General features: G+C 49.6%; 47 protein-coding genes and 3 pseudogenes (1 of these 50 running past the window's edge). 17 read left to right on the forward strand and 33 right to left on the reverse strand.

What is annotated here, in order from left to right; genetic code table 11:
* Window positions 1-203: 203 nt before the first annotated feature.
* Window positions 204-1,847, forward strand: coding sequence for a glycerol-3-phosphate dehydrogenase/oxidase (locus ACT3RP_RS08920; protein WP_444672213.1), 1,644 nt, complete (start codon window positions 204-206; stop codon window positions 1,845-1,847).
* A gap of 76 nt (window positions 1,848-1,923) precedes the next feature.
* Here ACT3RP_RS08920 and ACT3RP_RS08925 read toward each other — a convergent pair whose 3' ends face one another.
* The 3 genes from ACT3RP_RS08925 to ACT3RP_RS08935 form a co-directional block, all read right to left on the reverse strand.
* Entirely contained in the window at window positions 1,924-2,148 is a 225-nt protein-coding gene (locus ACT3RP_RS08925; RefSeq protein ID WP_180096060.1) for a hypothetical protein, read from the reverse strand.
* A 334-nt stretch (window positions 2,149-2,482) separates the two neighbouring features.
* Window positions 2,483-3,247, reverse strand: a complete 765-nt coding sequence (locus tag ACT3RP_RS08930; RefSeq protein WP_444625507.1) for a DeoR/GlpR family transcriptional regulator — start codon at window positions 3,245-3,247, stop codon at window positions 2,483-2,485.
* 125 nt (window positions 3,248-3,372) lie between these two features.
* The gene (locus tag ACT3RP_RS08935; RefSeq protein ID WP_483393651.1) at window positions 3,373-5,235 is read right to left on the reverse strand and encodes an SLC13 family permease; all 1,863 of its coding nucleotides are present in this window, start codon (window positions 5,233-5,235) and stop codon (window positions 3,373-3,375) included.
* Window positions 5,236-5,493: 258 nt separating this feature from the next.
* Between ACT3RP_RS08935 and ACT3RP_RS08940 the strand changes: the two genes are divergently transcribed.
* On the forward strand, window positions 5,494-6,132 hold the full coding sequence (locus tag ACT3RP_RS08940) for a TenA family protein (protein ID WP_444625509.1): 639 nt from the start codon (window positions 5,494-5,496) through the stop codon (window positions 6,130-6,132).
* A 105-nt stretch (window positions 6,133-6,237) separates the two neighbouring features.
* Here the strand turns inward: ACT3RP_RS08940 and ACT3RP_RS08945 are convergent, their stop codons facing one another.
* Window positions 6,238-7,215 (reverse strand): NADPH:quinone reductase, encoded by a 978-nt coding sequence (locus ACT3RP_RS08945; protein ID WP_441686831.1) that lies wholly within the window; start codon window positions 7,213-7,215, stop codon window positions 6,238-6,240.
* A gap of 235 nt (window positions 7,216-7,450) precedes the next feature.
* On the opposite strand from ACT3RP_RS08945, the gene ACT3RP_RS08950 reads away from it, so the two are divergent.
* Together ACT3RP_RS08950 and ACT3RP_RS08955 are read left to right on the forward strand one after the other, a co-directional pair.
* A complete protein-coding gene (locus ACT3RP_RS08950; protein ID WP_441686830.1) occupies window positions 7,451-8,206 on the forward strand; it encodes a glycerophosphodiester phosphodiesterase family protein in 756 nt (251 codons plus the stop codon).
* A 120-nt stretch (window positions 8,207-8,326) separates the two neighbouring features.
* Complete coding sequence (locus ACT3RP_RS08955; protein WP_441686829.1) at window positions 8,327-9,547, forward strand: benzoate/H(+) symporter BenE family transporter; 1,221 nt, start codon at window positions 8,327-8,329, stop codon at window positions 9,545-9,547.
* A gap of 50 nt (window positions 9,548-9,597) precedes the next feature.
* On the opposite strand, the gene ACT3RP_RS08960 is transcribed toward ACT3RP_RS08955, so the two are convergent.
* On the reverse strand, window positions 9,598-10,032 hold the full coding sequence (locus ACT3RP_RS08960; protein ID WP_441671433.1) for a hypothetical protein: 435 nt from the start codon (window positions 10,030-10,032) through the stop codon (window positions 9,598-9,600).
* A 256-nt stretch (window positions 10,033-10,288) separates the two neighbouring features.
* Between ACT3RP_RS08960 and ACT3RP_RS08965 the strand changes: the two genes are divergently transcribed.
* Window positions 10,289-12,007, forward strand: a complete 1,719-nt coding sequence (locus ACT3RP_RS08965) for a proline--tRNA ligase (RefSeq protein ID WP_444625512.1) — start codon at window positions 10,289-10,291, stop codon at window positions 12,005-12,007.
* A 25-nt stretch (window positions 12,008-12,032) separates the two neighbouring features.
* Here the strand turns inward: ACT3RP_RS08965 and ACT3RP_RS08970 are convergent, their stop codons facing one another.
* The 3 genes from ACT3RP_RS08970 to ACT3RP_RS08980 all read right to left on the reverse strand — a co-directional run bounded on the left by ACT3RP_RS08970 (window position 12,033) and on the right by ACT3RP_RS08980 (window position 14,317).
* Complete coding sequence (locus tag ACT3RP_RS08970) at window positions 12,033-13,250, reverse strand: PqqD family protein (protein ID WP_483393652.1); 1,218 nt, start codon at window positions 13,248-13,250, stop codon at window positions 12,033-12,035.
* 8 nt (window positions 13,251-13,258) lie between these two features.
* Window positions 13,259-13,654, reverse strand: coding sequence for a hypothetical protein (locus tag ACT3RP_RS08975; protein WP_441686464.1), 396 nt, complete (start codon window positions 13,652-13,654; stop codon window positions 13,259-13,261).
* 144 nt (window positions 13,655-13,798) lie between these two features.
* Entirely contained in the window at window positions 13,799-14,317 is a 519-nt protein-coding gene (locus ACT3RP_RS08980; RefSeq protein WP_444625513.1) for an FKBP-type peptidyl-prolyl cis-trans isomerase, read from the reverse strand.
* Window positions 14,318-14,414: 97 nt separating this feature from the next.
* Between ACT3RP_RS08980 and ACT3RP_RS08985 the strand changes: the two genes are divergently transcribed.
* Window positions 14,415-15,782, forward strand: a complete 1,368-nt coding sequence (locus ACT3RP_RS08985) for an AmpG family muropeptide MFS transporter (RefSeq protein WP_441686460.1) — start codon at window positions 14,415-14,417, stop codon at window positions 15,780-15,782.
* Window positions 15,783-15,844: 62 nt separating this feature from the next.
* Here ACT3RP_RS08985 and ACT3RP_RS08990 read toward each other — a convergent pair whose 3' ends face one another.
* Both ACT3RP_RS08990 and ACT3RP_RS08995 read right to left on the reverse strand, forming a co-directional pair.
* A complete protein-coding gene (locus ACT3RP_RS08990) occupies window positions 15,845-17,662 on the reverse strand; it encodes an SEC-C metal-binding domain-containing protein (RefSeq protein WP_441686458.1) in 1,818 nt (605 codons plus the stop codon).
* A gap of 123 nt (window positions 17,663-17,785) precedes the next feature.
* A complete protein-coding gene (locus ACT3RP_RS08995; protein ID WP_483393653.1) occupies window positions 17,786-19,027 on the reverse strand; it encodes an ABC1 kinase family protein in 1,242 nt (413 codons plus the stop codon).
* Between the two features lie 135 nt (window positions 19,028-19,162).
* Here ACT3RP_RS08995 and ACT3RP_RS09000 point away from each other — a divergent pair, with 135 nt between their 5' ends.
* From ACT3RP_RS09000 to ACT3RP_RS09010, 3 genes are all read left to right on the forward strand, one after another.
* Window positions 19,163-21,073: a DNA topoisomerase III gene (locus tag ACT3RP_RS09000; RefSeq protein WP_483393654.1), complete on the forward strand. Its 1,911-nt coding sequence runs from the start codon at window positions 19,163-19,165 to the stop codon at window positions 21,071-21,073.
* Between the two features lie 311 nt (window positions 21,074-21,384).
* Window positions 21,385-22,368 (forward strand): DUF1852 domain-containing protein, encoded by a 984-nt coding sequence (locus tag ACT3RP_RS09005; protein WP_483393655.1) that lies wholly within the window; start codon window positions 21,385-21,387, stop codon window positions 22,366-22,368.
* A gap of 28 nt (window positions 22,369-22,396) precedes the next feature.
* Entirely contained in the window at window positions 22,397-23,425 is a 1,029-nt protein-coding gene (locus tag ACT3RP_RS09010; RefSeq protein WP_441686452.1) for a methionine synthase, read from the forward strand.
* A 69-nt stretch (window positions 23,426-23,494) separates the two neighbouring features.
* On the opposite strand, the gene ACT3RP_RS09015 is transcribed toward ACT3RP_RS09010, so the two are convergent.
* The gene (locus ACT3RP_RS09015) at window positions 23,495-23,812 is read right to left on the reverse strand and encodes a winged helix-turn-helix transcriptional regulator (protein ID WP_217990286.1); all 318 of its coding nucleotides are present in this window, start codon (window positions 23,810-23,812) and stop codon (window positions 23,495-23,497) included.
* Window positions 23,813-23,926: 114 nt separating this feature from the next.
* Between ACT3RP_RS09015 and ACT3RP_RS09020 the strand changes: the two are divergent.
* Window positions 23,927-24,966: pseudogene (locus ACT3RP_RS09020) on the forward strand (IS3 family transposase).
* Window positions 24,967-24,972: 6 nt separating this feature from the next.
* Here the strand turns inward: ACT3RP_RS09020 and ACT3RP_RS09025 are convergent.
* From ACT3RP_RS09025 to ACT3RP_RS09055, 7 genes are all read right to left on the reverse strand, one after another.
* The gene (locus ACT3RP_RS09025; RefSeq protein ID WP_096280351.1) at window positions 24,973-26,019 is read right to left on the reverse strand and encodes a LacI family DNA-binding transcriptional regulator; all 1,047 of its coding nucleotides are present in this window, start codon (window positions 26,017-26,019) and stop codon (window positions 24,973-24,975) included.
* Window positions 26,020-26,128: 109 nt separating this feature from the next.
* Window positions 26,129-27,061, reverse strand: a complete 933-nt coding sequence (locus tag ACT3RP_RS09030) for a 3,5-dioxohexanoate:acetyl-CoA acetone transferase (RefSeq protein ID WP_096280353.1) — start codon at window positions 27,059-27,061, stop codon at window positions 26,129-26,131.
* A gap of 22 nt (window positions 27,062-27,083) precedes the next feature.
* A complete protein-coding gene (locus ACT3RP_RS09035) occupies window positions 27,084-28,067 on the reverse strand; it encodes a 3-hydroxyacyl-CoA dehydrogenase (protein ID WP_226938653.1) in 984 nt (327 codons plus the stop codon).
* 18 nt (window positions 28,068-28,085) lie between these two features.
* On the reverse strand, window positions 28,086-28,859 hold the full coding sequence (locus ACT3RP_RS09040) for an SDR family oxidoreductase (RefSeq protein ID WP_096280357.1): 774 nt from the start codon (window positions 28,857-28,859) through the stop codon (window positions 28,086-28,088).
* A 37-nt stretch (window positions 28,860-28,896) separates the two neighbouring features.
* Window positions 28,897-30,165, reverse strand: a complete 1,269-nt coding sequence (locus tag ACT3RP_RS09045; protein ID WP_096280359.1) for a TRAP transporter large permease — start codon at window positions 30,163-30,165, stop codon at window positions 28,897-28,899.
* Between the two features lie 2 nt (window positions 30,166-30,167).
* Window positions 30,168-30,695 (reverse strand): TRAP transporter small permease, encoded by a 528-nt coding sequence (locus ACT3RP_RS09050; RefSeq protein ID WP_096280361.1) that lies wholly within the window; start codon window positions 30,693-30,695, stop codon window positions 30,168-30,170.
* A gap of 56 nt (window positions 30,696-30,751) precedes the next feature.
* Window positions 30,752-31,750, reverse strand: coding sequence for a TRAP transporter substrate-binding protein (locus ACT3RP_RS09055; RefSeq protein ID WP_483393656.1), 999 nt, complete (start codon window positions 31,748-31,750; stop codon window positions 30,752-30,754).
* Between the two features lie 333 nt (window positions 31,751-32,083).
* Here ACT3RP_RS09055 and ACT3RP_RS09060 point away from each other — a divergent pair.
* Window positions 32,084-33,171 (forward strand): annotated as a pseudogene (locus ACT3RP_RS09060) (IS3 family transposase).
* A gap of 71 nt (window positions 33,172-33,242) precedes the next feature.
* Here the strand turns inward: ACT3RP_RS09060 and ACT3RP_RS09065 are convergent.
* A complete protein-coding gene (locus ACT3RP_RS09065; protein ID WP_483393657.1) occupies window positions 33,243-34,154 on the reverse strand; it encodes a LysR substrate-binding domain-containing protein in 912 nt (303 codons plus the stop codon).
* Between the two features lie 120 nt (window positions 34,155-34,274).
* Here ACT3RP_RS09065 and ACT3RP_RS09070 point away from each other — a divergent pair, with 120 nt between their 5' ends.
* Window positions 34,275-34,976 (forward strand): FMN-dependent NADH-azoreductase, encoded by a 702-nt coding sequence (locus ACT3RP_RS09070; RefSeq protein WP_483393658.1) that lies wholly within the window; start codon window positions 34,275-34,277, stop codon window positions 34,974-34,976.
* Window positions 34,977-35,093: 117 nt separating this feature from the next.
* Here the strand turns inward: ACT3RP_RS09070 and ACT3RP_RS09075 are convergent, their stop codons facing one another.
* Window positions 35,094-36,407, reverse strand: coding sequence for a DUF945 family protein (locus tag ACT3RP_RS09075; RefSeq protein ID WP_483393659.1), 1,314 nt, complete (start codon window positions 36,405-36,407; stop codon window positions 35,094-35,096).
* A 78-nt stretch (window positions 36,408-36,485) separates the two neighbouring features.
* Window positions 36,486-37,205, reverse strand: coding sequence for a ZIP family metal transporter (locus tag ACT3RP_RS09080; protein ID WP_483393660.1), 720 nt, complete (start codon window positions 37,203-37,205; stop codon window positions 36,486-36,488).
* A 258-nt stretch (window positions 37,206-37,463) separates the two neighbouring features.
* Between ACT3RP_RS09080 and ACT3RP_RS09085 the strand changes: the two genes are divergently transcribed.
* Window positions 37,464-38,906 (forward strand): YfcC family protein, encoded by a 1,443-nt coding sequence (locus tag ACT3RP_RS09085; protein ID WP_483393661.1) that lies wholly within the window; start codon window positions 37,464-37,466, stop codon window positions 38,904-38,906.
* Window positions 38,907-38,934: 28 nt separating this feature from the next.
* Here the strand turns inward: ACT3RP_RS09085 and ACT3RP_RS09090 are convergent, their stop codons facing one another.
* A complete protein-coding gene (locus ACT3RP_RS09090) occupies window positions 38,935-39,837 on the reverse strand; it encodes a LysR family transcriptional regulator (protein ID WP_444625526.1) in 903 nt (300 codons plus the stop codon).
* 182 nt (window positions 39,838-40,019) lie between these two features.
* Here ACT3RP_RS09090 and ACT3RP_RS09095 point away from each other — a divergent pair, with 182 nt between their 5' ends.
* Window positions 40,020-41,444 (forward strand): M20 family metallopeptidase, encoded by a 1,425-nt coding sequence (locus ACT3RP_RS09095; protein ID WP_483393662.1) that lies wholly within the window; start codon window positions 40,020-40,022, stop codon window positions 41,442-41,444.
* A 21-nt stretch (window positions 41,445-41,465) separates the two neighbouring features.
* Complete coding sequence (gene kynU, locus ACT3RP_RS09100; RefSeq protein ID WP_483393663.1) at window positions 41,466-42,710, forward strand: kynureninase; 1,245 nt, start codon at window positions 41,466-41,468, stop codon at window positions 42,708-42,710.
* A 16-nt stretch (window positions 42,711-42,726) separates the two neighbouring features.
* On the opposite strand, the gene ACT3RP_RS09105 is transcribed toward kynU, so the two are convergent.
* Together ACT3RP_RS09105 and ACT3RP_RS09110 are read right to left on the reverse strand one after the other, a co-directional pair.
* A complete protein-coding gene (locus ACT3RP_RS09105) occupies window positions 42,727-43,146 on the reverse strand; it encodes a DUF2784 domain-containing protein (RefSeq protein ID WP_483393664.1) in 420 nt (139 codons plus the stop codon).
* A 711-nt stretch (window positions 43,147-43,857) separates the two neighbouring features.
* The gene (locus ACT3RP_RS09110) at window positions 43,858-44,235 is read right to left on the reverse strand and encodes a DoxX family protein (protein WP_483393665.1); all 378 of its coding nucleotides are present in this window, start codon (window positions 44,233-44,235) and stop codon (window positions 43,858-43,860) included.
* 232 nt (window positions 44,236-44,467) lie between these two features.
* Here ACT3RP_RS09110 and ACT3RP_RS09115 point away from each other — a divergent pair, with 232 nt between their 5' ends.
* On the forward strand, window positions 44,468-44,662 hold the full coding sequence (locus ACT3RP_RS09115) for a helix-turn-helix domain-containing protein (protein WP_483393666.1): 195 nt from the start codon (window positions 44,468-44,470) through the stop codon (window positions 44,660-44,662).
* 301 nt (window positions 44,663-44,963) lie between these two features.
* Here the strand turns inward: ACT3RP_RS09115 and ACT3RP_RS09120 are convergent, their stop codons facing one another.
* The 8 genes and pseudogenes from ACT3RP_RS09120 to ACT3RP_RS09155 all read right to left on the reverse strand — a co-directional run bounded on the left by ACT3RP_RS09120 (window position 44,964) and on the right by ACT3RP_RS09155 (window position 55,970).
* On the reverse strand, window positions 44,964-45,677 hold the full coding sequence (locus ACT3RP_RS09120; RefSeq protein WP_483393667.1) for a hypothetical protein: 714 nt from the start codon (window positions 45,675-45,677) through the stop codon (window positions 44,964-44,966).
* A gap of 7 nt (window positions 45,678-45,684) precedes the next feature.
* The gene (locus tag ACT3RP_RS09125; RefSeq protein WP_483393668.1) at window positions 45,685-46,161 is read right to left on the reverse strand and encodes a hypothetical protein; all 477 of its coding nucleotides are present in this window, start codon (window positions 46,159-46,161) and stop codon (window positions 45,685-45,687) included.
* 79 nt (window positions 46,162-46,240) lie between these two features.
* Window positions 46,241-46,867, reverse strand: a complete 627-nt coding sequence (locus ACT3RP_RS09130) for a hypothetical protein (RefSeq protein WP_483393669.1) — start codon at window positions 46,865-46,867, stop codon at window positions 46,241-46,243.
* Between the two features lie 91 nt (window positions 46,868-46,958).
* Window positions 46,959-47,480 (reverse strand): annotated as a pseudogene (locus ACT3RP_RS09135) (DUF6624 domain-containing protein).
* 46 nt (window positions 47,481-47,526) lie between these two features.
* On the reverse strand, window positions 47,527-47,937 hold the full coding sequence (locus ACT3RP_RS09140) for a hypothetical protein (RefSeq protein WP_483393670.1): 411 nt from the start codon (window positions 47,935-47,937) through the stop codon (window positions 47,527-47,529).
* A gap of 146 nt (window positions 47,938-48,083) precedes the next feature.
* Complete coding sequence (locus tag ACT3RP_RS09145; protein WP_483393671.1) at window positions 48,084-48,671, reverse strand: hypothetical protein; 588 nt, start codon at window positions 48,669-48,671, stop codon at window positions 48,084-48,086.
* Between the two features lie 37 nt (window positions 48,672-48,708).
* The gene (locus tag ACT3RP_RS09150) at window positions 48,709-54,480 is read right to left on the reverse strand and encodes an ATP-binding protein (RefSeq protein ID WP_483393672.1); all 5,772 of its coding nucleotides are present in this window, start codon (window positions 54,478-54,480) and stop codon (window positions 48,709-48,711) included.
* A gap of 629 nt (window positions 54,481-55,109) precedes the next feature.
* Complete coding sequence (locus ACT3RP_RS09155; RefSeq protein WP_483393673.1) at window positions 55,110-55,970, reverse strand: coiled-coil domain-containing protein; 861 nt, start codon at window positions 55,968-55,970, stop codon at window positions 55,110-55,112.
* Window positions 55,971-56,269: 299 nt separating this feature from the next.
* Here ACT3RP_RS09155 and ACT3RP_RS09160 point away from each other — a divergent pair, with 299 nt between their 5' ends.
* Complete coding sequence (locus ACT3RP_RS09160; protein WP_483393674.1) at window positions 56,270-57,199, forward strand: ketopantoate reductase family protein; 930 nt, start codon at window positions 56,270-56,272, stop codon at window positions 57,197-57,199.
* On the opposite strand, the gene ACT3RP_RS09165 is transcribed toward ACT3RP_RS09160, so the two are convergent.
* Window positions 57,196-57,671 carry the 3' portion of a glutathione S-transferase family protein gene (locus ACT3RP_RS09165; RefSeq protein ID WP_483393675.1) on the reverse strand. It continues 151 nt past the right edge of the window, so the window shows 476 of its 627 coding nt (coding positions 152-627); the start codon falls outside the window, past its right edge; it ends in the stop codon at window positions 57,196-57,198. The two genes, ACT3RP_RS09160 and ACT3RP_RS09165, sit on opposite strands and share 4 nt — an antisense overlap.

Here is a 57,671-nt window from a genome sequence, read left to right on the forward strand (position 1 = left end):
CCTGATAATAAGGGGCCGTTTTTTTTGCGCCCACGTTATCTACCTACCGAGCAGTCTATAAGGCGATGCTAGCCTAATGCGTCCAAAAGAACATTGAATGTTCGAAAATGATCACCTATAGTTTCGTTAGTGAAAAAAACAATAAACCTCCTACTGTTCACACCATGACGGTAAGCGAGTTTTTTATGTTAACGGGGCCCGCCATGACACTGCGAAATCGAAACACTGAAAAGTTACCTACCGATATTTTTGACGCGCTCATTATCGGTGGCGGTATTAATGGCGCGGCCACGGCAGCGGCACTGGCAGGAAAAGGCGCAAAAGTTGCCTTGATTGACCGTGGCGACTTCGCCGGCAGCACCAGCATGCACTCCTCCAATTTAGTATGGGGAGGCATTAAATATATGGAAAGCAACGACTTTTCACTGGTTCGAAAGCTGTGTAAAAGCCGCAATCACTTGATTAAGAGCTATCCTTCCACGGTGCAGGAAATCCGCTTTCTAACCACTATTTCAAAAGGTTTTCGCCACTCACCGCGCTACCTATGGGCAGGCACCTGGCTTTATTGGCTAATGGGTAATGGCTTTACCAAATTGCCACGACTACTCTCATCGAAAAAGATCAAGCACGAAGAGCCCATCATCAACACGCAGAACTCGGTCGGTGGTTTTGAATACTCCGATGCTTATCTTCACGATAATGATGCACGGTTTGTGTTTAATTTTATGCGCCACGCGCTCAACTATGGCGCGGTTGCCGCAAACTACGTTGAGTCACTCGGTGCCGAGCGCGAGGGTGATTTATGGGTCACCAAGGCGCGCAACGTAATGGATGGCAGTACCTTTGACATTCGCGCCAAGGTACTGATTAACGCGGCAGGCCCCTGGGTAGATCAACATAATGAGCTAACACGTCAAAAAACGACGCACCACCATCTTTATTCCAAAGGTATTCACCTTATCGTCCCGCAGTTAACCGATTCCCAGCGCGTACTGGCGTTTTTTGCTGACGACGGGCGGCTATTTTTTGTCATTCCCATGGGTAATCGTACCTGCATCGGCACCACCGATACGCATATGGAGCACCCGGAGGTTGACGTCACCGCTGACGATATCGCCTTTGTGTTGGAAAATATCAACAAGCGTTTAACGTTAGATAAACCGCTTAGCCAAGACGACATTATCTCGACACGCTGCGGAGTGCGGCCGTTAGCGATTAAAGGCGATCAAGGCAGTGACCGTGATTTCTTGCAGCTTTCGCGCAAGCACGTGATCGATACCAATGACGACAGCGCCCATATCAGTATCTTTGGCGGCAAACTCACCGACTGTTTAAACGTTGGTGATGAAATTGCCGAGGAAATGACGCGCTTGGGCGTAACGCTATCCGCGCCTGATTTTAAATGGTATGGCGAGCCAGCAGACGCCGTGAAGCAGCAGTTTATGGATCAGGCCAAACGCATGAACTTAGATGCGATGACCGCAGCTACTTCATCAGAGCCTCTCTCGACGCGACTCTGGCGGCGCTACGCTGACCAAGCTGTTCAGATGCTAGCCAAAATCCAAGAGGACCCTGCTCAAGCTGACATCTTAATTGAAGGCACCGAATATATTCGCTGCGAGTTAGAGCACGCCCGCGACCACGAAATGATCACCCAGCTTGAAGATTTTCTACGTCGTCGCGCCAAAGTCTCGCTTGTCGTACCCCATGAGCAGCTGCGCCAATCCAGTGGCTTAAAAGAGGCCTGCCGCGTGCTATTTGGCGACGATGCTGAAGAGCGCTTTAATAGCTATTTTGAACTGCACCGAGATACCTCACGGCCAGCGATATCCGCGGCTGACGCTTAAGCTTTTCGCCGCTACAAAAAAGCCCCCTTACGTAATAAGGGGGCTAGTTGTTGCTTACCGGTTAAAACCTCGCGCCCTACTCTTCGTCTTCAATGCGCAGCTGAGAATCTCCAGAGAGCACTTCATCCCAGGCCTCTTCCAGCGTGCAGCCTGAGCGACTGTCTACGGTATCGATGACCTCAACCGCATGCTGTAGTGACTCACGATTGCCCTTTAACGCCACGACCAGCCTAGCGAGATCTTGCTTGCTGAAAGAGCTAGCGATGCTATCGGCTTGTTGGCTAAGTTCGATGCAGTTCATTAGTAATACCTCATGGTATGGTCATCCGCTGCCGGTCCGTTAATCGGTTACCAAGCAGCCATCTTATTGAGAAAGAAGGGTGACATTGCTACTCATGCTGGACCGGATAAGTGTCCAGTTCGGTAATTGCGAGATGGTCACAAGCGTTACAAGACCTTCGCCTTTAGCACTGGGTAATCATGAAGCGCTATGGTTCTGTAGCAGGGATCAGTTCAGTGGCTCGGGATAACGAAGCACTCGCCTGATCCGTGAATTCACTATGGGTCACGACAACAAAGCGAACAATGCGTCATTGGCCGCAGCCGCCGTTGTAACCCAACTACATCACCGCGAATTAAGCGCTGGCGATGTGAAGCGCAACATCATGCTGGGTGAGTAAACGCTGAATCGACTCTGGGGGCTTACGGTCGGTGAATAACGCGTCAAGCTGATCCAAATTACCTTGGCGCACCACCGGATTGCGGTGGAATTTCGAATAGTCTGCCGCCAAATAGATGCGCCGCGAGTTTGCGATAATAGCCTGAGCAACGCGGACTTCCTGATAATCAAACTCAAGCAGAGAGCCATCCTCATCGATACCGCTGATGCCGATAATGCCGTAGTCCACTTTAAACTGATTGATAAAGTCGATAGTGGCTTCGCCAATGATACCGCCATCGCGAGAACGCACCTGGCCACCGGCAATAATGACGGTAAAATCCTCTTTATGCTGCAAGATGGCGGCGACATTAAGATTATTAGTAATAATCTCCAACCCCTGATGCTCTAGCAACGCCTGAGCCACCATTTCATTACTGGTGCCGATATTAATAAACAGTGACGAGTGATTAGGAATATTCTGAGCTAAGCAGTGGGCAATGCGCTCTTTCTCTTCCAAGTGCAGCGTCTTGCGGGTGCTGTACGCAGTGTTGACCGTACTGGACTCGATCCCTACGCCACCATGGACTCGTCGAACCCGCCCTTCATCAGCCAGCGTGTTTAAATCGCGGCGGATGGTTTGCGGCGTCACCGAAAAGTGGGCGGTGAGTTGTTCAATGCTCATATAGCCTTGCTGCCGAACTAGCTCGACAATGGCATCCTGACGAAATTGTTGGTTCATAGGCCCGGCCTGTTCGATTTTTATTGGTATCAGAGCGTAGTAGGTTAGCAAAATTTTCGAAACCTAATAACAATCATCCACCATTCGCTCTATATCTATTAATAGGCCGAGAGTGACAAACTCTCCTAAAGCGGCCACACCAGCAAAATGAGCGGTATAGAAACGGCTAACACCACCACTGACAGTGGCAAGCCCAGCTTCCAATAATCACTAAACCGATACCCACCGGGCCCCATGACCAACGTGTTTGACTGATGCCCAATCGGCGTTAAAAACGCACAGGATGCACTGATCGCCACGACCATTAAAAATGGATCAAGCGAAACGTCGAAGCCATTGGCCAAACTGACTGCAATTGGCGCCATAAGCAGCGCCGCTGCCGCATTGTTAACCACATTAGAAAGTAACATGGAGAGAAGGAACAATCCGATCATGGTGACCACTACCGGCCAGTCGCTGCCAAAATGCAGCAGCGTATTGGCCACCAGGTCCGCGCCACCGCTAGTTTCTAATGCTTCGCCAACCGGAATCATTGCCGCTAGCAGTACGATCACAGGGCCGTCAATCGCCTGATACCCTTCACGTAACGGCAGCACGCCGATCAGCAGTGAAATCAGTGCCGCGGTACTCATGGCAACGGCTGCAGGCAATAAATCAAATATCATCGCCATGATCGCGAGAGCAAAAATGGCAATCGATATCACCAACTTGCGCGGCTGACCTAAATGCAGCTCACGTTTTGCAAGTGGCAGGCAGCCAAGTGAGGCTAAATTTTCTGAAATTTCATTTTCACTGCCCTGAAGCAATAAAACATCACCATTTTTAAAACGAATATCGCGCAAGCGCTGCTTCAAGCGCCCGCCGTCACGGGCAACGGCCACTAAGTGCAACCCAAACTGATGATTTAAACGCAGCTGCCGCACGCTGCGATTAATCATCATTGAGTCATTGCGCACAACCGCTTCGATTAGCTGTAGGCCCTCGGTATCGACCGGTGCGGCCTCCTTCGCTGGCTTTTTCTTAGCAGACTCAGCGTCAGGGTGCTCGGATGTATCTGATTCTTCCTCAGCGTCCTCTTCCCGTTCGGCAATCGCGCTAAGCCCTACTTTGTCTTCCAGCATTTGAAGCTCATCAGGGCCTGCTTCTAATAGCAGAATGTCGCCCTCTTTCAAAGCACCGTGAAAATCATACCCTGCACGGCGCTCATCATCACGCACCACCGCCAGCACGGGGATCGTTTCGTCCAGCTCGTCGCGCAGCTGCTGCAACGTTAAGCCTTTGGCTTTTGATCCCTCTGCCACTTTTAACTCGACCAAATAGTTGGCGGTATCAAACATTTCATCCGTAGAGGCTTGCCCGCTGCGTTTTGGCGTCAGGCGCCAGCCGATTAACACAATAAAAGCCAGCCCCGCCAGCGCGACGGCAACACCCACGGGAGAAAAGCTAAACATACTGAACGCTTCGCCCGTCACTTCACGCCGATAGCTGGAAATAATAATATTGGGCGGCGTACCGATCAACGTGGTCAGGCCACCGAGCAATGATCCAAATGCCAGCGGCATCAGCAGTAAAGAAGGCGAGGTGTTGTGCTCACGGGCCAGCCGCATCGCCACTGGAAGCAGCAGCGCCAAGGCACCCACATTATTCATAATACCCGACAGCAGTGTGACGGTGCCCACCAACACTAACAGCTGGAGAAGCAGGTTTTCACCGACTTTAAGCACTTGATTTGAAATAATATCGACCACACCAGAGCGCTCAAACCCACGGCTAAGCACCAGCACAGCGGCGACGGTAATTACCGCCGGGTGGCCAAAACCAGCGAAGGCGCCTTCAGCGGGCACCAGGCCCAGCATCACAGACCCTAACAGTGCTGCCAGCGCGACTAAATCATAGCGAAAACGGCCCCATATAAAAGCAACCAGCGTTAGTCCAAGTACGATAAACACTAACGTACTTGGTGCCAAACCGATAACGTCTGCTGCCATGCTAATCACCTCCGTGTGCCGCCATTGAATAAGAGCAAGGCGATTGCACCGCCCTATCAGTTTACTTGTCGAACTGCCGTATAAGCTAACGGTGCATACATCACCTATACATTAGGCGATATCTATACAGCCGTATATGACCTGCAGATGGCGCGTGAAAAATATAACTAACTCACTGCCTACACAAGCATTCACTGCACTCTACCGTTGAAATCGATAAGATAGCGGTCAAGGGTTATTCAGCACACTGGAGATCGTATGGATTTATGTCACCGCCTGCGCGAAGCTGCCCAGCCCCACTGGAATGCCTCGGTCAATCATCGTTTTGTGGACCAATTGCTTGAAGGCAAGATTGCGGATAACGTTTTTGCTCGCTATTTGGTTCAGGATTTTCACTTTTGCGATAGCTTTGTACGATTACTTGGCGCTGCGGTTTGTGTCGCCGACGATCCAGATGCCCGCCTAACGCATGCACGCCAGCTTTCGGTACTGGCGGGTAGCGAATATCGCTATTTTATTGATTCGTTTGCAGCATTAAACATTCCCGAAGCACAGTGGAAAAATCCGGAACTGGCCGAGCCAACCCACGCGTTTATTGCGCTAATGGAAAGCGCCTGCAATTCACAGGATTACGCCTTTATCCTGGTAGTACTGGTAGTCGCTGAATGGCTCTATCTCGAGTGGGCTCAGCGTGCTCAAGAACCGCTGCCTATACGCCCTGAACACCGCGACTGGATTGTGCTCCATAACGAGCCTGATTTTGTTCGCTGGGTTAATTTTTTATGTAACGAGCTAAACCGCGTAGGCGCCGAGCGCGATTTTGAAACGCTTAGCAAGCCGTTTATTGAAGCCAGCCAAATTGAGCAGCGTTTTTTTGATATGGCCTTTGAGGTATAACCCTAAACTGCCACTATTTAAGCGGTAGCTATTAATGCTTTAAAATAACCTAAGCCGTAAGTAACAAAAGCCGCTCACAGCGGCTTTTGTTACTAGCATGATGCCTTAGGGAAGCAATACGGTTGAACCCGTGGTTTTGCGGCTCTGTAGCGCATCCTGTGCGTTACCAGCCTCGGCCAGCGGATAGCGGTTAGCGATATCAATCGTAATTTTACCGCTCTCAAGCATGGCGAAGAAGTCATCGCACATTGCTTCCAAACGCTCCCGCGTGTCCGCATAGCCGTTAAGGCTTGGACGAGTGACAAACAGCGCACCCTTCTGATTCAAAATACCAATATTCACGCCGTCAACCGGGCCGGAAGAGTTGCCAAAACTAACCATTAGAGCGCGGGGCTTTAAACAATCTAACGATGTTTCCCACATATCTTTGCCCACAGAATCGTAGACCACGTCGCACATTTCACCGTTCGTCAGCTCACGTACACGCTCGACAACGTTCTCTTCGCTGTAATTAATCGTCGCCCAGGCACCGTTTGCCATCGCGAGATCCGCTTTTTCTTGCGAGCTGACCGTACCGATCAGTTTTACACCTAACGCTTTCGCCCATTGGCAGGCAATCGAACCAACTCCGCCGGCGGCCGCATGGAATAAAATAGTTTCGCCGCCTTTCAGCGCATAGGTTTGACGAAGCAGATACTGCACGGTCAGGCCCTTGAGCATACTGGCCGCCGCTGTCTCAAAATCAACCGAGTCGGGCAGTTTGATGACCTTTGCCGCTGGCAGTGTGTGCAGTTGAGCATAGGCGCCTAACGGGCCTTGCGCATAGGCGACGCGATCACCGACGCTTAAGTGTGTGACGCCTTCACCAACGGCGTCGACAACGCCCGCGCCTTCGGTACCTAGCCCCGAAGGCATAGACGGCGCTGGATAAAGGCCGGTACGAAAATAAATATCGATAAAGTTAAGGCCGATCGCTTTATTGGCAATGCGCACTTCACCTTGACCTGGATCAGCAGAGTTCACATTGACCAGCTCAAGCACGTCGGAGGCGCCGGTACGTGTAAATTGGATACGCTGAGACATTAGATCGTCCTTATTGATTGTTAAGTTTAGTCACTATTCAACCGGTTAATAACAGATAGCTGGTGAATAGCAGACGTACGGCTGATACTGCTATCGAAGCGTGTTGCGTCCTATAAATCAAGCTCGCATGCTAGCGCATTTGAATACATGCCTGCACCTGAGCACTGAAACACAGCAGTCATGCACCCATGCTAGACTTAACGCATATCTATCGTCGAAGGCTTAGGGATTTTTCATGACCCACCCTGCAATTCAACTGCCCACGCTGATTGCTCACCGGGGCTATTCAGCCGCTGCCCCTGAAAACACCTTGTCGGCAGTGCGCGCCGCTTATCAGGCCGGGATCAACTGGGTAGAGTTAGATGTGCAGCTACTCGGTGACGGCACGCCGGTGATTTGGCACGATGCTGACGTAGCGCGCTGCTCGAATAGCCGCGGAGCGCTTGCGTCGATGGACTGGGCCCATGCCCAAACCTTAGATGTGGGCAGCTGGTTTGGCGATGCCTTTTCGGGCGAAAAAATGGCCAGCTTAGAGGCGATGCTAGCGCTGCTTAACGAGCTGGGCATGGGCGTCAATATGGAGATTAAGGTCAACAAAGGCCGTGATCCCATCGCACTGGTGGAGCGCACACTACCGGTAATGCTCGATACTCTGCCCTCCGAGCGGCTGATTATCTCCTCCTTTGATAGCCGCGCGCTTGCCCACTGTCGTCAGTTTGCGAACAGCGACCGACTAGCACTGGGCGTGCTGCTCGGCAGCGTGCCTAAAATATGGCGCCCCCAGTGCGAGGCTATTGAGGCCTTCAGCGTGCACCCCGATTGGCCACGCTTAAAGCGTACCCAAGCCGAAGCCATACTGCACGATGGCTACCAGCTACTCTGTTACACCGCCAACGACCCAAGCGCCTTTCATAGCCGGTGGGCATGGGGCATTAGCAGCGTTATCACCGATGAGCCCGCCGCATTCAAACGCTTTTTAGATAGCCATTAACGTCGAGCGTCATTCATAACAGAGGCGCCAGACAAGCTGGTGCCTGGACGCACAGTGCGCTGTAACGCACAATGCAGCGCTATTTGACGACTTATGTTGGCGCGCTTCGCGGGAGGCCTCATGCAGGAAACATCAGACGACCCTTCATCCCAGCCCCCAGCGCGGCGGTATTCGCTATGGCACGACATGAGTGTCTCAAGCGTTACCGCGGGTTTTGTCGCCGTTACTATTGGCTATACCAGCTCAGCGGCGATTATTTTCCAAGCGGCTGCCGCTGCAGGCGCATCACCGGCACAAATCAGCTCTTGGCTATGGGCGCTAGGCCTTGGCATGGGGGCGACCTCACTGGGTCTATCATTACGCTATCGCATGCCGTTACTCACCGCATGGTCTACTCCCGGCGCGGCCTTCCTAGCGACGAGCTTACCTGGCATTCCCATGCAAGAGGCTATCGGCGCCTTTCTATTTTCGGCGCTGTTAATTACCGTGTGCGGCGTGACGGGCATGTTTGAACGCTTAATGCGCTATATACCCAGTGCGATTGCCTCGGCCATGCTAGCTGGCATACTACTTCGCTTTGGATTAGATCTTTTCGTGGTCATGGAACGCGAGTGGTTGATACCGCTGTTAATGCTCGCTGCCTGGGTAGCGGGACGACGTTTATGGCCATCACTGGCAGTACCTGGCGTCTTGATAACGGGCTTGGCTATCGCCGCCTTGCAAGGTCAAATCAACCTGCATGATGTCCCTCTCTCTCCGTCCATTCCCGTGTTTACGGCACCGGCATTTACTCTTTCTACGCTCATTGGCATTGGCATACCGCTGTTTGTCATCACCATGGCCACACAAAACTTGCCGGGTGTCGCGGTGCTGCGCGCGGCCGGCTACCACCCCAATAGCTCGCCACTGATTAGCTGGACAGGCGCCACTACGCTGCTATTAGCGCCGTTTGGTGCCTTTGCACTGAATATGGCGGCCATTAGCGCGGCGGTGTGCCTGGGCCCTGACGCGCATGAGAATCCACATAGGCGTTACACGGCGGGCGTGGCAGCGGGTGTTTTCTATATCATTTTAGGCATTTTCGGTGCCACCGTTACGGGGGTATTTAACGCAATGCCTTCGGCACTCGTGATGGCTTTAGCGGGCATTGCTCTGCTAGGCACCTTAGGCGGTGGCCTGGCTAATGCCTTTTATGACGCGAAGCAGCGTGATGCAGCCATTGTGACGTTCTTACTGACCGGTTCAGGCATTACTTTACTGGGAATTGGAGGCGCATTTTGGGGGCTGGTGGCGGGTCTAATGGTATTAACGATAACCACAAAAAAGCCCAGCGCGGCGTGAAGCCTGCGCTGGGCTTTTAAAGCCAGTCACTATCGCGGTATGTCATTTAACTACATCGCTGACAGCTTCTCATCATCCAGCACGCCTGACATACGAACCATCGCCAAGGCTTCATCCAGGCTGCCCATTTCTTCAATCATTACCAGCTCATTTTCCAAGCTCACCGGCTTGCCCGCGGTCTCTGAGAGCAACTTCTCTAGTGAGGCTACGTCCATAGCGTCGTCTAAGTGGCGAACATCAACTGACGCGCTATTGCGGCCCGGCAGATAGATAGTGCCATTAGAGAAATCCACGGCGTAAGCAATCACCCCAGGTACGATAAAAAACAGCAGCCCTACGCTATTAGCGATAGCAATGACCGGGTCAATATCGCCACTTAGCTGGCCTTTTCGCTCAGGATGAAAAATCGTACCACAACCACTTAGTGCCACCACAGAAGCCCCAACGACGGCTCCCGTCAACCAGCGACGCACTACATGATGCATGAAGGTTCCCTCAAGTAATAAGAATAACGGTCGCCGGGTAGATATTGTGACTTGGCGTCTTATTGCCGATGACCGCACCGTAAACCAAAGCAGTTTAGCACAATCTATCAAAAGCATAGGGCGCTGGTGAGAAGTAGGATTTTGCCGCTTTAACGACTAGGCCGTACAATGTCGTCATCCAACGCTAACGGGGCTATAACGCCCTATCACTAAGCCCTGATTTTTCAGTACACGTACCTAAGGAATGCTCACGCCCATGCGCGCCAGCCAATTACTGATTGCCACGTTAAAAGAAACGCCGGCCGATGCCGAAGTCATTAGCCACCAGTTAATGTTACGCGCCGGGATGATTCGCCGCTTAACGTCTGGCCTGTATACGTGGCTGCCGCTTGGCCTTCGCACGCTGCGAAAAGTGGAAGCCATTGTGCGTGAAGAAATGAACAGCGCTGGCGCTCAAGAAGTACTGATGCCCGCCGTGCAACCTGCTGAGCTTTGGCAGGAATCAGGCCGTTGGGAGCAATATGGCCCTGAGCTGCTACGCATGAAAGATCGTCACGACCGTGACTATTGCGTGGGCCCTACCCACGAAGAAGTTATTACCGACCTGGTGCGCAAAGAAATCGCCAGCTATAAACAGCTACCGGTCAGCTTCTACCAAATTCAAACCAAATTTCGTGACGAAATTCGCCCACGCTTTGGTGTGATGCGCTCGCGTGAATTTATCATGAAAGATGCTTACTCTTTTCACCTTGATGAAGACTCGCTGAAACAGACCTATCAAGACATGTACGACGCCTACACGCGTATCTTCACACGCTTAGGGCTTAATTTCCGCCCTGTGATCGCGGATAACGGCTCCATAGGTGGTTCCGGCTCACACGAATTCCACGTCTTAGCCGACTCTGGCGAAGACGATATCGTGTTCTCTAACGCGTCAGATTACGCGGCCAACATAGAGAAAGCCGAGGCATTGCCCGCACCGCTTGGCAGCCAAGCCGCTCGTTCCGAGCCTAGCGAAGAGCTACGCTTAGTTGAGACGCCCGATGCCAAGACCATCGCAGCCTTAGTTGAGCAGTTTGATCTGCCCATTGAGAAAACGATTAAAACACTAATGGTGCAAGCAGCCGAAGGTGGGCTGATCGCGCTGCTGATACGCGGTGATCACACGTTAAACGAAGTTAAAGCCGAAAATCTTCCCCAGGTAGCCGCCCCGCTCACCATGGCCACAGAAGAAGAAATTCGCGCTCTTGTTGGTGCAGGCCCTGGCTCACTTGGCCCCGTAGGTCTTGAGATGCCGATCATTATTGATCGAAGCGTCGCCCTTATGAGCGACTTTGGCGCAGGCGCCAACGTCGATGGCAAACACTACTTCGGCATTAACTGGCAGCGCGATGTCGCCTTGCCCGACGTTGCCGACCTGCGCAACGTGGTCGAAGGCGATCCCTCCCCAGACGGCCAAGGTACGCTGTCTATTAAGCGCGGCATTGAAGTGGGCCATGTTTTCCAGCTGGGTCAAAAATACTCACAGGCTATGAACGCGAACGTACTGGGCGACAACGGCAAAACCAGCCATCCATGGATGGGTTGTTACGGCATCGGCGTAACGCGCGTAGTCGCGGCGGCCATTGAGCAAAATCACGACGAATCCGGCATTATCTGGCCCAACGCGATTGCACCGTTCCAAGTGGCGCTAGTGCCGATGAATGCACACAAATCTCAGCGTGTGCGCGAAGAGTCTGAACGGCTATACCAAGCACTGAGCGCTGCGGGATTAGACGTGTTGCTGGATGACCGCGATACTCGCCCAGGGGTTAAATTCGCCGACCTGGAACTGATGGGTGTGCCTCACCGCTTAGTGATTGGCGATCGTGGCTTAGACAACGGCGAACTGGAATATAAAGGCCGTCGAGACAGCGAAGCGACCATGGTTTCTGCGGATAAAATCATTGACTTTCTGCGCGAAAAAGCCAGCTAATACATGAGTTAAAGCCACCGCGCAGCTAACGGCGCGGTGGCTCTTCAATCAAACCAGCGGCTAAAAATTGCCCCAGCAGCTCGGCGATATCTTTGCGGACTTGCTCAAGCGAGACCGGCATAAAAAAGGCTGCCAGCGTTTGGCTAAGCTCCTCTATAGTAAGCGCCTCATACTGCAATAACCCCCATGCCGCCCGGCTCGTCAGATTCATTCTGTGAATGGCGCCACCCTCTTCGACAATCACAAATAGCTCATCGCCCAGCGGATATTCGTACGCGGCTTGGCAGGCGTGCCAGCAGCGCTGATCGTTTCGATCCAAGGCAGCAACGCCAGGTGTAGGCACGTCTTGTGACGCTAGCGCATCGTTTGACGGCCGTGCATTCATCACCTTTTCTAGCTCACGCCCCACGAAATCGGCCGCTTGAAAAGCATCGGCGTAACGCAATAGAAAACAAGGGACATGCTTCATCAAGGACCAAAACTTAGCGACTAATACTTGGTCAGAGAGCGTGTCAGCGAAATTCTGCTTTAACAGTTGCCACAGCCCCTCGCCGTGCTGAAGCGCTGTTAGCTGCGGGGAAGTAACACTATCATCACGATCAATCAGTATAATCGCGCCAACCGGGCACTTTTCACCATGACTGGCTAACAGCGTTTCATCCAGTGCGACATAGCCATAGCGATCATCGCTTGGCCCCTGATGATGATTAATAAAGTCCCGAAACTCTTCGTCTAGAGAAGCGGGAAGCGGCAAACGCAGCCTGGGAGCAACGCCAAGCGACAGACCCTCACCTTCAGGGGTTAATGCCACTACGTCATCGCCAAACACTCGATAACCGGCAGCCGCAAAAGCGGCTGTAAGCGTACTCTTACCCGCACGATGTGAGTCAGGAAAGATAACAAGCTGATCGTTTATTTGTGCAGAACCGCAGTGCAGGCCAATGTAATCAGGATGACAATGTAAAAATGCCCCGGCTAAATCGGCAATAACGCTGCATGCAGCGCTGACGGGCGTATCCAGCCACATACCTTTTGGCAGTGCTGGCGCCTGCTGCCAAAAGCCATCTTCTTGCTGCCAAACGCAAATCTCAGGGGCAGTCGGCTGAAGCGAACACTCGGTTAACGGCCACCCAGGCATCGCCGCCCGCAGAACCGGCAATAGCGGCTGTGCATTCATCAATCGAATATATGGGCCGATGCCGGGTAACGCATAGTCATGGGCAAGACCGTCTGCAGCGTTCATCACTCACCTCACCATAAATGCTTCAGTACACGACTAATACGCAGCTCGATCACACCGTCGCGTTCAAATCGTGAAAGCTCATCGAGGCGTGACCTGTAGGCCCGAGGCTCATAGCCACGGGATGAACCATGGCGACGATTGTCGTGCGAGTTGGCGTGGCGGTGTCGAGAATGGTTAGGTCGAGAATGACGCGGTCTTGAATGGCTGGGTCTGGAGTAACTTGCTCTTGAGTAGCTCGCTCTTGAGTAACTAGGCCGCGAACGATGGTCGTGGGCTTGCGCTTGATCCATTGAAAGCAGCGTAGGTGCCACGTAAAGAGCTGCCGCGCCCAAGCCTAAGCTGGCTAACACCTGACGGCGGGAACGACGCTGCTTTAATAAGGTAGGCTCTTCGATTTGGCTCATCTCTTTTCTCCGCAGTTATCGAACACTGTTTGATTTCTGCATTCACTTTAACCAACGCGTCGTCAGAGTGCCACTCAACCAAGCCTTTTCCCTATTGTTTGCTCATTGTTACAAATGTTGGCTTATCATTAAGCTAGGTAAAACCTATAACACCTTACGATCTTCGACTTTACTATGCTCGGTGCCGGGCGGTAGCGGATGCCCTTTAGCTAGCTCAGCACGCGTTGCTTCACGCACCTCAAGAATATTTACCCGATAGTTAAGCGTACGCCCTGCCAAAGGATGATTAGTATCGATAGTGACCCGATCATCCCTAACATCTAACACAGTCACAATTTGTGGGCCCGCCTCGCCTTCAGTTTGAAAATTGCCGCCGGGGACTAGTTCTGCGCCACCAAACGAGCCTCGGCTGACGTCTTGAATCAATGCCTCATTGCGAACACCGTAGGCATCAGCGGGCAACAGCTGGATACTTAACTGAGCGCCAACCACTTGGCCTATTAGCGCATTTTCTAGGCCAGGGACAATATTATCGTGGCCGTGAAGGTACTCAAGCGGCTTACCGCGCGCGTTGGAATCATCTAGTATTCGCTGACTGCCATCGCTGAGAATATCTCTAAGGACATAGTGCAAGGTCACAACCTGATGCGCCTTAATCGACATTGAAAACTCCTCTCCGGTAAGCTGTCGGCTTTGTGATGAATGACAGCCCCAGTTTATCACTTGGTCGTTGCCAACGTCTTTCCAGGAGTAGCGTTTAATGCCCAGCCTTTTCCCCCAGCGCAGTTGGCTTGCAGCGCTGGCTATTTATTGCCGTGCGTCCGTTATTACCATGCTTTTTTTGGGGTTTTCAGCAGGCCTGCCTTTTCTATTGGTGTTCTCAACGCTTTCAGCCTGGCTGCGCAGCGACGGCGTTGAAGTGGCGGCCATAGGCTTTTTTGCCTGGATCGGCATGCTCTATTCAATAAAATTTTTCTGGGCGCCCGTGGTTGATCGGCTGGCGCTTCCGCTACTCACTCGTGCGTTCGGCCAACGACGTGGCTGGATGCTTTTGGCACAAAGCTTAATTGCAGCAGGCTTAATTGGGCTGGCGGGTCTAAGCCCGGTTGGCAACCTGGGCTGGGTAGCCGTTTTTGCGCTGCTGGTCGCCTTTGGCTCCGCCACTCAAGATATTGCCATCGATGCCTATCGGATTGAGTCTGCCGAGGATGATGTCCAGGCAGCCATGGCATCCACTTATATTGTCGGCTATCGCGGGGGGCTACTTGCCGCCGGCGCTGGGGCGCTTTACATCGCTGCATCTTCTTCATGGAGCATGGCCTATCTGACCATGGCAGCGCTGATGAGCATTGGCGTACTCACGGTATTACTGCGCCCCGAGCCAAAGCGTGCATCGCTCTCTATTCAGTTAATTCATGAACCTAAAGTTCGGGCGTTTATTCGTTCAAGCCGCGGAAAACCCAAAGTCTTACGCCGCCTTGGCGCCTGGAGTATTGGCGCACTGGTATGCCCGTTTACTGACTTTTTTAGACGCTACGGGGTGAAAGCACTGTGGATTCTGGTCTTTATTGCAGTGTTTAGAATCAGCGATTTGGCCATGGCTTCGATGGCGAACCCGCTTTATATAGATTTAGGGTTTTCACTGGCGACCATTGCCAATGTTACCAACATATTTGGCATTGGAATGAGCATTGCCGGCGGGGTTTTAGGTGGACTGCTGGTCGCGCGCTATGGCATCGGCCCACTGCTTATTATCGGTGCAGGATTAGTAATGGTCACTAACTTGCTGTTTGCCGTACTTGCAATCGTAGGTAATCAGCTGCCCATGCTGGTGGTCACGATCATTGGCGATAACCTTGCCAACGGGCTAGCTAGCGCCGTGTTTATTGCCTTTCTCTCTAGTCTTACCTCGCGCGCTTACACCGCAACACAATACGCGCTGTTCTCGTCACTGATGACGCTACCCGGAAAATTCTTAAGTGGTTTTGGCGGGCTGGTGGTCACGGCGCAGGGTTATCCGAGCTTTTTTGTGATCGCGACCCTGCTGGGAATACCCGCTATCGTGCTAGCGATTTGGATCAGCCGAGATAAACAGCTGGTGCCCACCCCTGAACCTTACGCTCATTAAACTCAATGGCGTCTAACCAGAAGACATTCATTAGCCTAATGAGCGCAAGTTATGCAAAACGCCTAGCGATGGGCTTCTAACCAGTCCAACGCCCCAGAGGTGGTACGCCACTGATCGCGCATCAAGGTGCGGTACTGCCATGCTTCCGCGCGGGAGCCGGGGTCGACCTGGCCATCCGCATGGGGCATAGAGGGGCGCGGGCTTTCAGAGCAAATAAGCTCTAAGGCATGGCGATTATGGCCAACCACATCGCTAAGCGCAGTCTCTGCCGCTTCAAGATGTTGTAACCGATAGAGGGCGAGGGTTTTACCCATTAACAGCCCCAGCACTAACGAGCCGTCATCATCATTCTCTTCGGCTAAGGCCAGCGCTTCTTCGTTGCGATCATCACGCAGCAGTTGATCAAGCACCAGCTCACGCAGCCCAAGGCTATCTTCTTGATCGATGAGTAGCAGCTCTTCTGCTAATTCGCGAGAGTGCTGGCGCGCCCCACGTTCCATGCCTACCACCAACGCTAACCCCGTGCGCAGCAACATCGCATTATTCGCATCATCCCAGCACAGGTTACCGTCACCCGCGGCACGGGCCTGCTCTAGCCAGCGTGAGAGGCGCAGTGCCAAGGGCTCTAGCAGGGTTGGGGCCATCCAGGGCAGGCTGCCAAATCGGCTGGTCAATGCCAGAGTGAGATCCTGCACCACTTGCGGCGCGTCCAGCCATTCCGGGTGAGCGCATACCGCCGTCATCCACTCAACCGCATTACCCCAGGGGTCATCGCGAAAGCCCAGCGCTACATCTTCATCCACCAGCACTTGAAACTGCTCATGCCAAGCCGCAAACAGCGTCGCCTCACGGGCACTTGAGTGGTAAAGCAATCGACCGCTTTCCGGGTCCGTTTGAATATCGATTTTGGGGGCGGTAGGCAGTGCGGCAAGCAGCGCCTGCAGCGCTACCAGCGGCGTAGCCAAATCTTCTTCAGCGCTCAGTAGCTGGTCAGCGAGCGTTGCGCCGGGGTTTTCCGCCAGCGCGGCTAAAAACTCCAGTTGATCTTCATCTAGCTCGCCTTGACGAACTAACCGTCGGTACCAGAAATTAGCCCGTTCCTTAGCTTCCTGCTCATGCCCCTCATGAAGCAGCAGCATGGCCTCAATGTAAGCCAGCGTGGGCGAATCAGGCAGCGCCTGCTGAGCTTTGACGAAAGCACCGCGAGCGCTGTCCAAATCGTCGTTATCAAGATGCATTAAGCACAAACGTTCAAGCGCCACGCCGCGTAAAAATAGCGGCCCGCGCTCCATCACTTCGTCGAGCAAATCGGCACGTTTGCGGGTAAAGCCGCGCTCTTGATAAATATCCAGCAGGATCTCGAAGGCAGGCTCAGCCTGCTCGGGTAGACGTGACCAATCGCTACCGTCAAAGAGCGATTCGAGGATTTGCATTGCGCGGCCGGTCTGGCCACTTTCCGCAGCGATAAGGCCAGCTTCTAATAGCGCCTGAGCGGGCGCCTGCTGGCTATCCAGCGCAGCCTTCAAGGTAGCGCCCTTCCATTCGCGCAGCGAGAGCATCCACATCATCTGCTCGGGAATGTCAGTAGGAAACTCAACCTGATAGCAGCACTGCTTAAATTTACGACCGGAATCACACCAGCACGGCTCGTTGCGCCCAGGCGTGGCAAGCGGCTCGCTGCCAAAATCCAGCCGCTCTAACGGCGCCTGCGACCACAGCACCGGGGCCAGCGCCTGTGCCATAGCCACGTCGCCGTTAAAGGCGTCCGCGCCTTTGGCGCGCACCCAGGTCATGAAGTCCGGATAATGTTCTTGCTGCCTGATTGCCGAGAGTGCCCCGGAGGCAAATCCCAGCAGCTGATCGACCCATACCGCTAGCATTGCCGTCTCCACTGCGTTAAACGATGTCTATCAATCGTGTGTCTATAAATAACGATGTCTAAAATGAAAGCGACATAGTTTATCACGAAGGCCGTCATCGCCGCAGTTGCAATCGTTTTATCGTTAATGGGCCCGCGCTATAAGAGGTAACGTCCGCGCATGCATGTCCAGTCGAGCACCTAGTCGCACCAAATTCCAGTAGTGGCCGTTTAGCGCACGCGAAAGCAAAAGCGTCTCCGCGGGAGGTTGCAAGCGGTCCATGGCAGCCCACACTTTTGGGGTAAGCTCACGCAGGCGACGATGGACTCTCACATCGCTGAAATCCTGTTCGCCCGGCGCAAACAGTGGTGCAATGCACTCGGCCGACTCGCTGTACAGCGCCAAAGGCGCCCCCTGCCCTTGGCGCCCACCCATTTTCATTAATGCCTCATCCATCCCCATAGGGTCATGTTTCAGCGTGGCATCCAGCAGTTGCATCATCGCCTTTATCTGCGCCTCAGGCACCGCGATGACCGCGCCTAAATCATAAATGACCAGCCGGCCCTGGGCATCCACAGCAAAGTTGCCCGCGTGAGGGTCGGCATGCAGCTCACCGAACGTAAACAACTCTTGGGTAATCCAATCCGCCAACGTTTGAGCAATGCCCTGGCGCGTTGCGTCATCCGCCTCCGACAATTCACGTAGCGGCGTGCCATCAACAAAACGCATTGCTAATACGTGCTTGCCGGAGAGCGCCGGGAGTGGCTCGGGAATCATCAGGCGCGGGTCATCCTTATAGCGCTCACCGTAGCGAGCCAGTGCTTCAGCCTCGGCGACGTAATCCAGCTCCTTGCGCAGGCTGTCGGCCAGCTCTTCAAATAGCGCATCCAAACGAGCCTGGGGGACTTTGAACCAGCGGCCTAGACGCATGATGCGCCGCACCTGAATCAAATCACTTTCAAGCACCTCGGCAAGGCCAGGATATTGCACCTTGAGTACGATCGTTTCACCCTCGTGAGTGGTTGCCCGATGCACCTGCCCCATCGAAGCACTGGCGAAGGGCCGCTCTTCAATCTCGCTGAAGTAATGATCAATATCGCCATACTGGAGTAACAACGCTTCACGAATACGCGGCCAGGGCATTGGCTCAGCTTGGCGCTGCAGGCGGGCAAGCTCCTCAGCTAGGTCTGGGGGCAGCAGATCATCCCATTGAGACATGACCTGAGCGAGCTTCATGGCCGGGCCTTTTAACTCTGATAACCCCTCAAACAGCGCCTCGCCTAAGGAACGCCAATCCGCCTGCCCACCTAAGCGCGTTTTAAGCAGCGCACCGCCGGTACGTGCGCCCAAGCCCATTAAACGCCTTGTTCTGCCACGCTCACGCATTCATTGCCCTCCCTTGACACCTAATGACCTTTCCCCCAAAACTAACATCATGAACTCGATGAGATTTCCATCTAATATTGGTTAACGAAGAGCTCAAAATTCACACGTTATAGAGCTCATTCGAGGTAAGAAAAATTGATTCTATATATTGCCGAAAAGCCGAGTGTCGGGCGCGCAGTTGCAGACGTGCTGCCCAGACCACACCAAAAGGGTGATGGGTTTATCAGGGTTGCTAATGGCGATGTCGTCACCTGGTGTATTGGTCATTTATTGGAGCAAGCTGAGCCAGATGCTTATGATCCTGAGTACAAAAAATGGAAAAAAGAACACCTACCCATCATCCCAATCAAGTGGAAACATCACGTAAAAAGCCAAACCCGCTCGCAGTTTAATACTGTCAAAAAACTGATTAAAGAAGCTGATCAACTGGTCAATATGGGTGACCCTGACCGAGTCGGTCAAATCTTGGTCGATGAAGTGATCAATTATTCAGGTGTTAATAAAGCTAAACGCGAAGCTACCTTGCGCTGTCTCGTTAACGATATGAACCCTGCCGCTATCAAAAAGGCGATGAATGATCTTCGCCAGAATACTGATTTCATACCGTTAGCAACATCAGCCCTGGCAAGGGCAAGGGCCGATTGGCTCTATGGCATCAATATGACACGCCTCTGCACCCTTCTTGGCCAAAGCGCTGGTTATAACGGCGTTTTGTCAGTTGGCCGGGTGCAGACCCCCGTGTTGGGCTTGGTTGTTCACCGAGACCAAGAAATCGAAAACTTTATAACCAAGCCATTTTATGAAGTCTTTATAACGCTTCAGACAGTGGCTGGTGAGTCTTTTACAGCAAAATGGAAGCCTAGCACTGCCTGTGAGCCTTATATGGACGAAGAAGGCCGTGTGCTTTCAAGAAAGCTTGCTGAAGTCGTTCTGCAAAAGGTGATCGGACATCCAGGCAAGGTCATCGCAGCTAAACGTGACAAGAAAAAACAGCCCGCCCCCCTGCCCTACAGCCTGTCTTCACTGCAAATTGATGCATCAAAGCGGTTCAACTTAAGTGCTCAGAAGACTCTGGACGTATGCCAACAGTTATATGAACGCCATAAGCTGATTACCTACCCACGTTCAGACTGTCGGTATCTGCCTAAAGGCCACTATGGCGAGCGCCACACGGTGGCTCAGTCGATTGCCAAAACATCGCCGACGCTTTCTGATAGCGTACAAAAGGCTGACCTCGATCTTAAGAGCAAGGCGTGGAACGATGCCAAGGTAGGTGCTCACCACGCGATTATACCGACATCCAGAGCAGTGCCAGATGATCGTCTATCTCAGGATGAGAAGAATATCTACGGGCTAGTTGCCCGCCAGTACCTGATGCAGTTTTACCCAGCATTTGAGTATGCGGAACACCAAATAGACAGCGAGGTGGAAGGCGGCTTGTTCGTTGCCAAGCACAAAGCAGTCATTTCTAACGGCTGGAAGGCCCTGCTACCACCTCAAAAGACGTCGAAACAAGACGCAGAGCTTTCATCAATGGCTCTTCCCAACGTGAAGTCGGGAGACCCTGTTACCTGCATCGACGGCAAAATGGATGAGAAACAAACCAGCCCCCCGAAACGCTTCACTGACGCGACCTTACTCTCAGCCATGACGGGAATAGCGAGATATGTATCAGACCCTGAAATCAAAAAAGTGCTCAGGGATACAGACGGACTCGGCACAGAAGCCACCCGTGCTGGAATTATCGAGCTTTTGTTTAAACGGCAGTTTCTGACGAAGAAAGGTAAGGAAATTCACTCGACAGAAGCAGGCAAGCATCTTGTGAACAGTCTGCCTAAACGGATGGTCGTTCCTGATATGACGGCACACTGGGAATCTCAGCTTGAGGCAATCAGCGAAAAACGGATGCGTTACGGTCAGTTTATGCAGCCCCTCACTGATGGCCTGAAAGCGCTAATTGCTGAAGTAGAACGCGGTGACTTTTCTGCGCTACGTGGCATGGGTAAGAAAGCGGTGCGGAAAAGAAGAGCCGTGAGAAAAAAGTAACGCCCACCCAACCATACTTTCTGTCGGCGCAACGTTTATCTTAATGGCGTCATCTGTGCTTTGTGAGAATTACCGTAAAATCATCACACGGCTATGACCGGCCGCACGCTCTACAGCCTAAACTCAAGCAATAAGAGCCACACCACCCATACTGTGCCACTTACCGAGTCATGAGTGTCGCTAATACTGTAATGAAATTAATTCGTTTTTGCTCAATCAATGACTCAGCGTAAAATGCCTACAGCCTTTAACTATAGACAATTTTAAGACTGCTGAGCAATAAACGCAGGCCATTAGGATACCCAATCACCATGAGCAACGAATTTACATTTTCTCTTAAAAGTATTCGTTTAGATGAAAACTATCATCCTTCCGAAAATACGCGGCTCACTACTAACTTTGCCAACTTGGCTAGAGGCAAGAATCGCCAAGAAAACTTGCGTAATACTTTAAACATGATTAACAATCGGTTCAATGCACTGGCACATTGGGACAATCTTAAAGGCGATCGCTATACTATCGAACTTGAAATCATCTCCGTTGAGATGAATATTGGTATTGAAAGCACTAGCAATTCGCTCCCTCTGATTGAAGTATTGAAAACCAATATTATTGATCGAAAAACGAATGAACGCATTGAGGGTATTGTAGGAAATAATTTTTCCTCTTACGTGCGAGACTATGACTTTAGTGTACTGCTACTGGGGCACAATAAAGATCAGCCCACCTTTAGCACGCCAGATGATTTCGGCGGCCTGCATGGAAAGCTATTTCAGTGCTTCGTAAACTCAAACACATACAAAGATCACTTTAGCAAACCGCCTGTTATATGCCTAAGTGTTTCAGGTAGTAAAACCTATCAACGGACTGAAAACCAGCACCCGGTACTAGGTATGGAATACCAGCAAGACGAGTATTCTTTAACTGATGAATATTTCAAAAAAATGGGATTAAAGGTTCGCTACTTTATGCCCCCGAATAGTGTTGCGCCTTTGGCTTTTTATTTTACCGGCGATTTGCTTGGTGATTACACTAATCTTGAGCTTATCAGCACCATCAGCACGATGGACACCTTCCAAAAGATTTACCGGCCAGAGATTTACAATGCTAATTCTGCGGCAGGAAAATCCTATCAACCAAGTTTGAAGCACCAAGATTACTCATTAACTCGAATTATTTATGATCGAGAAGAACGCAGCGGACTGGCTATTGAACAGGGAAAATTTGTTGAAGAAAATTTTATCAAACCATACCAAGCGATTCTTGAGCAGTGGTCCACTAATTACGCTCTGTGATTAATCGAAAAATACAAGGTTATCTATTATGAAAAAATTGCTACCCACTTCAACTGCTGGCAGCTTACCTAAACCGTCTTGGCTTGCACAACCTGAGACACTCTGGTCACCCTGGAAATTGCAGGATGAAGAATTAATTGAGGGCAAACATGATGCTTTACGTTTGTCATTGCACGAACAACAACAGGCAGGTATCGATATTGTTAGTGATGGCGAGCAAACGCGCCAACACTTTGTCACCACATTTATAGAGCATCTCAGCGGCGTTGATTTTGAGAAGCGTAAGACCGTCAGAATTCGTGATCGCTATGATGCGAGCGTACCAACAGTCGTAGGCCCTGTGACTCGCCTAAAGCCAGTTTTTGTTGATGATGCCACGTTTTTACGTCAGCAAACAAAGCAACCTATAAAATGGGCGCTACCAGGCCCCATGACGATGATCGACACGCTTTATGATGATCATTATAAAAACCGCGAAAAGCTAGCTTGGGAATTTGCCAAAATCCTTAACCAAGAAGCCAAAGAATTAGAAGCGGCAGGTGTTGATATTATTCAATTTGATGAGCCTGCGTTTAATGTATTCTTTGATGACGTTAATGATTGGGGAATTGCTACGTTAGAAAGAGCAATTGAAGGCCTTAAATGCGAAACGGCAGTACATATTTGCTACGGCTATGGCATCAAAGCCAATACAGATTGGAAAAAAACATTGGGTTCAGAGTGGCGACAATATGAAGAAGCTTTTCCCAAGCTGCAAAAATCTAATATCGATATTATCTCATTAGAATGCCACAACTCTCATGTTCCAATGGAACTACTCGAGCTCATCCGAGGTAAAAAAGTGATGGTAGGCGCGATTGACGTGGCCACCGATACCATTGAGACACCAGAGGAAGTAGCCAAGACCCTACGAAAAGCACTTCAGTTTGTAGATGCCGATAAGCTCTACCCTTGTACCAACTGTGGCATGGCCCCATTACCTCGTCGAGTAGCAAGCGGCAAGCTAAAGGCCTTGAGTGCGGGTGCAGAAATTGTCCGGAGAGAACTCTCGAATTAGTACTGATATACAGCTTGAAGCGCTTGAGTTTTTAGGGGGCTGGGCTGAAAATCACCGTGACATTTTGAATTAGTTTTCGGCGCTGATGCGCTCGTCATAGGTGATGCGAGCTTGTTCAATAGTATCCAAGCTTTGCTCAGCCCACACCCATACACCACAAAACGCCGCCCCAAGTCCGAGGCCAAGATCTGTTAAATGATATTCCCCCTTGGGCGGCACAGCTGGATACACCGTTCTAATCACTAAACCCTCGCGCTCCATCTCCCGCAGCGTTTTCGTTAACATCTTCTGGCTGATGCCGCTGACCGTTTTGGCAAGTTGCGTGAAGCGCATAACGTCATGTTCAGCCAGTACGTCGAGGATGATCATCGTCCACTTGTCGGCCACCCTGCCAATCACTTCGTTGACCAGCGCTTCGATGCGCGGATCGGAGGCAATTCCCCCGAAAAATAATCGCAGAGATAAGTGGAATTTTTAACCTGAATCAACAGGAGATTCCACATGCGCAAATCGCGTTTCACTGACAGCCAGATCATGGCGATTCTTAAGCAGGCCGAGTCCGGTGTGCCGGCTCCGGAGCTTTGCCGGGAACACGGCATGAGCAGCGCCAGCTTCTATAAATGGCGCGCCAAATACGGCGGCATGGACACCTCCATGATGAAACGCCTTAAAGAACTGGAAGACGAAAATCGTCGTCTCAAGAAGATGTACGCCGAGGAGCGACTCAAATCCGAGTTACGCCAAGAGGCCCTTGAGGGAAAGTGGTAAAGCCATCTCATCGACGAGAGATAGCGAAGAAGGCCGTTGAAGCAGGCCGATGCAGTACTCGGCTCCACCTTAGGGTCTTTAGCATCAGCGAGACCTGTTATCGCTACCAGGCCACGCTGAGGCCATTGTCGACTGGCTGGTGCATTTGGCCCACAACCAGCGTAACTGGGGGGTTGGGCTGTGTTATCTATATTTACGTAATGTGAAGGGTTTTGGCTGGAACCATAAGCGCGTCTATCGGATTTACAGGGAGCTGGAACTGAACCTGCGGATCAAGCCGAAGAAGCGCCTTGTTCGGGAAAAGCCGGAACCGCTCGCCGTGCCACAAGCACTGAATGATTGCTGGTCCATGGATTTCATGCATGACCAGCTGTGCGATGGTAGAACGTACCGCCGGTTCAACGTGGTCGATGATCACAACCGTGAAGGCCTGATCATTGGTGCGGATTTCTCCCTGCCGGTAGAGCGCGTGATTCGGTCCTTAACCCAATTGATCGAGTGGCGAGGGAAGCCCAACGCCATTCGCTGTGACAACGGGCCAGAGTACATCAGCAAGAGCTGATCAATTGGGCGAAGCATGAACACATTGAATGAAGGTACATCCAGCCCGGTAACCCGCAGCAAAACGCTTACATTGAACGCTACAACCGAACGGTTCGTTCGGTGACGTCCAGGCATTTGCAATGCGTTGGCTCTGGACGTATAACCATGAACGACCCAACATGGCGTTGGGCGGAATAACACCGAAACAAAAGATGGCCATGGCCGCTTAACGGATTCTACTTATCGCCCCGGTTATAAATGGGGGGGTTGCCTACTGGGCGAGTGCTTCGGCGAATTTTCGGTGTCACCGGCAAAATAATCTGCTCAGGTGGGGCCTCGGGATGACTGATATGGTTCAGCAGCAGTTCGGTTGCCTTGACAATCATTTGTTCGACCGGCTGTTGCAAGGTCGTGAGAGAATGACTGGGCCATGCTGACATTGCCATGTCGTCAAAGCCTATGACTGAAACTCCTTCAGGTACCGATAAATGCAGCTCATCGCGTAATGTCTCCATACCGGCAATAGCCATTAAGTCATTGGCAGCGAACAGTGCATCCGGCATTGTTTCAGGTCTTCGAGTTGAAAATAAACGGCGCGTCGCATCGCAGGCCTCATCGTATCGATAATACCCTACATCATAAGCAAAGCAGGTTTGGCCTTCTGTGGCCAAGCCTGCTTTGAAGCCCTCTTCACGTTGACGATTGGTTGTCGATTCGGGTATTCCCGCTAAATAAGCAATTCGTTGGCATCCTTGTGAAGCAAGATAACGACCTGCCCAATAACCGCCTTGATAATTATCGCTCCCAACTTGACTAATACCAGAATACTCGACGGTACGATTTATAATGACGACGGGAATTCCAAAGTCCGCGACTTCTTTCGCCTGATGTTGATTTAGCGTAATGGCCAGCATCAGCACCCCTTCAACTTGGCTGCGAATCAGGTCGTCCACCACCATGTCAAAGTCGCCATTTTTTGGTGCAAAAAACAGCAACAGGTGATAACCCTGTTCCTGTAAAAAGCGGGAGGCTTTCTCTAGTAAATATGCATAAAACGGATTCTGAAGACTATAAGTGACTACGGCGATCGTCCGACTTGAGCGAGTAATCAAAGAACGCGCGATCGTATTGGGTCGATACCCCAGCTGTCGCGCGGCATCCATCACTTTTTTACGCGTCTTTTCTGAAACACTAGATGCCTGCGAGAAACTGCGGCTCACAGCGGATTGCGACACCCCGGCTAGGTGAGCGACATCGCGTGAAGTGATGGATTTTCTTTTCATTGATTCAACTTATTCAGGCGAGAGAAGTAACGGATTTAAGCCAACCTAGCAAAAACGAGAAGGCCCAGTCGCCCAGGCCTTCCGTTAGTGTCAGCTTTTGGGAGCTATTTTAGAAACGAACCTTATCAGCACCTTTAAGCTCTAGCATTTCCCGTGCTTCATCAGGGGTCGCAATTTCAAACGAGAGCGCCTCCAGAATCTCGCGCACTCGCTTAACTTGCTTAGCGTTAGTTTCTGCTAATTTACCAGGTTCCAGCCATAGCGAATCTTCTAGCCCTACCCGTACATGCCCGCCGATAGCAGCCGATTGCGCCGCGATTCGCATTTGGCTACTGCCAGCGCCTAAAACCGACCATTCGTAATGTTCTCCAAAAAGCCGATCCGCAGTACGTCGCATATGCATTACGTCCTCGGGGTGTGGGCCAATACCACCCAGTATCCCAAATACGCTTTGTACAAAGACCTTGCCCCCAACCACGCCTCTATCCAGTAAATTGCGGAGGTTATACAGGTGGCCAATATCGTAACATTCGTACTCAAATCGCGTGCCATTTTCGGTGCCTAGCGTGATGGCCTTTTCAATATCTGCAAAGGTATTTTTAAAGACTAAATCTCGGCTATTCTCTAGATGGTCGCGCTCCCATTGATGCTCAAATGACGAGTAGCGATTAAGCATAGGAAACAAGCCAAAGTTCATAGACCCCATATTCATAGAGGCCAATTCGGGCTGAAACTCCATGGCAGGCCGCATACGTTCTTCGACCGTCATGTGTGGGCTTCCTCCCGTGGTCAAGTTAATCACCGCGTTGGTTGATGACTTGATCTTAGGTAAAAACTGTTCGAATACCGCCGGATCTTGAGTAGGCTTGCCATTATTCGGGTCGCGAGCATGCAGATGCAGAATAGCTGCCCCCGCCTCGGCCGCCGCAATGCTTGCTTCGGCAATTTCATCCGGCGTTACCGGTAAATGTGGTGACATTGATGGTGTGTGAATTGCACCAGTGACTGCGCAGGAAATGATTACTTTACGCTTGTTAGCCATTGTTAGGTCTCCTTGTTTTGGTTTAACTACTATCTTTTTCAGCCATTAAGCGTTGATGCGCTATTAGTGACATCAGCCGACGATCTCGCCATTCATGACGAGCCGCTAGTTCAGCACGGGGCAATAAGGCGCGTCGCTCTTCACCCACTATTTTTAGAGTGGATGCATCCCATGGGTTTTCTTGCCCGCGCTGCTGGTCTACTTGGTGATATAGAGGCCCATAACGACTGGCATAATCCTCGATTCCAGCCGGAGCGTTGAGATCGATGGTTTCAAACGGCCCCATAAATGACCAGCGCAGCCCCAGCCCGTGTTTTACAGTTTTATCGAGATCTTCCGCAGATACATACCCATCGCGAAACAATCGTAGTGCCTCATTAAGTAATGCACCTTGTAACCGATTGAGCACAAAACCTTCGATTTCTTTACGTACTAAAATAGGCACTTGCTGTGCCGCTTCCATTAGCTGCAATGTCGTGGTCGTTACGTCCTCAGATGTCTGTGGGGTTGGTACAATTTCAACAAGGGGAATTAAGTAAGGTGGATTGACGGGATGTGCAACTAAACAACGCTCTGGATGTTGCAAGCGCTCACTAAATTGCGAAGCTGCAATGCCGGATGTAGAGCTGGCCAAAACAGTACCGGTAGCCACCACTGCTTCGAGCTCACGATAAATAGTTTTTTTACCCTCCACATTCTCTGGGCCACACTCTTGCACATACTCAACGCCCTGCATGGCGCTGGTTAAGTCTGCATCAAACCTAATGCGCGTCATTATTTGGTCAACATCAGCCACTAACTCGGCCTGCTGCAAATCATTTAATGATTGCCGGATAGCATCGCCTGCATTTACCAGCGCGTTGGCATTAACGTCATAAACACTCACTAAAAATCCAGCCCGAGCAAAGACAATTGCCCAAGCACGACCAATTAACCCAGCCCCAACTATGCCAATTTTCATTTGAGACACTGCGCCAGCATTCACCCGTTGTGTATCTGGTTGCATGACTATCGAACCTCTGATTTATAGCGTTTCGACATTGGCGCACACGCTTAACGCCTGCCCGGAAATATTCGAGCCACCTGGGGCGGATAAAAATAGTGCCATCGCCGCTATGTCCGTAGGCTCCACCATTTTTCGCATGGAAATCTTGGCTAGGTTTTCTTGCTCCATTGCTTCATAGGTGATGCCACGCTTAGCCGCTCGATCTTCAATGACTTTCTCTATCCGTGGGCCACGTACAATGCCGGGTAAAATAGCGTTTACCCGTACGCCATCTGGACCTAACTCGCAGGCAAGGCTTTTGGTTAAGCCGACAACAGCCCACTTGCTTGCCGCGTAGGGCGTTCGATAGGCAAACCCCAAACGACCTGCCACTGAGGCCAGATTAATCATTAGGCCCTGGCTTTCGCGAAGCAATACCGCTGAATGGTGAGCGATACGATATTGTCCGTTCAGGTTGATATCGATAGTGTGCGTCCACTCCTCTTCGCTAATTTCCTCAACGCTGGCGGTTGGTCCGGCTATCCCGGCGTTGTTGACGACGACATCGAGCCCTCCCAACTGCTTCACGTCTTCAAAAAGTCGATCAATATCCTTCGCGTTACTTACATCTCCTAACGTATAGGTAATCCCCTTGGGTAATGACATGAGTGCCGCTTCGTCTACATCGCAAACATGCACCAAAGCGCCAGCTTCTTTAAAAGCCTGGGCAATCGCTAAACCAATCCCGTTAGCGCCTGCCGTAACGAGCACCTTTAGCCCCTGACGCGGAATGAGACTTTCGATAACTGACATGATTGTTTTCCTTGTTAGTTGAAGTAGTAATGGGGTATCAAAGTGACGGTAACCACGTTGATAGTGCAGGTATCAAACTAATAATCAGCACATTGACGAGTACAATGGCTACGAATGGCAGGATCGCCCACGTCAATCTAGCGACACCGATTTTGGAGATTTGCGAGGCAACGAAGAGATTCAGCCCGACAGGCGGTGTGAACATACCCATTGCCAGGTTTACCACCATGATGATGCCGAAATGAACAGGGTCGAAGCCGAAGCTAATCGCAATAGGTAACAGTATCGGCACAAAAATAAGAATTGCCGCCGCGGCCTCGATAAACATGCCGACAAACAGTAGCAACACATTGGCCATAATAATAAAAGCTAAAGGGCTCTCAATGGTTGTTAGTACAAAATCTGACACCATAGTGGGTACACGTAAGCTCTGAAGAATACGTCCGTACAACCCTGCAGCGGCGATAATGCTCAACACAATTGCAGAGGTAACGGCCGAGTCTTGTAAAATACGTACCAAATCTCGCAGTTTGATTTCGCGGTAAACCATGAAACCCACAATAAATGAATAGGCAACTGCGATAACGGCCGCTTCAGTTGGCGTTGTGATACCCCCATAAATACCTCCCAAAATTATCACGGGCATCAGAATCGCTAATAATGCTTTTCGGGCGGCCTGTAGCATTTCCTTAACAGTACTTTTTTGGTTGCCGCCAATACCGTTTTTACGCGCAAACACATAGGCAAAAACTAACAATGAAATGGCAACCAGGATGCCTGGCAGTATGCCCGCAATAAACATATCGCCTACCGACACATTCGCGGCAATAGCGTACAGAATTAGCGGAATGCTGGGTGGGATAATGACGCCCAATGCACCAGAGGCGGCTTGGTTGGAGGCTGCGTAACTTCCGGGATAGCCTTTTGCAATCATCGCAGGAATTAATATAGAGCCAATCGCCGCAGTGGTTGCCGCTCCTGAGCCAGAAATAGCCGCAAAGAACAACGACGTGACAATGGCGACCATTGCCAACCCCCCTGTCATACCGCCTACTAGCGTGTTGGAAAAATTAACCAATCGCTCGGAAATGCCGCCATGCTGCATGAGAAACCCCGCCAGAATAAAAAACGGAATCGCCATTAAAGGAAACGAGTTTACGGAGCCAATCAGTTGCTGAGTAACGATTAGCATGGGCATTAAATCGCCATGCCAAACGGTGATGGCCGATGCTAACCCCAGTGAAAAGGCAATGGGTACGCCAACAAGAAACAAGCCGAGTAAGAGGAGGAACAACAGAAGCGCCATAATTAGCTGACCTCCGGCGGTTGATGCTCCGCCTGTTTGAGATGCTCTTTGCCTAAGATTTCATCTATGAGCAGAGCAACACTGTTAACCAGAATCACGATTCCCCCTAAAGGCACCGCCATGTAGGGCCACATCATCGATACGCGTGTACTTGGGGCCGTCTGATTAGAGACACGCCCCACAAGATCAAATCCATACTTCACAATGATCAGTGCAAATAGCGCCGAACAAAGCACAACGGCCACTCTCAATACGTAAGCAAAACGCACGTTTGCATATTCCAGAAGGATATCAACCGAAATCAAAGTGCCTTTGCGGTAGGCGTATCCGGCACCAATAAAGGTTAACCAAATCATTGCAAAGCGAGCTATTTCATCAGAGAAAAATAACGGTTTACCCACTACAAACCGAGCAAACACTTGCCAAAAAATCAGTACGGTCATCGTCAGTAATAAAAATGCTAAGCCCCACCCCACCACGCGATTAAATTGATCGATGGCTTTATTGACCTGTATTAGCAAAGACTTCATAGCAGCCCCACCATTGATGAAAGTGCGGGGGAGATCCCCCGCGTGTTGTCAGAGGATCAGTATTCGAAATTCAGAGCCGCTTCAACGAGGTCTTCACCTACGGTCGGTGACCATTGTTCAATCACCGGACGTACAGCCTCGCGGAAAGGTGCAAGATCAGGCTCGGTGACCGTCATTCCAAGTTCTTCAAGCTGAACTTTATAGCGCTGTTCAAGTTCCTGACTTGCTTCACGCTGAAAAGGCAAAGCAATGTGCGCGGCCTCAAGAATGATTGTTTGATCTTCTTCGCTAAACGAATTGAATAAGTCTAACCCCATCATCAGGGGTGCAGGTGAGTAGACGTGCTGCGTTAGATTTAGGTAGTCCTGTACTTCGTAAAAGTTGACATCATAAATAGTCGCCAGAGGGTTCTCTTGGCTATCCATGACCCCCTGCTGAAGTGCGGTGTAGACCTCTGTCCATGCCATTGGTGTCGCGTTAGCGCCTAATGCCTCCCAGGTATCTACCTGTACCCGGCTCTCTTGGGTACGGTGATTAATTCCATCAAGGTCTTCAGGCGTGTTAAGGGCACGCACGGAGTTTGTGTTATGGCGAAAGCCATTTTCCATCCAGGCTAAGAACTTAACGTTCATTTGTTCTTCAGCGAGTGTCGCCAGCTCTTCACCGTATTCACTATCCAAAAACGCATAAGCATGGGCGTTATTTTCAAAAATATACGGCAGATCAAACAACAGGAATTGGTCAACAAAGCCACCCATCGGGCCTGTTGAAGTAATACCCGCATCAATAATGCCGAAGCCCATTCCCTCAACCACTTCCCGTTCAGCACCCAGCGCATTGTTGTAGTGCGGTTCAATGGTCAAGCGCCCTTCTGAGAGACGTTCTAATTCTTCACCAAATTTCAAGACCCCCACCCCCTGCTGGGAATCAGGTCCAAGAGGCAAACTGACATCAATTGAGCGCTCAGCTTGCGCAGTTGCAGTGGTAGCCATGGCTATGGCAATAGCCCCAGCCATTACCGACACTTTTTGCGGCGTAAGATAGACGTGATGCATTTATTTAGCTCCTATTGTGATTGTTTTTTGCGACAGATTTTTAAATGCTCAGCTGCGCTGTAAAACCTTTTACCCTTTACCGCTCAACATCAACAGTTCTAAAATAAAAAGACTACGTATTCAATACAATGACTTTTATATATCAATATAATCTAGTAAAGCATTGATAAAAAAGGAATATACTTTAGTATAACCAAGTGAATACGTAGTCTTTTATATCCATTTTTATTTTTCTGTTTTAAACAAACGGTGCTTGTCAACGGGTAATCTTTCCGAAAAAACAGGGTGCTCAAGATTAGAATTTTCCGTGAGCTAAACACAGGTAGATTCTGCATGAAAAAATCACGTGTTTCTGACAGACAAATCATGGCAATTCTAAAGCAAGCCGAGAGCGGCCTACCTGTTCCTGAGCTCTGCCGTGAATACGGCATGAGCAGTGCTAGCTTTTACAAGTAGCGAGCCAAATTCGGCGGCATGGATACCTCCATGATCAAGCGTATGAAAGAGCTCGAAGATGAAAATCGGCGGCTTAAAAAGATGTATTCAGAAGAGCGTCTCAAGTCCGAGCTGTGCAAGGAATCCCTGGAGGGAAAGTGGTAAAGCCATCTATCCGTCATGAGATGGCATACAAAGCGGTTGCGAAGGCCCGTTGTAGCATTCGCGTGGCCTGCGTTACCTTCAGCGTCAGCGAATCCTGCTATCGCTACCAGGCCAAGCTCAGCAGTGAAAACACCGAGATTGCCGACCTGCTTGTGCGGTTGACTCAGCACCAGCGCAACTTGGGCTTTGGCGTATGCTTTCTGTATCTGCGCAACGTGAAAAGCTATCCCTGGAACCACAAACGCGTTTACCGAATTTATCGGGAGCTGAAGCTGAATATGCGTATCAAGCCCCGCAAGCGGCTGGTACGTGAAAAGCCCGAACCTCTGGTGGTGCCCACGGTGATCAACGCCAGTTGGTCCATGGATTTCATGCATGACCAGCTAGAAGATGGACGTAGTTACCGGCTGTTCAACGTGATCGATGATTACAATCGGGAAGGTCTGGGCATTGAAGTGGATCTGTCTTTACCCTCTGAGCGGGTAATGCGAGCATTGGATCAGATCATCGAGTGGCGTGGAAAACCTACCCAGATTCGCTGTGACAACGGGCCAGAATACATCAGTGCCGTGCTGGCTGCCTGGGCTGAGAAGCGGAGCATTACCTTGGTCTTTATCCAGCTGGGCAACCCGCAGCAGAATGTGTATATCGAGCGCTACAACCGAACTGTGCGCTACGACTGGCTGGCCCACTATCTATTCCACTCCATTGAGGAAGTTCAGGAATATGCAACGCAGTGGCTATGGACCTACCATAACGAACGGCCCAACATGGCCCTCGAAGGCATTACTCCTCAACAGAGACTGGCCATGGTGGCTTGAACTCTACTTTTGAAGCCCTCTAAAAATGGGGGATTACCCACGAACAAAAAGATAACTGTATAAAAGGGGTTTTATATATCTTTCGACACTCTCGTCAGCATACCCGGCACCGCCATCACCCAATCCCGGACAGCCAGAATCGTCGGATCGTGCTGGCGGCTTTCTGGATAGACCAGGAAAAACGGTTTGCCTTCTAATTCCGGGCCGAATGGCTGTACCAGCCGCCCATCCTGCAATTCATCCTTAATAAGTTGTCGGCTCATCAGCGCCACTCCCTGCTCACCGACGGCAGCAGAAATAGCGTGAGTTTCGTCAGAAAACACTAGCCCGGCTTTGACGTTAAGCCCCGCGACCCTCGCCCGTTTCTGCCAAAAAGCCCAATCAAGTCGAGTAGATACTTCCCCCTGAGCCGAGAAGTGGATCAGTGAATGTGAAGGCAGCTGAGCTACATCGCTCAAGCCAAGGCGTGGGCTGCAAACGGGTGCAAAAGTGTTCTCAAACAGCTTCTCTGCCACTAGCCCTGGCCAGCGTCCATCGCCATAGCGAATCGCAATATCGGTTGTTGCCGCATCCAATGCTACCGGCTCATGAGAGACATGAACGCGCAGATCAATATCGGGATGAGCATCGCGCAGCATACACACCCAGGGAAGCAACCAGCGCATCGCCACCGCCGGTGTAGTTGAGAGCGTTACGGGATGACGAACCTGCGCAGCGTTCAGCCGCCCAACAACATTGCTGATGCTATCAAACGCGGTCTCCAGCACTTGAAACAGCTCGTGACCCTGGGGTGTCAGTACCAACTGACGAGGCTTTCGAACAAAGAGAGACACTCCCAACGCCCTTTCAAGCCCCCGGATTTGATGACTAATGGCGGTGGCCGTCACCGACAACTCCTGTGCCGCCTGCTTGGCGCTTTCATGACGGGCAGCAGCCTCGAAAGATCGAAGCGCCGAAAGTGAAGGTAATGGGCGATGACTCATAAGTGAATTTTACTCATCTATAGCGGCAAGAAATGATCGTTTGTTGAAGCTTATAAGCACGGCATAAGCTGCATCTACGATTAAGAATAGATGAATTCAGCTCACAATTGGAGACACAACATGCCACATGTCCTACATATAGATGCGAGCGCCCGCCCCGGCATTGCAGGCGTTGACCACCACGGCTCGCATAGTCGCCATCTGTCCCACCGATTCGTCAGTCAGTGGCAATTACGCCGCCCGCAAGACGTGATCACCTATCGAGATATAGGCCAACGCCCACCATCCATCGTTAATCACGACTGGATTGCATCTACTTTCACATCTGAAGAGCAACGAGAACCCTGGATGAGGGATGCACTAGTCGAAAGCGACCAGCTGGTTGATGAGTTGATTGCTTCGGATATCGTGGTCATTGGCACGCCGCTCTACAACTTCGGCATGCCCGCAAGCCTCAAAGCATGGGTCGATCAGGTAATTAGGCCAGGGCGAACGGTCGATATTGACAAGACCCAACCGGACGATCCTTACATCGCCAAGCTCACCGACCGAGAGCGGCATGCCGTCATTCTCACCGCCAGAGGCGGCGTGGATATGGCACCCGGCGAAGCAATGGCGCACATGAACCATCTGGAGCCAAATCTGGCCTCAGCGTTTGAGTTTATGGGTATTACCCGGCTGCATTACATTGCCATTGAGGGGCAGGAAATAGGTGGCGAAGTGCTGGCCGCGTCTACTGCTCAAGCACTACGCAACGTTGAAATGCTGGTGAGTGATTTACAGGTGACGTTTAGGGACGCTCCAACGCCCGAACTCGCCTAAATACGTAGAAGAGCTATTTTTGAAGAGCTATTTTTGAAAAGCAATCTTTCCAGAAGTTCTTGAGATGATTAGGTGCGAAGATAATGTCATTCATAATCTCCGCACCTTTCAAGCGTGTTACATCACAGGCTGACCATTAACCGTTAACGTGCCGTCTTTCCACACGACGTGCTGCATATCACTCGTCGGGTCTAACAAGCCTGCAAACGGCATTGGAATCATGCCGATAACGAGATCAGGAGGCGTTGTCAGGCTGACATCCAGACTCACTCGATTGGCAAGATACGTCAGTGCGTCGGCTTCGCTCATCACGTCATCTGAGGCCTGCAACAGCTCAGGCTGCGGCAGCTCTTCATCCCAAAGCGCGCTGTACAAGGCAGGTTTAGAAAGATCGGCGCCATCAAAGCTTATATCGGCCGTGAGGCGCGGCTTGAAGTCGATACCCATCATCGGCAGCACAACATGTGCTTCCAAAGGCTGGAAGGCAATCGACGGATTGGCAATCAGTACATCGTAGCCGCTCTCAATGGCCTGGGTTAGCAGTTCACGCTTTTCTTGCTCGTCACCCCGCTCGCCGCTTTCTTCGTACTCTAAGCGCATTGCTTCCAGCGGCGCATAGGCTTCTTGCAACGTCTGAAAGGCCTGTACATCCCAATTATTGGCCATCATCTCAAGCGAAACACTGCCTATGGATGTGTCGTCTGTACCCATATCGGCGACTTTGAAAGAAGCACCTGAATTAACAATTGACGTATCACCCACGGATTCAGACTCTCCCTCAAGCTCGATATCCTCCATGTAGACACTGACACCCTGCGCCAAAAACTCGACTCTGGGTATTGCCAAATACTGCTGCATCACACGGTTCTCGTCACCTTGTGTATGCATCGTAGCGCGAGGCGATATTATTCGCACCGAATCGCTTTCATTATTAACCAGGATTTCACGCGCCTGCCCTTCAACATTCCAGGCATTGAGATCTTCACGATTTAAATCTACCACCAGATCATGGAGCGTGCTGTCGACATCAACCGTACTTAAAGAACTAGCCGTAAGTTGGCCGTTTATCGAACTGCGGGTGGCCACCAAGTCAACATCGATATCACCCATCACAAACTGTTCATTTGGATGAATCGTACCCGTGATCGGGCTTTTAATAACGCCATGATCGACCAGCAGGTTTACCTGCGCGTTGGCATTTTCAACACCTACCATGCCGATCGTTGCGGTCACCGTTGTTTTGAACAGGGTTTTATCAATCGTCACATCCCTTGCGTACCAGGAAAGCGAGTCATCCATCTGCGCAAAGCTTTGGGTAAGCGCCTTTTCAACCTCATTACCCACTACCGCCTGCGCACCTAAATATCCCCCGCCCCCCAACACTACAACGCCAGCAGCAGTTAAAATCAACGTTTTAGAGGTTGCAGGCATGTCTGTATCCTTAATAAAAATGATTATTAATTGTCCTTTATTTAAAGATAAAAACCTACCGCTAATTCAGGCTTATCGTTAACCGCCCAGAAGCATCATGTTGCCGATCAAGCCCAACAAAAAACCCGCCACTGCACCTAGGGCAGGCATGCCCCGCATCTCAAGCTTTGAGCTCGGTGCAATATCTTGAAAGACCAGATACAAAATCCCCGCACTAGCGAACAGCATTAACGCGCCCATCAGCCCCTCATACTGCGCCAATAGGTAATAGCCGGTTGCCGCTGATAGTGGCCCCACCAAGGCGAGGCCACTGAAAGCCCAAACAATTGTATTTGAAGAAAGTTGAGAACGACTGCTCAACTCTTCAAAAGCGTTAAAGCCTTCAGGCAAATTTTGTAAAATCATTAGCAAAGCGAGTAATAACCCCGTGCTTTCGCCTACCGCAAAAGCCGCGCCCAACGCGATGGCCTCTGGAATAAAATCAGAGAGCATCGCGACCAGTTGGCCCATCGCGCTATCCAGTTTACTCAAATAGGCATCTAACAAATAAAAGCACACGCCACCGGCAGCAAAGCATAAAGCAGCCGGTAGAAGAGGCAGCTTGCTGGCGCCGTCGGGAACTAATACCAACGCCACCGCTGAGATAAGAGCACCGCCACCGAAAGCGACAATAAAATGACGCCAAGAGCTGCCCAATAGCGCTGGATGGACAACATCAAGTCTTGCCAATAGCGCCCCCGCAGGCATCGCCGCACCTGCCAGTAGCGATAACAGCAATATATAAATAATAGTCGCCATAGAATATTAGCCTTGCCCTGATTGATCATGAGCTCAATGGTAAATACCACTCCATTTTGTAGTGCCAGCCATTATCTACAGGCCAGCACGTCATACACAACGCCTAACCAATAACTCACTTACCAAAAATAGAAAACACGTTTGATTAATCCACAATTGTCCACTTTCGCCTTCCTTGGTAGGTTGATTTTTATATAAATATGCCTTCCGTATATCCCTCATTATTAAAATGACAATCCTCTTGAAGTGGAGACAACGATGTCCTTAAAGGCAAACTCAAGCGAAACCGGCGTTACAGAGCGCAAAAAGAAAAAGCTACCGATGCCCGATGTCTTTATCATCTTGTTTGGCTTCATGATTTTAGTGCTGATGGCCTCCTACTTCATCCCAGCGGGCACTTACGAGAGAAGTAGCGTTAATGGCTTGACGCAGGTATCTACCGATAGCTTTCGCTATATCACGGCTCCGTCACTAAATTTAATGGATTTATTCACCTCCATTCATAAAGGGTTGGTGGCAGCGTCAGGGGTTATCTTTCTGATTTTGATCGTCGGTGGCGTTCTTAAAGTTATCGAATCGACGGGGGCTCTTAGCGCCGGCATTCACCGCATGATTGGCCTAGCCAAAGGTCGGCAAAACATTCTCATCGTGATTTTCTGCACCACCTTTGCAACGCTAGCATCTGTGGGCGTAGGCGCTAACCTAGCGATTGCGTTTATACCTATCGGCCTGTTTCTGGCACGCTCATTGAAACTTGACCCTATTATTGGAGTAGCGATTATATTTCTGGGTTCTTATGCGGGCTTTGCCGCAGGCGTTTTCGACCCCACCGTGACCGTTACCGGGCAGACCATTGCCGAGCTGCCTTTGTTTTCAGGCTTTGTTTATCGCAGTGCGATTTTTGTGGTCTTTCTGGCCATTACTGCCGCGTATATTTGCCATTATGCCAAGCGAGTTAAGAACAAACAGGCTAACAACAGCGCTGAGAATGTAACGCTTAGCGCGACCGGCGAAGCTCAGGAAGCCCTTGAAGAAGAGGCTGCGCCAGATTTCACTTTTTCCCACAAAGTTATTTTGACGATGTTTGCCGCCTCCTTTGCCTTCTTCTTATACGGCGGCTTTTCGTTTGGCTGGGGCATTACTGAGCTTTCCGCGACCTTTCTTATGCTTGGAATTATTACCGCAGCAGTCGGCAAAATATCGCCCAATGCGTTTATCAAGCGGCTGATGAATGGCGCGGGTGAAGTGATGTATGGCGCGCTGGTCGTTGGGGTAGCGGCAGCCGTGATCGTATTGCTCAAGCAGGCCCAGCTGATTGACACCATTGTGCATAGCGTCGCCAGCTCGCTGGATGGTCACGGCAAAATCATGGCTATGCAGCTTCTTTACCTCTTTAACCTGACCTTTAACGGCATTATTACTTCCGGTACAGGGCAGGCGGCAATCGTCATGCCTATTATGGTGCCCATCGGCGACATGCTTGAAGTAACCCGTCAGTCCACCTTCATTACCTTCAAACTAGGCGATGCTGTGACTAATATTATTACGCCGCTTTCCGGCACTCTAATGGCCTGTTTGGCTATCGCCCGAATTTCCTATGTGGAGTGGTTCAAGTTTGTGCTGCCGCTGGTGATACTTTGGATCGGCGCAGGTAGCGCCTTCGTGGCTATTGCTGTCAGCATTAATTACGGGCCTTTTTAGAGCCTCTCTAGCGCAACAGTACCGAGATTTATTGCGAGGCAGTGATAAGCCGGTGGTCTAAAAAGCCCAGAAATGCCTTCATGTGAGCAGGCATTTGGCGCTCTGCCATGACCTGCACTTGAAGGCTGCGAAGCGCCAGCTGCGGCTCCAGCAGCGGCTTTAACACCAAGCCTTGCGCTTGCGTTTTACCACTCACCGCCACGGCGCTACACAGCCCAACCATATTAGGGTGCTCGCACACCATAGTGTAAGTAGCGCCCAGCGAGTCGCAGGAAAAGCTGGGCTGTATGCTGATACCTGAAAGGCTGCATGCCACATCAAACAAATAGCGCATGGTGGACCCATTCAAGGACATGCTAAGCGGATACTGGCTCAGGTCTGCCACGTGCAGTTCAGCCTTGCTGGCCAAAGGATGATGTTTGGACATCAGCGCCCGAATCGCCGCGTTATGGCTAGAGACGACGTGAATACCGATATCAGGTGAAAGGCTAAAGGTCAGGGCAATATCCGCCTCGCCCTCTTTAACGAGTTCCGAGGCGCGCACTGAATCCACCATATGTAGATCAAAACACGTGTCCGGGCATTGCGTAATAAATTCAGAAATAACGCTGGGCAGAAAATGCCAGGCCATACCATCGGGGCATGCCACGGTGATTTTACGCTGCTGACGCGTCATCACGTCGTGCATTTGTTCGATGACGCTGCTGACTTGCAGCTGATTACGCAGTGCATAGGCCTGCAGTAGCCTGCCCGCTTCGGTGAGCTGCATGCCGCGAGGCTGACGATTGAACAGCTTGATATCCAGGCGTTGCTCAAGGTTCGTGACCTGACGACTCACCGCAGAGACGGCAACGTGCAGCTCTTCTGCCGCGGCAGAAAGCGAGCCCGTTTTAGCCACGCTGTGAAAAAAACGCAAGTTGAGTTCCTGCATCGTGCTCTTCCCCGTTTTTAACTAACGCCTGGCGAGCGCAGCTGATTTCTAATGATTAGAAAGAGTACTTGAAAGATTCATAATAGTCGCAAAGGTAGCCAAGAATTACTCTTTTTTAGTGGCGTCTTACGCTCAGTTCTTTTCGACGACTTCCAACATTCCAACGACCATAAGGGGGGTTCATGGATACAACGCAGCTTTCAGGTCGCGAACACGCGCTTCAACTGGCGGTTAACGAGCTTACCAACGGCAACTTTTATCGCAGCCTGGCACGCCGAGTGGCGCTTAAAACGGTCAGCCAAGACCCAACTCGTCACGACATCCTGCACGACTACTTGAACAATGAAATGTCGCCGCTGTTAACCAAGCTAGGGTTTGACTGTCAGATCATTGCCAACCCAAACGCTGGCCTACCGCCCTTACTGATTGGCCAACGCATAGAAGACCCCGCGCTTTCTACGCTGTTACTTTATGGCCATGGCGATGTCACCGATGGTCAGGAAGACAAATGGGCCAATGGCATCGACCCATGGGCACTGACCTTCATTGACGGTCGCGTTTATGGTCGCGGCACGGCTGACAACAAGGGTCAGCACAGCGTTAACCTCAGCGCCCTTGAAGCTGTCATCAAGGCTCGCCAAGGCAAGCTGGGTTATAACGTCAAGATACTCTTTGAGATGGGCGAAGAGATCGGTTCACCCGGGCTGGAAGCGACCTGCCTGGCGTACAAGGAAACGCTGAAAGCCGACCTGTTTCTCGCCTCGGATGGCCCGCGCATCCGCCATGATATGCCCACGCTATTCCTTGGTTCGCGGGGCATACTCCAGCTAAAGCTTTCGTTGGCGACCGGCAACGGCGGCCGTCATTCTGGCAACTGGGGCGGCATCATCACCAACCCTGCCGTCGTGGTCTGTAACGCCATTGCCACGCTGCTCTCTTCAGAAGGCAGAATCCAGGTCGATTTCCTCAAAGCACCGGCGATTCCAGCCGAGGTTTCCCAGCTAATTCGCGACTTGCCGGTGGGCGGAGGCGAAACCGACCCGACGATCAATCCCGCGTGGGGTGAAAACCAGCTTAGCGATGGCGAGCGCCTGTATGGCACTAACACGTTAGAGATTTTAGGCATGAGTGCAGGCAGAACGGACAAACCGGTGGGCGCGATTCCTGAAAGCGCTGAAGCCGTTCTACAGCTGCGCTTTGTTAAAGGAACTGACTGGCTGGCCATCGAAAGCCATTTGCGTCAGCATCTTGATGCCCACGGCTTCCAGGCTATTCAGCTTGAAATGCTAGGTGGCTATACCGCAACTCGGCTGGACCCTCATCATCCGTGGGTCGGCTTTGTGGCGGAATCTGCCCGCCTAAGCCTTAAAGAAGATGCGCATATTTTGCCTAATCTGGGTGGCACGATCCCCAATCACTGCTTTTCGGAAGCTCTCAACCTGCCGACGGTCTGGCTGCCCCACTCCTACCCATCTTGCAATCAGCATGCGCCTGACGAACACCTGCTTGAAACCATCGTTGAGCAGGGACTTAAAATGGCCGCTGGCGTATTCTGGGATTTAGGCGAACCTCAGGCAAAAAAACTAGCGACGAACGAGGCAATCTAAGCAATTTTCGGGAGTAGTGATATGAGTACAAAACAAAATGGGGTGAGTCTTACCAGTGTTCAAGCGCTGGATCAAAACGACCCTTTAGCCAATTTTAAGCGCCGCTTCGCCCTACCGAAAGGCATGCTGTACTTAGATGGTAACTCCCTTGGCGCTCAGCCCATCGCTGCTAAAAAGGCCGTGGACGATACCTTGGATCAGTGGCGTGACGAGCTGATTAAGGGCTGGAACCAGGGTTGGTTTGACGCTCCCGAGCGATTAGGCAATCTATTAGCGCCGGTGATTGGCGCACAACGCGGTGAAGTTACCGTTACGGACAATATTACTTTGAACATCTTCAAGCTGCTTGGCTATATCATCGGCCAGCGCCAGGGAGAGCGCAAAGCGGTGCTTAGCGAGGGTGGCAACTTTCCTACCGATGGATATATCGCCCAGGGTTTTTGCCGGATAAGCGGTGCAGAGCATCGTTTTCTGCCTGAAAATAGCGACCTGGCAGAGCACTTGGACGGCGTGGCAGTGGTAGTGCTTAGCCAGGTCAACTATCGCACCGGCAAGCTTCGCGATATAACGGCCACCACTCGATTGGTACACGAACACGGCGCTGAAGTGATTTGGGACTTGGCTCACTCGGCAGGCGCGCTACCGATCGACCTTAACGGGAGCGGCGCCCGCTATGCGGTGGGCTGTACCTATAAATATCTCAACGGCGGCCCTGGCTCACCGGCTTTTCTTTACGTGCATAGCAACTATCAAGACCAAGGCTGGCAACCGCTTTCCGGTTGGCACGGGCATGCATCGCCCTTCGCGTTTGATGCTGACTATATTCCGGCTAACGATATTTCTCATTTCCGCACAGGCACGCACTCAGCCATCATTTACGCAGCGCTGGAAGCCTCTCTAACCCTGTGGGCCGAGGTCGACATGGCAGCCGTAAGAGCTAAAAGCGTGGCAATGAGTGAGTTATTTCTTGCGTGTTTAGGCGATATTTTTCACCGCCACGGTATTGAAGATATCACCCCGGCGTCCACCCAGCGCGGTAGTCAGGTATCACTTATCGACACCCAAAACGGTTACGCTATCGTTCAAGCGCTCATTGCTCGCGGTGTTATCGGCGACTACCGTGAACCGGGGCTAATGCGCTTTGGCTTTACGCCACTTTACCTTAGCTTTGAAGACGTTTGGCTGGCGGCTCAACACTTTAGAGAAGTCGTGGAAAGCGGCGAGTACCGAGATCCACAGTTTCATGTTCGTGGCGCGGTCACGTAAGACAAAATATTGCTCATTACAGGCTTGGATCTCGCTTACTCGCCAAGCGGTTAGGCCGCACAACAAACCAGCTGGCCAACACCAAGCTGCCAAATAACGTATAGACCGCAATAAATACCCAATCAGGGGCACTGTAGTAAAGCAGATTCTGGAGCCAATATTGAATAAATGAGCCGTTGTAAGCTATGACGCCCGCTTTTTCGCGCAGCGCCATTTCCAACGTGGTTAAGGGGCAAACAAACCCCAACCAAGCCTGCCCCACTACATAACCAATGGCGCATAGATGAATGATACGAAAAGCGCTGTTGCGCACCCACTGCCAGTGCAGGAAATAGCCTGCATAGACAGCGAGTAACCCAAGCACCACAAAGGCCACAAATAGCACGTGGACGACGAGAATGGCGTCTGCTAGGCGTAGTAAAAACAATTCTGGCATAGGCAAAGACTAATCAAGGTGGATACGCAAAATAACCTTTTCACTTGCAAGGCCGCTAAAAACAATAGCACATGCTACAGCTGTCCTTTTTCGCTGGTGAATGCTTCCCACCGGCGGCTCTTGCGAACTATCTCCTAGGTAATTATTTTCACTTATAAATCAGCGCCCTATCAGCTAGCTAAGCAACTTGTAAGTCGCTATCTATTTATAAGCCGATTTGAAGCCTACTATTTAGGACTACCTAAAAGCGTGAAAATTCGCGAATAAAACAATGTCTTTCAGTTCCCCCTGATTGGGGCCATACTGGTTCAACAATGCATTCGGGACTAGGTGCATTCGCGGCAATACTTTAAAGCTATCCTCAGATTGGTTCTTACTGATGCTAAGCGACTTCATTTATTAATGACAGGAATAACATCATGAGCAAAGGTCAAGATAGTAAAAAAAATCTCAAAAAGAAACCGCTTTTAACGCCCAAGGAAAAGAAAGCAGCCAAAGCATCAAAGAAAAATGATACCAACGTGCTAGGCCATTAAGCGCGCCTAAAAATTAGTCATCTTAAAACTCAGCCGGGTTAGCTCAAAAGAGCTAACCTAAAAAAGGCAATGCGACCAACGCAGCGTGTTAATGTTAGCAAAACACGCTGTTACTCTTCCGTTCTCTAAAGCACTAAGCGCCATTCCCTAATCACTGTTAATGCATAAAATATAATCACATTGCTTTTTTGCGCTTTCCAAGATGAATAGCCCACCAAACAAACCAGACAAACAAAAACTGCAAGGGCAAACGGATATATAAAAACATTTCCGATATATCAGGGTATCTCTCTGGATGCAACGCCATGTTGATATTGGCCGGGTAAACCGCAACAATTAACGCAATTAACCCGCACCCCGCCAAAAATCGCGTTTTGGGAATCAAAATACCTATCGCCCCCAACAATTCAAACATGCCGCTAATCAACACCAGCTCTTTGTGATAACTCAAATAGTCAGGCATCGCCATTATAAAAAAATCAGTAAAGAAAAAATGAGCAACACCGCCAATAAGAAAGAATAAAGCGATGATAAGCAACGGGATTCTGGGCATGTTATTTCCTACATTTTGTATTCTTGTGGGTTAAAGAACAAATCGAGGTTGGTTATACAGCATGCTAACGTCTTTTTGCTACCTGCTTTCAGCCAGGAGCGGTCTTTCACTCCAATCGCTTATTGAACTACTTGAGAGAAGCCAAGCAGCTTCGCATAGCATTGATGCGCTCGCTGATCATACCGCCATGAGCTGACGTACCTTCACTCGTCACTTTCAAAAAGCCACCGGCATGACAGTAGTGGCATGGTTAGTGAACGAGCGGTTACGACGGGGGCGTGAGCTACTTGAAACCACATCCTTGTCGGTAGAAGCGATTGCAGAAAGCGTTGGTTTTCACACAGCAACGTCATTCCGGCAACATTTTAGACAGCATCATCAGGTCAGCCCACGCGACTGGCGTAAGACCTTCGGCCACACCGCCTAACTTTTGCCGGGCCGCGTGCGCTGCTCTGCCGTTGACGGCGTTCGTGGTCTTGCCGGCTCAACCGATAGAAGGCATCACCAAGTCTTTTCGTGTCTTGAGAGGCAGGTATATGGTTTAGGCAAAAGAGAAATGCAGCCACTAATGACAGTTCATATAGTCACTTTCTGGAAGTGATACATGAGTGCCTTGGAAGACTGCTTCCGGCCAGAAGCGGTCATTAAGATAATTTTTATATAAAGCTTGGTTCAGCGGCGGGCTTTAGCTCGTCTGAGTGAGCGAAGCGAACGGTTTGAACCACTTGTTAGGCTTGCGCTCGAATAATGTTCCAAGTGCTTCTGTGTTGCACGTGTTCAAGTAACCCCGGAGCCATTTCTTCAAAGGCAGAATGATCATCCATGATTGCGATATTTGCACGAGCAATTAGGCTCTCTCCGGTCGTTAGGCGAGCAGTGAGTACTACTGGAATAGCGCCAGCCCTTACGAAGGGTCTCATATAACCCCAAGAGGCTGAAACAAAAAGCAAGAAGCCAGATTGGTGGTCTCGCGACTCGATGCGCGCATCCAAAGTCAGGCTTTCAGGACCCTCTTGGAAATTTGAGAACCAATTTTTCAGAAATCTTGTGATGTTTCCTATGTTATGTCGTACACGCGATGGAAGAGTCACGGCATTCAGCGGGTGGTTGCGGACTGGCCAACCTTTAAGTCTTTTAATCTTAAGAGTAAAGCCGCGAACAACAATTGGATCTGTTGTTGGATTGTTAATTCCTGCCTCGATAAGAAATACAACTCTGGCATTGTGGTCGTTACCGTCTACAACACCCAGTTCTTGCCATATGCAGCGACTGGTAAATGACTCGATTTCCAGTTTTGGTCTTTTTAGTTTTGTTCGTATAAAGCGGAACACGCCAAGCCCCCAAGCGAGCAAGCCGACAACTATCCACTTCAACACGTCGATGGTTGTGGCATGAGCTTCGATCCACTCAACTAAATTACTTAAGATTAATGAACTTTCCATAATGTTCCTAAAGTTTGGTTAAGGCACGGGCTTCAGCCCATTCCAGTGAGCGTAGCGAACGGTTTGAATCAGTTATTAGGCGGCTTAACCGAATTTTTGACTTTGGTGGATATTCTAAGTGTTTGTCGAGGTATTCTCTAAAATATTTACGCTCGTCTGTTTTCGGGTCGTTCGATAAAAATATGCAAACGATATTGCGCCGTAATTTTTTGATTATGTGGCTATAAAATTCACCGCTTCTATTGGTAAAAAATTTTTTAGAATAACGAAAATATCGTGTGCGTAGAGATGTATTGGTTTTGCCAATGTATAAAATACGAGATGCTACCAATACCCTGGAGATTGGTTTCTCTGATAGGAAAAAGTAAACAATACCTTCATGTCTTTCAGATTCTTTGCTGCTAAAAGCTAATCTAAACTCTTCCTCTGCATTTTCCAGGCAAGATATTTTATGCGGTAGATACAGAAGATTTTCATAAGACATGTGGTAAACTCAATTTTGTGACAATGCCGAACGCAGTGAGCGTCCGACGAAGTGAAACGGAGCGAATTTGAGTCGCTTGTTATGCATTTGGTACCATGCCATTAACTTCCGGAGCGTGAACAAAACAGTCAAATTGTGCTGATACACTAGGATTAACAGATGCTACGTAAGCATACAAAGACATCAAAATATCTAGATGGTAATTTAGACTCTCGCGCAGGTTGGATATGTCATGCTCTGGCTTTAGCATCGAATTCAGCTTTGACAGTTGATTCTCGTAGTCGGGCATTTTCGCCCAAATTAGAGATTCGTGCTCTTTTAAAGCGCTGATCCCTTCTGGCGATGCAGATTTAATGAAGGCCACTCTAGTAACCAAACCCCGAGAACTATCGGTAAGATAGGTAAAAAGCCAATTTGTGGAATTTTTCCATCCAGCTTGTTCTGGCGGAAGACTGCGAGAACATTCTTTTGCGATCTCAAGTATTTGATCCGTGCTGCTAATATCTGAATGACCCAGCCTAATTTTAAAGTCATGCAATAACGGAACATAGCCACTACCAGTTGCTACACCGCCATGCCATTCGATTAGTTTCTGAATGTCGTCACTAACGACCGATACAATTTCACCGTTTACCTGATAAGTCTCCCGTTTATCAGCAGCGATTAACGCATACGCGCCCAAGTGAAGTGCAACTATCATTGTCATCGACAGAATATTTCCTTATGCATTACGCGGAGCGTACCGGCGACCTTGACGTAGAGAAGCGGAGACAAGGGCGTCTGAGTGCCGCGTCTTGTTAACTGGTTTGTTCGATATTGGCACGACGCTTACGCTCCTGCTCAGTCATTTGTTCCTGGCGCTCCTCAATAGAGTTCAGCCCAAGACGCGCACGGCGCTCATTAACCGTAGCAGAATCCTCAATAGGAAACGGCGTGGGCCAACCATTTTCATCAATATCAAACTGCGTGCCATAGTATTGAGGCTTGCCAGATAGAGTACGCGCCCGATCCTGAAGGAATGCCAACTGCCAGCCAGCTACATCCTCTCTTGCAGCGGCACTTTCTAGTAGGGAGACACACTCTCACATGAACTCAGGATCTGAAACAGAATGCTGAACGACCAGCCATGCAGCTTTGGCACCCTCTGACCCAACTAACGAAACGCCAGGCCAAACGTGTGCACTTATAATCTCTTTCAGGCGAGAAGCATTCTGCTCATGCAGGGTCTGAATCCGAGGATGATAAGACTCGGATGGCAATTCTCCAGAATCGAAGAGTTGCTGCAACAACCGCTGGTCTTCTGCCATCATCTTGACCAGCTCTTCCGCAAGATTCTAATTCATGGGCTCCTTTCCAGTTAACGCCTCAATCAGCCGCCGCTTCAGCGGTCGGATGCATTGACTTGTTCGAGCCTGCCGACTGCGTAACTGAAACGGTCAATGAGACTGTAGAAACAATTAGCGCAAGAACAGCGATTGCTGTTCCTATCCAAAACTTCTTTTTCTCTTGACGCAAGCCAGCCAAAACGGAGGTCATAAGTGAAAAATTTACACACTTCGGGTCATTTCCAACTTTGAGAGCAAAGAAATGAACATTACTCCCATCATCTTGTTTGTAACCGTACTGCTTCTCTAAGTGGTAGTACAAGCGACCAAAGACAATGTCAGGATCCACTTTAAGCTCGCCAGCAATTTCCTTGCAGTCAATCGGAACATAGATTTTCGAAGCCCGCGACCCATCACCTCTTTCAAAAGCAGCAAAGTCAGAATGATACATACGGTATATCGTATTTAATATTTCTAGATCCGTGGGAATTCTCATATCTATCCTTGAGCTCTAACGCAAAGCTAAACGGCGGCCCGTCAGGGGCGTCCGGTGAACAGCTGTCAGGCCGGGAACGAACTTGAGCGATTTGTTAGCCACTACTCGTAGGTCACTTCGAATATCGATTGATCCCCCTCGGCCAGAATTTTGACTGCCTCCCTGTCTTCTTCCGTTGGCAATTCTAGCTTTATGTCCACGGTCTCTCTGTTGGGATGAAGCAGTAAAGGACCTAGTAGCCGACCGGAATTTGCATGCTCAAGCTCGGCTACAGCTTCATCAAGAAGAGTTCGAAACTGAAGCCAAAAAGCGCCATCGTCCTCGTGATACTTCTTCCCTGCATGCAGATAGTTTCCTAGTTTTTCCGCTTTCTCACGCAAGGATCGTTTAACAGGAGTATAACGAGCTTCGAATTTTACTGCGTGAGATTCTCGATCCAGAACGAGCAGAACGGCCTCCTGTTCCCCAGTGCGGAAAACGTTCTCGATGTTCCTGGCCAGTTTGGCTACTTGCCACCCCTGCCGTTTCTTCTTGGAGATGTGCGCCTGAACTTCGAGGTATTCCTGCATGCGAGCTTCAACGCCGCACCGAATCTCGAAAGCAGCATAGAATAAAAATTCGTTTTTCTGCTGCGAAAGACAATTCCGAGCTCTCTCCAGGTAGTCCCTCGAACTTATTCCATATGCCATGTTCAACTTCCTGGCTAACAGCGTGTTAGTGTGCATTTCAATCTTCAATCGTAACTCTGAACTCATGATTTTCTATGTCAAATTCTCTATAAGAATCTTCCGAATGTAATATTTTTACACGACATACATATACGCTCTTTATAATGTCTTCGTTCTTATACCACATCGAGCACTTATCCCTTGTGACTGCGGTAAATGTTCCACACAGCGATCGTAATTCTTTAGGGTGAATCGGTTGCCAGTCGTTGTGCCAAAATGATGAAAATCCAATCTTAATATTATCAATGTAATAACAATAAACACCATCGTAGGTTGAACCGGTTATATTTTTACCATCTACAATACACTTAGGAATGTAAAGTCCTCGTGTTTCTAAATCAGAGTGCCAATGCCCATATCTATTATACGGGTATGGCGTACCAGCTAAAAATATATTTTCAGACTGCTCTTTCTTGCCTTGATCATAAGATAGATTTGCATCTAAAAGAGAGCCAATTGATAAACTTCCAGAGCGCTCTTCAATCTGAATATTTGTTATGTCTGGGTCTATTGTCGCTTTTACTACCGTTAAATCTATCCAATTGTTGTCATCAAGTTTGATAGGCAATGAAAGAGCCAATAAATCTAAAGAGTTGTCAGCTTTAACGAAATTAGCTAAAGCTTGCTCTACGAACTGAGTCAGGTTATCTCTGTTGGGAAGTACTTCTACTTCCCACTCAGGCAACCATGTTGGTTTTTGAGGGTTGAGCCCTATGTAAGCCGGTTCGATTGGTAACGCAAGTATTGATAGGTGTTCAGCATAAGAATCCGGCATGCCATAGAGTTGCTTAGCAACCTCTATTGTTCGTAAATATGCAGAGCGACCTCGATGGCTTGCTTGTGTGTAAAACTGACCAGTAGCTCTTTGTCTATCGCCGCTAAAAAAATAATCAATTGTTGTTGCTGATGATGGTTGATATTTGAATGTGTTATTCCATTCTGACTGGTAATGCCCGGTAAAATAAATGCCGGTCTTTTGCTCCTCTTTTTCGAGCCATGAATTGTATAGGAGAGGAACATGGCTACCCTGATAATATTCGAATCGATGGTTATCACCATCTAGTTGAATGAACGGGGAAAAGGGATAGGCATATGTCCCAAATTCTTTCGTGTTTGAATCTAATTCAGAGATAATTAGATCAGACAATGTAGATCTTGCTGAAATATTTTGGCCCAAGTTATTTGGGGAAGTATATCCTTTTAATTTTGCTATGTAGAATACGCATAGCACTTCTATGCATTCAGACTCTTGATTTCTGCTCGCCAAATCTTTTACTAGAAAATCTTCGGTTTTTGGATGTCCTTCTACTAAAAGAAGCGACAGCTGTTCGATTGCCCACATTTTAACAGAGGGTATTGGAAGCTTAAGCCTTGAAACTAGTGATTTAGTTAGAGCCTCTTCGAGAGAGTCGTCCCGCCGCCAGTCCCAGTCGGGTTTTGTAAGCCGAAGATTACGCACGCTATCTTCCAATCCTTCAACCATTTGCAATGTTAGCTGATGCGCCTCTTCATTTCTGCCGCTGTGAGCAAGCAAAAATACTAACTTGTCATTTGGGATAATTAGTTCGCCAAACTTATCTTTCCATCTATCCGGCTGCGATGTTGTTAACTTAATAAAATCATCAATCTTTTTAGGGTATTGCTCTGCAACTATTTTCAATCTATTAATGCTATTTTCTGAATTTTCATACCAATCAGACCAACCATTCATTGCATTATGAGCCGCAACCAACAATTTAAATGCTTTCGCCTTACCGTTTATCTTTCTCTGACTGACATAGAGTAAATCCAGCAAGTATCGTTTGTCATCATGACGATCGGAAAAAATCGAGACGTGCGGAATTAATTGTTGTAATAGGTCAATTTCTCGGCCTTGCTCACACCAATGCAAGTACCAAGCCTTCCAAAATTTTCGAGTGCTGATTTTACCTTTCAGATCTGCTGCCAATTCCTCGAAATTCTCTGGAGGGTAGTCCGATGGATCTATTGTGATTTTCTCATCGAATTCATCAGTCTTTGAATGCTTTTCTTCGGCCTGGATTTGGACTTTAATACCAAGCAGACGCTCCACTTTATCCGCGATTTCGGTTGCATTAGCATCACCTTGTTCAAGCTTTTTCCTGAGTATCTGGTAACAACTTGAATGTAATCCGGTCAGGTATAATTTCTTTGTGATGGAGGAAGAAAAGTTACATCTTTCAAGCAACCTCAGAATCGTCTCTTCTGCGTAATACCATTCCCCGACTCTAAGCTCCTGATTATATATTGATGCAGCTGTTTGCGGATTTAATCTTGCCGCTAATGATGATATCGAATGCTTGGAGTGTCTGGTTTCATCGCCATCAGTAAACTCAGATATATTGAAAACTATGGGTGATATTCGCTCCAATATTTTGAGCGCAGAGATAGGATCAGCAGAAGAAAAGTATTCTACTGCTTTTAAAACATCAAAGATCGTTGGGTCTTTGTGGTGACCATAACCGAGTACGAAATCCCATGTTTTTCTCAAACATTCTTCAAAAAGGGCCAGATTATTGTGTTGGTATGCTATTTGAGCAAGTTCGAGGAAGGCATTTGATTTCTCGATCGTTTCTTCTAGGTCGTTTAACTGCCGGTTCGTTTCATACTCTATCAGGCATTCAGCGGCATCATCACTAAGCAGCTCTATACCTACCTCTTTATACCAGAGCCTTAGCCAGTCAGACCTAAATACGCCAGAGTCAATCGTATGCTTTAATTCATCACATGTGATCTTAGATTTGGTTGTTATCAGATGGCAGTCTGCGGCAATTTCAATCCATTTTCGCTTGAAAGTTATATCCGATCTACGTGTATCCCATTGAATCTCATCCAGCATCGAGACTGACGGAAACATCAAGCAAACCAAGTCAAAGTGTAATACATTTCCTTCGAACAGCTCATTTGCAACCAAGTCTACTAGCTCATTGAGCAATTCGTAATGAATGGATACATCTACTCGTTCGGATGTTGCACTTACTGGCAACCAACTGAAATCACCTGCTGCATGTAACCTAATACAGAGAGAGGAGAAAAACCAAGTGTGATAACTCTTTGACGTTTCCACCTTAAAAACACTGTCTGCCTGCCCATCAAAATACTTAGTTGTAATGTTAGCGATTGCTTTTTTAGAATACGTATCCGCAAAGTTAGATAACTCTTGGGACGAGAACAATTTGTACTCTGGCCTACAGGAAATATCAGCATCTTCCATGATGCTTAACCTGATCACATCAAGCTCAATTGGACCCGCATGACTTGAATCGCCGGGTAAGCATTGCCAACCCCTCAAGAGCAAACTAAGTTCTTTTTTTGTGCAGCAGGCGCTTCTAAAGCTAGCTATGTAACCATCTGGCCATTTAGAGAAGTTTCCATCTTCAAAAATCGCCTCGTAGTTTAGGCTGTCAGTTAACACTCCGGCTCTTATCAGGGCAACAGCTTCAGCTTCGTCGTCTTGCGAGTGTCGAGAAGACAATAATTTTGTTCTAGCTCTATATCTGTCAATAGCTTTCCTTGATAAGAGCTTTGCTTGATCGACAGCCCCTTGATACCACATTGCGATTGCCAATATTGATAATCTGATAGGCGAATATTCGTTCTGCCCAGATAGGATTTCATTCATAGAAGGCTTGTCAGCGGCAATTAATGACAATGTTTTCAAACTCGTTGAATCCCATGTCTGGAATTCCGGTCCGTTGATTAGTCTAGTTTTAAGTTCTCGATGCCGATAAGCCTCGACATAGTTAAGTTCTTGGAAGGCATAGGTTTCCGCTTCAGATAGTAGTCTTATGCATGATTTAACAGGCATTCCAATAATCAGCTTGTCTAGTATCCAATTTCGGGTAACGCCTTGTCGTAACTCTGATGAGTCACCAGCCCTAGCTAGGCTAGACCACAACCAATTATCCTTAAGGTGTCTTGAAGCTTCTGAATTTAACCATTCGCAGACATATGGCAGTAAAGCGTCTATTCGGTCTTGGTGCTCTTCCTGATTTTTAACAAACACAACCAAGCTTTCATGGAAAGGCCTTACTCCAGATATCCCCTCGGACAGCAAATGTGCAACTGCATCAACGCTCGGTGCATTGTCGTGATCGTCTTTAACAACACTGCCAATCGCTTGTCTTGGCCAAGCGAATTGGAAACCGCAGCACAGGTGAAGTACATCCTGTTGCCTGTAATTTAGATCACGCCATAGCTCCGAGTAGTAAGTGATTATATTGCCATCAGTGCAAGGTGGTAGCTTTTCAATTTGCCATGAAGAAAGTGCTAGGCCATGATGAGATAGAAACTCAGATGAGTAAATTACATGTAGGGGGTAGCCATTCGTAATGTCTAATAGCGCCTTTGCACTTTGTTGGATTTCTTCATCGGAATGATTCTCATGGCAATTTAAGAAAAGTCGACCGGATTCAATATGCAGTTTTAAAAAGTCGTATATTGAATTTCCAGACATTTCTGGCAGCCAGTGCCAATCTTGTTTAGGGCAATTAGACAGCAGCATACGGGGGAGCAACTCATCATCAACAGGTTGCGTACCGACAAGTATTACTAAGTTATCTTTTGCGGGCAGTAATTGTTTGAAAATTTCATCCAATGGCTTTTTATTTTTAGCGTTATCACGCCAAACATGATCTAGCCCATCAATTAGCACTACGAACGGTTTAGCTTTAGTTTTGTAGTAATCTGCGCAAACAGTCAGTGCATCGGCTAAGTGTTCCGGTTGAGATGTATTTGCACTTGCTTCTGTGTGAAAACTATTGATTTGATGAAGCAGAGACTCAGCAACAATTCTTGGGCTTAGCCTATCTTCCGTTGAGTCTCCGAGAGATAAAAAATAATGATGGCGTACCAAGGGAATCTCTTGTTCTTCTAGCTCTTGGCACAAAAACGACATGTACGTACTTTTACCAACTCCCGGTTTACCTGTTAAAGTAATAACTTTGCCGTTAGAGCCAATAATTTGGTTCAGTAGTTCACTGTGAAAATCTGTATTCGGAAGGCAATAATCTTCAGGTACGGTAAATATTTCGGGTATGGGCTCTGGTCTTCTAGGTGATAATACTTCTCTAACATGATGAAGATAGATCCAACCATTTTCTGGAGGGTTGTTTTGAAACATTGCCCATTCACGCGATCTAGAAATAAGCCGTTCTACACCAGCATTATCTGAAAATTTCAGAAGCTCGGATCGAATACTACGACTTGTCGTGTGATAGTCACCATCGCTATGTTGAATCGTTAATTTTGACAAAAGAAATGTAGCAGCTTCTCTGCTCCCCAATTGCCGAACAATCTCTTTCTTCGTATCGTCATCTAATTGGTCAAATTCTATCTTTGAGCCAAATAGACAGGACTCCATAGCCCTATCCGGTAATTTATTTGTTAGCAGAATAACGTCGCCAATTTTTTCAGCGGGTACCGCAAAAATAGCATCATAAAGTTTTTTGAAAATTGAACGAGATCTAGCCGTTTTACCTGAAATTTTTAAAAGCCAATCCCAAGTGAGCTGATTTTCTTTTTTTTCAGGAGTGGGCGTAAATTTGACTTGCCAAAAATCTTTAATTCCATCCGGCCGCTCACAAACAATATCATCTATGCCTTCAGGTGTTTCATTAGCATCTATGTCCGCTTCAAATGCCACCCTGGTATATTGCGAAGGACTATGAAGCCACTCTGCAAGTAATTTAATTCCTTGCAAGGTTTGATAGTCGTAGCCAGTATAGATAATCGCCGAATTTTTAACTTTCATTTGATCGCAGTAGATCCCATTAAATATGACCAAGGCCACGAGTATTCACAACAAAGTTGTTTAATACGAAATTTAAAATAAGTTCATCGCGGATAGTAAAGTTATAATTGCTTATTCCTTTCTGGCACATATTTCCGTATGGCACACTAACAGCGTATTAGATGGCGCGCTCGATGATTGAATGAACGTGCTGGCACTTTTTTCCGGCAAATGCAGCCTGCCAGACTCCCCAAGCCTATGATTCTTAATACTATTAGTTTATATTAGCCCGTATAATAAAAATTCGCACGTCTGCTGCATTTCCTGGCATGACCGCTTTGGGTCGAAGGCGGCCAATGAGAGCCCTAGATTACGCCCTTGCTCTACTGCCATGGCCGAGCTTAATTTTCATCACAGACTCGGTAATCCAACCACTTGGAAAAAAATCACCAACTCTACTAAGCTTTAAATCTAGCAGACTATGCATGATCACGTTATTAGCCATTAGCCGTCTGTCATGTAGCCTTATCCACCCCCTTATCGCGGCTACACAAGCTGATTGGTCGCCGCACGCTGCCTGAGAAGCAAAATGCTAGGCGACCTCTCCGCTTAATTAACGGAGAGGTCGCTGCGCAGAGAGGTGTCGCTTGTTAAGGCGTTTGCGCTTCGTCGCGCATCACATTGAGCGAGGTGATTTCAATGCTAAGCGCAGTACGCGTTTTTTCTAAATCACTTACCTGCTCACCCACTTCGGTAAGCTGCGTATTGGCCTCATCAACCTGGGCGTTTAACTCATTGAGCTGCGCTTCAGCTTCACTGCGGGCTTCTTCTGCGTCTTGGCGCGACTGTTGAGCAGCATCGCGGGCAGCTTCGGCCTCTTCATGGGCTTTTTCAACCTCACTTACCTGTTCACCAACCGCGGTAAGCTGCGTATTGGCCTCATCAATCTGGGCGTTTAGATCATCGAGCTGTGCTTCAGCTTCACTGCGGGCCTCTTCTGCGTCTTGGCGCGCCTGTTGGGCCTCGTCACGGGCAGCTTCGGCCTCTTCATTGTCTTTTTCGACCTGGGCGTACGTCTCATTCAGTTCATCAAGGCGATTCTGCTTTTCGTCTATCTGTTCGTTCAGGGTACCCGTTTCTTTTTCGCGGGTTTCACGCTCACCTCGTAACGCGGTCAAATCGTCTTCAGTATTGGCAATGTCTGCGCGTGTCGATGCTAGCGCCGCTTCAGCCTCCGCTTGCTCAACCTCAAGGTTGCCCATCCGCTGCTGCAGCGTTGCTAGGTCAAGCTCTGCCGCTTCTACGTCGGTCATCTGAGCTTGAATCTGCTGGTGCTGACGCTCAGTTTCTGCCAGGCGTGTTTCCAGTGCCTCCATACTATCTTTTCGCGATCCTGCGATGGTGTGCGCGACGGCGGCCCAGATCATTGCAATAACGGTGATGGCTAAAATCACCTTTACACGGTTATCACTTAACAGTGCTTTCGTTGATGATGTATTCGTCCCTGTCATTGGTACACCCTCTGTGTTGATGAGCATCTACTGGTATCGTTAATGCGGGCAGCTAGCGCTTGCAGATCAGCGGCCCGTTGTCTGATTAAATATTATCATGGCAATACTACAACGAGTGGGTTCAGCATTGCTCTTAGTTACTGAGACGACATCTTTTAGCCTCGACGTTAGCGGATAGTAATGAGCAGATAGTAATGAACAGACAATAGTTAGCCACATCATTCGCCATTGGCTACCTTCATTTCTGGATCGCGAACACGGTAAGCTTGCGACAACCTCTCTGCTGAGTAACGTACTCAATGAAAGATACCCACTGGATTATCGGCCCTGGGGCCATTGGCCGCTTGTTGGCTCATTCGCTTTCGCCTTTAACGGCCACAACGCTAATCGGTCGCCGTGCGCTGCCTGAACAGCAAGCGGTTACCACGCCAGAAGGCGAGCAGCGTTTACAGCATTTGAAGTTGTGCACGTTGGAGCAGATCGCGCCTAAAGCACAGGCACTGCCCTGCTATTTGCATATCACTACGAAAGCAATGGCCGCGGTGGCAGCATTGGAAAGCCTTGCTGATGTGATTCCTGCGACGACTCCGCTGGTACTGTGGCAAAACGGTTTTTTAGCTCAGCCACGTATTACCCAGGCTTGGGCCGGGCCTGTGTTGTGTGCCACCACCACTGAAGGCGCTTACTTAACGGGCGATGATAGCGTGGTGCATGCGGGGCATGGGCATACGTTTATAGGGGATCTAAACAATCAGCACGGCGGGCTCGCGCAAGCGCTTGCCCGAACATTAAACCAGGCAGGGCTTGCTGCTACCGCGGTGGATGATATTCGTAGCCGCCTATGGCAGAAGCTGGCGGTGAACGCGGCGATTAATCCGCTGGTGGCGCTAAATGGCGTGCGTAACGGCGAGTTACGGGATGCGGCGTATTCAGGCCACTTAGTGGCCGTGGTGAGTGAGGTTGCGGCGATTATGGTAGCTGAGGGCATTCAGCCGCCGAGTGAGGCAACCGATGAAAACGCGTGGCTGTCGATGGTGTGGCAGGTAGTGAAGAATACCGCGAATAACAAGGCCTCTATGTTGCAGGATGTGGAAGCCAAACGCCCCACTGAGCGTGGGGCGATTTTGGGGCCGTTAATCGAAAGCGCCCAGTACCATGGGCTGGAATTCGGGGTACTGAAAGCGCTTGATGCCGAAATAGCGGTATTAGAAGCGACCTTCAGGCCTTAGGTAACCGGAATCATCACCACCTTTTGAAAGCTGGGGAGCGTGGTTAGCTGTTGATACCAACGCTCTAGATTGGGATGCGCCTGCCACGTTAGGCCGCTGTTAAGCATGTTGTAAACGAAAGGCGCCATAGCAATATCGCCCAAGCCAAAAGCATCGCCGGAAAACCAGCGCTGATTTGCGAGCGCGTTATCCATGATTACAAATACCGCTTCACACTCTTTAACCGCAGCTTCAATGGCAGCGCTGTCGCGTTTTTCTAGAGGTGTTCTTACGTAGCCCATCAGGATGGCACGGTGCTTAGGCGAAAGCGTGCTGTTCGCCCAGTCCATCCATTTTTCGGCCTGTGCCCGCTCGGCGGGAGCCTCAATCCATAGCTTGCGCTGACCATACTGCGCGGCAAGGTAGCGAATAATGGTATTGGATTCCCAAAGCAGGCTGTTGGTGGCATCGTCTTTGAACAGCGGCACCAGCC

It is taken from the genome of Halomonas sp. AOP5-B2-8 (assembly GCF_052376475.1).
Classification (GTDB): Bacteria; Pseudomonadota; Gammaproteobacteria; order Pseudomonadales; family Halomonadaceae; genus Vreelandella; species Vreelandella casei.

What these genes read in the sequence shown, in the direction of transcription:
- ACT3RP_RS09140 (WP_483393670.1), bottom strand. Translation starts at nt 47,937, where the DNA reads ATGTATCATTCTGACTTTGCTGCTTTTGAAAGAGGTGATGGGTCGCGG.
- ACT3RP_RS08925 (WP_180096060.1), bottom strand. Translation starts at nt 2,148, where the DNA reads ATGAACTGCATCGAACTTAGCCAACAAGCCGATAGCATCGCTAGCTCT.
- ACT3RP_RS08990 (WP_441686458.1), bottom strand. Translation starts at nt 17,662, where the DNA reads ATGCTAGCGGTATGGGTCGATCAGCTGCTGGGATTTGCCTCCGGGGCA.
- ACT3RP_RS08960 (WP_441671433.1), bottom strand. Translation starts at nt 10,032, where the DNA reads ATGCATCATGTAGTGCGTCGCTGGTTGACGGGAGCCGTCGTTGGGGCT.
- ACT3RP_RS09145 (WP_483393671.1), bottom strand. Translation starts at nt 48,671, where the DNA reads ATGGCATATGGAATAAGTTCGAGGGACTACCTGGAGAGAGCTCGGAAT.
- ACT3RP_RS09070 (WP_483393658.1), top strand. Translation starts at nt 34,275, where the DNA reads ATGCCACATGTCCTACATATAGATGCGAGCGCCCGCCCCGGCATTGCA.
- ACT3RP_RS08920 (WP_444672213.1), top strand. Translation starts at nt 204, where the DNA reads ATGACACTGCGAAATCGAAACACTGAAAAGTTACCTACCGATATTTTT.
- ACT3RP_RS08955 (WP_441686829.1), top strand. Translation starts at nt 8,327, where the DNA reads ATGCAGGAAACATCAGACGACCCTTCATCCCAGCCCCCAGCGCGGCGG.
- ACT3RP_RS09115 (WP_483393666.1), top strand. Translation starts at nt 44,468, where the DNA reads ATGACAGTAGTGGCATGGTTAGTGAACGAGCGGTTACGACGGGGGCGT.
- ACT3RP_RS09095 (WP_483393662.1), top strand. Translation starts at nt 40,020, where the DNA reads ATGGATACAACGCAGCTTTCAGGTCGCGAACACGCGCTTCAACTGGCG.
- ACT3RP_RS08945 (WP_441686831.1), bottom strand. Translation starts at nt 7,215, where the DNA reads ATGTCTCAGCGTATCCAATTTACACGTACCGGCGCCTCCGACGTGCTT.
- ACT3RP_RS09055 (WP_483393656.1), bottom strand. Translation starts at nt 31,750, where the DNA reads ATGCATCACGTCTATCTTACGCCGCAAAAAGTGTCGGTAATGGCTGGG.
- ACT3RP_RS08930 (WP_444625507.1), bottom strand. Translation starts at nt 3,247, where the DNA reads ATGAACCAACAATTTCGTCAGGATGCCATTGTCGAGCTAGTTCGGCAG.
- ACT3RP_RS08995 (WP_483393653.1), bottom strand. Translation starts at nt 19,027, where the DNA reads ATGCGTGAGCGTGGCAGAACAAGGCGTTTAATGGGCTTGGGCGCACGT.
- ACT3RP_RS09050 (WP_096280361.1), bottom strand. Translation starts at nt 30,695, where the DNA reads ATGAAGTCTTTGCTAATACAGGTCAATAAAGCCATCGATCAATTTAAT.
- ACT3RP_RS09025 (WP_096280351.1), bottom strand. Translation starts at nt 26,019, where the DNA reads ATGAAAAGAAAATCCATCACTTCACGCGATGTCGCTCACCTAGCCGGG.
- ACT3RP_RS09005 (WP_483393655.1), top strand. Translation starts at nt 21,385, where the DNA reads ATGAGCAACGAATTTACATTTTCTCTTAAAAGTATTCGTTTAGATGAA.
- ACT3RP_RS09125 (WP_483393668.1), bottom strand. Translation starts at nt 46,161, where the DNA reads ATGTCTTATGAAAATCTTCTGTATCTACCGCATAAAATATCTTGCCTG.
- ACT3RP_RS09090 (WP_444625526.1), bottom strand. Translation starts at nt 39,837, where the DNA reads ATGCAGGAACTCAACTTGCGTTTTTTTCACAGCGTGGCTAAAACGGGC.
- ACT3RP_RS09155 (WP_483393673.1), bottom strand. Translation starts at nt 55,970, where the DNA reads ATGACAGGGACGAATACATCATCAACGAAAGCACTGTTAAGTGATAAC.
- ACT3RP_RS09035 (WP_226938653.1), bottom strand. Translation starts at nt 28,067, where the DNA reads ATGCAACCAGATACACAACGGGTGAATGCTGGCGCAGTGTCTCAAATG.
- ACT3RP_RS09110 (WP_483393665.1), bottom strand. Translation starts at nt 44,235, where the DNA reads ATGCCCAGAATCCCGTTGCTTATCATCGCTTTATTCTTTCTTATTGGC.
- ACT3RP_RS09085 (WP_483393661.1), top strand. Translation starts at nt 37,464, where the DNA reads ATGTCCTTAAAGGCAAACTCAAGCGAAACCGGCGTTACAGAGCGCAAA.
- ACT3RP_RS09130 (WP_483393669.1), bottom strand. Translation starts at nt 46,867, where the DNA reads ATGACAATGATAGTTGCACTTCACTTGGGCGCGTATGCGTTAATCGCT.
- ACT3RP_RS09105 (WP_483393664.1), bottom strand. Translation starts at nt 43,146, where the DNA reads ATGCCAGAATTGTTTTTACTACGCCTAGCAGACGCCATTCTCGTCGTC.
- ACT3RP_RS08940 (WP_444625509.1), top strand. Translation starts at nt 5,494, where the DNA reads ATGGATTTATGTCACCGCCTGCGCGAAGCTGCCCAGCCCCACTGGAAT.
- ACT3RP_RS08980 (WP_444625513.1), bottom strand. Translation starts at nt 14,317, where the DNA reads ATGTCGATTAAGGCGCATCAGGTTGTGACCTTGCACTATGTCCTTAGA.
- ACT3RP_RS08970 (WP_483393652.1), bottom strand. Translation starts at nt 13,250, where the DNA reads ATGAACGCTGCAGACGGTCTTGCCCATGACTATGCGTTACCCGGCATC.
- ACT3RP_RS09075 (WP_483393659.1), bottom strand. Translation starts at nt 36,407, where the DNA reads ATGCCTGCAACCTCTAAAACGTTGATTTTAACTGCTGCTGGCGTTGTA.
- ACT3RP_RS08965 (WP_444625512.1), top strand. Translation starts at nt 10,289, where the DNA reads ATGCGCGCCAGCCAATTACTGATTGCCACGTTAAAAGAAACGCCGGCC.
- ACT3RP_RS09080 (WP_483393660.1), bottom strand. Translation starts at nt 37,205, where the DNA reads ATGGCGACTATTATTTATATATTGCTGTTATCGCTACTGGCAGGTGCG.
- ACT3RP_RS08950 (WP_441686830.1), top strand. Translation starts at nt 7,451, where the DNA reads ATGACCCACCCTGCAATTCAACTGCCCACGCTGATTGCTCACCGGGGC.
- ACT3RP_RS08935 (WP_483393651.1), bottom strand. Translation starts at nt 5,235, where the DNA reads ATGGCAGCAGACGTTATCGGTTTGGCACCAAGTACGTTAGTGTTTATC.
- kynU (WP_483393663.1), top strand. Translation starts at nt 41,466, where the DNA reads ATGAGTACAAAACAAAATGGGGTGAGTCTTACCAGTGTTCAAGCGCTG.
- ACT3RP_RS09045 (WP_096280359.1), bottom strand. Translation starts at nt 30,165, where the DNA reads ATGGCGCTTCTGTTGTTCCTCCTCTTACTCGGCTTGTTTCTTGTTGGC.
- ACT3RP_RS09150 (WP_483393672.1), bottom strand. Translation starts at nt 54,480, where the DNA reads ATGAAAGTTAAAAATTCGGCGATTATCTATACTGGCTACGACTATCAA.
- ACT3RP_RS09065 (WP_483393657.1), bottom strand. Translation starts at nt 34,154, where the DNA reads ATGAGTCATCGCCCATTACCTTCACTTTCGGCGCTTCGATCTTTCGAG.
- ACT3RP_RS09040 (WP_096280357.1), bottom strand. Translation starts at nt 28,859, where the DNA reads ATGTCAGTTATCGAAAGTCTCATTCCGCGTCAGGGGCTAAAGGTGCTC.
- ACT3RP_RS08985 (WP_441686460.1), top strand. Translation starts at nt 14,415, where the DNA reads ATGCCCAGCCTTTTCCCCCAGCGCAGTTGGCTTGCAGCGCTGGCTATT.
- ACT3RP_RS09120 (WP_483393667.1), bottom strand. Translation starts at nt 45,677, where the DNA reads ATGGAAAGTTCATTAATCTTAAGTAATTTAGTTGAGTGGATCGAAGCT.
- ACT3RP_RS08975 (WP_441686464.1), bottom strand. Translation starts at nt 13,654, where the DNA reads ATGAGCCAAATCGAAGAGCCTACCTTATTAAAGCAGCGTCGTTCCCGC.
- ACT3RP_RS09010 (WP_441686452.1), top strand. Translation starts at nt 22,397, where the DNA reads ATGAAAAAATTGCTACCCACTTCAACTGCTGGCAGCTTACCTAAACCG.
- ACT3RP_RS09160 (WP_483393674.1), top strand. Translation starts at nt 56,270, where the DNA reads ATGAAAGATACCCACTGGATTATCGGCCCTGGGGCCATTGGCCGCTTG.
- ACT3RP_RS09030 (WP_096280353.1), bottom strand. Translation starts at nt 27,061, where the DNA reads ATGGCTAACAAGCGTAAAGTAATCATTTCCTGCGCAGTCACTGGTGCA.